The 57,671-nt window shown below is 64.8% G+C and carries 40 protein-coding genes (1 of these 40 running past the window's edge); 16 read left to right on the top strand and 24 right to left on the bottom strand.

Going from position 1 to position 57,671, the window contains the following annotated elements; genetic code table 11:
• Positions 1-479: the 5' portion of a TerB family tellurite resistance protein gene (locus GNK13_RS12055; RefSeq protein ID WP_164102777.1), read on the bottom strand. Its footprint begins 145 nt before the window's first position; the window shows 479 of its 624 coding nt (coding positions 1-479); it begins with the start codon at positions 477-479; the stop codon falls past the left edge of the window.
• Positions 480-796: 317 nt separating this feature from the next.
• Here GNK13_RS12055 and GNK13_RS12050 point away from each other — a divergent pair, with 317 nt between their 5' ends.
• The 7 genes from GNK13_RS12050 to GNK13_RS12015 all read left to right on the top strand — a co-directional run bounded on the left by GNK13_RS12050 (position 797) and on the right by GNK13_RS12015 (position 12,791).
• Positions 797-2,755 carry a flagellin N-terminal helical domain-containing protein gene (locus tag GNK13_RS12050; RefSeq protein WP_164102776.1) on the top strand — a complete coding sequence of 653 codons (1,959 nt, stop codon included), beginning with the start codon at positions 797-799 and terminating at the stop codon, positions 2,753-2,755.
• Positions 2,756-2,859: 104 nt separating this feature from the next.
• A complete protein-coding gene (fliW, locus tag GNK13_RS12045) occupies positions 2,860-3,297 on the top strand; it encodes a flagellar assembly protein FliW (protein ID WP_164102775.1) in 438 nt (145 codons plus the stop codon).
• A gap of 239 nt (positions 3,298-3,536) precedes the next feature.
• The gene (gene csrA / locus GNK13_RS12040) at positions 3,537-3,764 is read left to right on the top strand and encodes a carbon storage regulator CsrA (protein WP_164102774.1); all 228 of its coding nucleotides are present in this window, start codon (positions 3,537-3,539) and stop codon (positions 3,762-3,764) included.
• Between the two features lie 416 nt (positions 3,765-4,180).
• Positions 4,181-7,711, top strand: a complete 3,531-nt coding sequence (locus GNK13_RS21725) for a flagellin N-terminal helical domain-containing protein (protein ID WP_235935092.1) — start codon at positions 4,181-4,183, stop codon at positions 7,709-7,711.
• Between the two features lie 239 nt (positions 7,712-7,950).
• Positions 7,951-11,034, top strand: coding sequence for a flagellar filament capping protein FliD (fliD, locus tag GNK13_RS12025; RefSeq protein WP_164102773.1), 3,084 nt, complete (start codon positions 7,951-7,953; stop codon positions 11,032-11,034).
• Positions 11,035-11,098: 64 nt separating this feature from the next.
• Entirely contained in the window at positions 11,099-11,560 is a 462-nt protein-coding gene (locus tag GNK13_RS12020) for a flagellar export chaperone FliS (RefSeq protein ID WP_164102772.1), read from the top strand.
• A 250-nt stretch (positions 11,561-11,810) separates the two neighbouring features.
• Positions 11,811-12,791, top strand: coding sequence for a TraB/GumN family protein (locus tag GNK13_RS12015; protein ID WP_164102771.1), 981 nt, complete (start codon positions 11,811-11,813; stop codon positions 12,789-12,791).
• A 6-nt stretch (positions 12,792-12,797) separates the two neighbouring features.
• Here the strand turns inward: GNK13_RS12015 and GNK13_RS12010 are convergent, their stop codons facing one another.
• The 5 genes from GNK13_RS12010 to guaA form a co-directional block, all read right to left on the bottom strand.
• Complete coding sequence (locus GNK13_RS12010) at positions 12,798-13,658, bottom strand: sugar phosphate isomerase/epimerase family protein (RefSeq protein WP_235935090.1); 861 nt, start codon at positions 13,656-13,658, stop codon at positions 12,798-12,800.
• A 240-nt stretch (positions 13,659-13,898) separates the two neighbouring features.
• Positions 13,899-17,978: a hypothetical protein gene (locus tag GNK13_RS12005; RefSeq protein WP_164102770.1), complete on the bottom strand. Its 4,080-nt coding sequence runs from the start codon at positions 17,976-17,978 to the stop codon at positions 13,899-13,901.
• A gap of 244 nt (positions 17,979-18,222) precedes the next feature.
• Positions 18,223-18,729: a histone gene (locus tag GNK13_RS12000; protein ID WP_164102769.1), complete on the bottom strand. Its 507-nt coding sequence runs from the start codon at positions 18,727-18,729 to the stop codon at positions 18,223-18,225.
• Between the two features lie 177 nt (positions 18,730-18,906).
• Positions 18,907-20,580: an energy-dependent translational throttle protein EttA gene (gene ettA / locus GNK13_RS11995; protein ID WP_164102768.1), complete on the bottom strand. Its 1,674-nt coding sequence runs from the start codon at positions 20,578-20,580 to the stop codon at positions 18,907-18,909.
• Positions 20,581-20,872: 292 nt separating this feature from the next.
• Entirely contained in the window at positions 20,873-22,483 is a 1,611-nt protein-coding gene (guaA, locus tag GNK13_RS11990) for a glutamine-hydrolyzing GMP synthase (protein WP_164102767.1), read from the bottom strand.
• Positions 22,484-22,614: 131 nt separating this feature from the next.
• Here guaA and surE point away from each other — a divergent pair, with 131 nt between their 5' ends.
• From surE to GNK13_RS11975, 3 genes are all read left to right on the top strand, one after another.
• Positions 22,615-23,373, top strand: a complete 759-nt coding sequence (surE, locus tag GNK13_RS11985; RefSeq protein ID WP_164102766.1) for a 5'/3'-nucleotidase SurE — start codon at positions 22,615-22,617, stop codon at positions 23,371-23,373.
• A 218-nt stretch (positions 23,374-23,591) separates the two neighbouring features.
• On the top strand, positions 23,592-24,569 hold the full coding sequence (locus GNK13_RS11980; RefSeq protein ID WP_164102765.1) for a D-2-hydroxyacid dehydrogenase: 978 nt from the start codon (positions 23,592-23,594) through the stop codon (positions 24,567-24,569).
• A 20-nt stretch (positions 24,570-24,589) separates the two neighbouring features.
• Entirely contained in the window at positions 24,590-25,741 is a 1,152-nt protein-coding gene (locus GNK13_RS11975; RefSeq protein ID WP_164102793.1) for a serine/threonine-protein kinase, read from the top strand.
• A 287-nt stretch (positions 25,742-26,028) separates the two neighbouring features.
• Here the strand turns inward: GNK13_RS11975 and GNK13_RS11970 are convergent, their stop codons facing one another.
• The gene (locus GNK13_RS11970) at positions 26,029-26,619 is read right to left on the bottom strand and encodes an isochorismatase family protein (protein WP_164102764.1); all 591 of its coding nucleotides are present in this window, start codon (positions 26,617-26,619) and stop codon (positions 26,029-26,031) included.
• A 102-nt stretch (positions 26,620-26,721) separates the two neighbouring features.
• Between GNK13_RS11970 and GNK13_RS11965 the strand changes: the two genes are divergently transcribed.
• Entirely contained in the window at positions 26,722-27,792 is a 1,071-nt protein-coding gene (locus GNK13_RS11965; RefSeq protein ID WP_164102763.1) for a tetratricopeptide repeat protein, read from the top strand.
• Between the two features lies 1 nt (position 27,793).
• Here GNK13_RS11965 and hemL read toward each other — a convergent pair whose 3' ends face one another.
• Positions 27,794-29,089: a glutamate-1-semialdehyde 2,1-aminomutase gene (gene hemL, locus GNK13_RS11960; protein ID WP_390622510.1), complete on the bottom strand. Its 1,296-nt coding sequence runs from the start codon at positions 29,087-29,089 to the stop codon at positions 27,794-27,796.
• Positions 29,090-29,374: 285 nt separating this feature from the next.
• Positions 29,375-30,295 (bottom strand): hydroxymethylbilane synthase, encoded by a 921-nt coding sequence (gene hemC, locus GNK13_RS11955; protein ID WP_164102762.1) that lies wholly within the window; start codon positions 30,293-30,295, stop codon positions 29,375-29,377.
• 171 nt (positions 30,296-30,466) lie between these two features.
• On the opposite strand from hemC, the gene GNK13_RS11950 reads away from it, so the two are divergent.
• A complete protein-coding gene (locus GNK13_RS11950; RefSeq protein ID WP_164102761.1) occupies positions 30,467-33,085 on the top strand; it encodes a protein kinase domain-containing protein in 2,619 nt (872 codons plus the stop codon).
• A gap of 27 nt (positions 33,086-33,112) precedes the next feature.
• Here the strand turns inward: GNK13_RS11950 and GNK13_RS21495 are convergent, their stop codons facing one another.
• The 5 genes from GNK13_RS21495 to GNK13_RS11930 all read right to left on the bottom strand — a co-directional run bounded on the left by GNK13_RS21495 (position 33,113) and on the right by GNK13_RS11930 (position 38,582).
• Complete coding sequence (locus GNK13_RS21495; RefSeq protein WP_203329034.1) at positions 33,113-33,283, bottom strand: hypothetical protein; 171 nt, start codon at positions 33,281-33,283, stop codon at positions 33,113-33,115.
• A gap of 2 nt (positions 33,284-33,285) precedes the next feature.
• Positions 33,286-34,941: an ABC transporter permease gene (locus GNK13_RS11945; protein ID WP_164102760.1), complete on the bottom strand. Its 1,656-nt coding sequence runs from the start codon at positions 34,939-34,941 to the stop codon at positions 33,286-33,288.
• A complete protein-coding gene (locus tag GNK13_RS11940) occupies positions 34,938-36,284 on the bottom strand; it encodes a hypothetical protein (protein ID WP_164102759.1) in 1,347 nt (448 codons plus the stop codon). Before GNK13_RS11940 ends, GNK13_RS11945 begins: the two co-directional genes overlap by 4 nt.
• Positions 36,285-36,552: 268 nt before the next feature.
• On the bottom strand, positions 36,553-38,175 hold the full coding sequence (gene groL / locus GNK13_RS11935; protein WP_164102758.1) for a chaperonin GroEL: 1,623 nt from the start codon (positions 38,173-38,175) through the stop codon (positions 36,553-36,555).
• Between the two features lie 86 nt (positions 38,176-38,261).
• Positions 38,262-38,582, bottom strand: a complete 321-nt coding sequence (locus GNK13_RS11930; protein ID WP_164102757.1) for a co-chaperone GroES — start codon at positions 38,580-38,582, stop codon at positions 38,262-38,264.
• A 399-nt stretch (positions 38,583-38,981) separates the two neighbouring features.
• Here GNK13_RS11930 and GNK13_RS11925 point away from each other — a divergent pair, with 399 nt between their 5' ends.
• The gene (locus tag GNK13_RS11925; protein WP_164102756.1) at positions 38,982-39,842 is read left to right on the top strand and encodes a hypothetical protein; all 861 of its coding nucleotides are present in this window, start codon (positions 38,982-38,984) and stop codon (positions 39,840-39,842) included.
• A 288-nt stretch (positions 39,843-40,130) separates the two neighbouring features.
• Here the strand turns inward: GNK13_RS11925 and GNK13_RS11920 are convergent, their stop codons facing one another.
• From GNK13_RS11920 to GNK13_RS11910, 3 genes are all read right to left on the bottom strand, one after another.
• Complete coding sequence (locus GNK13_RS11920; RefSeq protein ID WP_164102755.1) at positions 40,131-41,513, bottom strand: Gfo/Idh/MocA family protein; 1,383 nt, start codon at positions 41,511-41,513, stop codon at positions 40,131-40,133.
• Between the two features lie 106 nt (positions 41,514-41,619).
• A complete protein-coding gene (locus GNK13_RS11915; RefSeq protein ID WP_164102754.1) occupies positions 41,620-41,880 on the bottom strand; it encodes a DUF4404 family protein in 261 nt (86 codons plus the stop codon).
• A gap of 38 nt (positions 41,881-41,918) precedes the next feature.
• The gene (locus GNK13_RS11910) at positions 41,919-42,374 is read right to left on the bottom strand and encodes a YhcH/YjgK/YiaL family protein (protein ID WP_164102753.1); all 456 of its coding nucleotides are present in this window, start codon (positions 42,372-42,374) and stop codon (positions 41,919-41,921) included.
• A gap of 449 nt (positions 42,375-42,823) precedes the next feature.
• Between GNK13_RS11910 and GNK13_RS11905 the strand changes: the two genes are divergently transcribed.
• Complete coding sequence (locus GNK13_RS11905) at positions 42,824-44,095, top strand: hypothetical protein (RefSeq protein ID WP_164102752.1); 1,272 nt, start codon at positions 42,824-42,826, stop codon at positions 44,093-44,095.
• Positions 44,096-44,206: 111 nt separating this feature from the next.
• Complete coding sequence (locus tag GNK13_RS11900; RefSeq protein WP_164102751.1) at positions 44,207-44,806, top strand: pyroglutamyl-peptidase I; 600 nt, start codon at positions 44,207-44,209, stop codon at positions 44,804-44,806.
• Here the strand turns inward: GNK13_RS11900 and GNK13_RS11895 are convergent.
• The gene (locus tag GNK13_RS11895; protein WP_164102750.1) at positions 44,784-45,509 is read right to left on the bottom strand and encodes a hypothetical protein; all 726 of its coding nucleotides are present in this window, start codon (positions 45,507-45,509) and stop codon (positions 44,784-44,786) included. The genes GNK13_RS11900 and GNK13_RS11895 overlap by 23 nt on opposite strands.
• Before the next feature lie 348 nt (positions 45,510-45,857).
• The gene (locus GNK13_RS11890; protein ID WP_164102749.1) at positions 45,858-49,844 is read right to left on the bottom strand and encodes a secretin N-terminal domain-containing protein; all 3,987 of its coding nucleotides are present in this window, start codon (positions 49,842-49,844) and stop codon (positions 45,858-45,860) included.
• A gap of 357 nt (positions 49,845-50,201) precedes the next feature.
• On the opposite strand from GNK13_RS11890, the gene zwf reads away from it, so the two are divergent.
• A complete protein-coding gene (gene zwf / locus GNK13_RS11885) occupies positions 50,202-51,653 on the top strand; it encodes a glucose-6-phosphate dehydrogenase (protein ID WP_164102748.1) in 1,452 nt (483 codons plus the stop codon).
• 233 nt (positions 51,654-51,886) lie between these two features.
• Here zwf and GNK13_RS11880 read toward each other — a convergent pair whose 3' ends face one another.
• The 5 genes from GNK13_RS11880 to rpsB form a co-directional block, all read right to left on the bottom strand.
• The gene (locus GNK13_RS11880) at positions 51,887-53,497 is read right to left on the bottom strand and encodes a hypothetical protein (RefSeq protein WP_164102747.1); all 1,611 of its coding nucleotides are present in this window, start codon (positions 53,495-53,497) and stop codon (positions 51,887-51,889) included.
• Between the two features lie 135 nt (positions 53,498-53,632).
• On the bottom strand, positions 53,633-54,193 hold the full coding sequence (gene frr, locus GNK13_RS11875; RefSeq protein WP_164102746.1) for a ribosome recycling factor: 561 nt from the start codon (positions 54,191-54,193) through the stop codon (positions 53,633-53,635).
• A 24-nt stretch (positions 54,194-54,217) separates the two neighbouring features.
• Complete coding sequence (gene pyrH, locus GNK13_RS11870) at positions 54,218-54,979, bottom strand: UMP kinase (RefSeq protein ID WP_164102745.1); 762 nt, start codon at positions 54,977-54,979, stop codon at positions 54,218-54,220.
• Between the two features lie 458 nt (positions 54,980-55,437).
• Positions 55,438-56,283 (bottom strand): translation elongation factor Ts, encoded by an 846-nt coding sequence (gene tsf / locus GNK13_RS11865; protein WP_164102744.1) that lies wholly within the window; start codon positions 56,281-56,283, stop codon positions 55,438-55,440.
• A gap of 229 nt (positions 56,284-56,512) precedes the next feature.
• Positions 56,513-57,274, bottom strand: coding sequence for a 30S ribosomal protein S2 (gene rpsB, locus GNK13_RS11860; RefSeq protein WP_164102743.1), 762 nt, complete (start codon positions 57,272-57,274; stop codon positions 56,513-56,515).
• Positions 57,275-57,671: the final 397 nt, after the last annotated feature.

The raw sequence follows: 57,671 nt of genomic DNA, 5'->3' as shown, positions 1-57,671 counted from the left end.
ACCGTCGTTCGCTGCGCCTGCGACCAGCGGCGGCTGCCCGAGAGCATGTAGTTCAGCGGGGAGACGCCGAGGTGCCTCGTCGAGGAACAGAGGGCCCCGAGCTCTTCGCGGCTGATCGGTCGATCGAGCAGGCGCTCGCCCACGTGGTGGAGCGCCTGGATCTCCTGCTCGGAGATCCTCCCGTCGGCGGTGGTCACCAGCACGGCCGCCCGCATCGCCTCTTCGCAGAATTGTTCGCGCTGGGCCATCTCGTGGGAGTGGCGATCCATCTCGAGAACGTTCACGTCCCAGTGGGCGCGGCACTGGTCGCACTGCACGAACGGCTCGGCGGCTCCGATCGGGACGACCGGAATGAAGTACAGCGTCAGGAAGGGGCGGCGGGTCCGCAGCCGATACGTCTGCGACGTACCGCAGCCCGGGCAATAGAAGTCGCCGGTCTCACGGGTCCGGCTGAGATTCATCGTGCCGATCAGGATCATCTAAAGTGGCGACAATGGTGGCGGTTGAGGGACGAAACCACAGCCGCGGGCGTTCGCGGCGGGCTTCCATCATACGGTTTTCCCGCAGCCAGATTCCTAGCGGAGCGGTTTTCCGCTGCAGCCCCCGCGGCTAGCGCCGTCGGCTTACCCGCGGCTAGCGCCGTCGGCTTACCCGCGGCTAGCGCCGTCGGCTCAGGGTTAGCTGAGCGAGCCGGAAGGTCACCACCGGAGGGTGACGATTATCCGGTTTATCTGAATTCGGCAGCCTGGGATGGCCGAAGAGAGACGCATGGGGCCCCGTCCATGAGAATCGTCGCATGAGTCTGCTGCCGGTCGTTACGCCTCGGACCAGTACTCCGCTCCAGCATCAGCGTCTGGTCTACCAGGTGCATGCCGACCAGGTCGGCTTGCAGCGGCTGTACGATCAGCTGAGCACCGGCCGCCGGGTGCTCAGTCCCTCGGATGATCCCACAGCGGCAGCCCGCGCGCTGAGCTATCAGCAAGGGGTCGATTACTCGGAGCAGTTGGTCCGCAACACCAAGGCGGCCAGCGGCTACCTGCAGTCGGTCGACACGGCGATGGCATCGATCGACGACGGGCTGATCGAGGCGCGAGCGATCGCGGTCGGTGCCGCTCAAGGCGTGTTGGCCGAGGGGGAGCGAGAGACGCTGGCCGGCCAACTCGATCAGGTGCTCGCGCGGCTAATGTCGGTTGGCAACCAAGCATTCCGCGACCACTCGCTGATCGGCGGTGCGCTGACCAGCAAGCCGCCGCTGCGGTGGGAGAACGGGACGATCGTCTACTCGGGCAATGAGGCGGTCGCTCAAGCCGAGATTGCTCCGGGGACTGCGGTGGCAACGCTGCCGACCGGCGACGATGCGCTCGGGCTCGCCGCTCCGCGGCTCAAAAGCAAGGAGCTCGCGGCCGGTTTGACTGCCGAGACTCGGCTGGTCGACACCCGCGATGGCCGGGGGATGCAGCCGGGAATCTTGCGATTGTCCGGGGGCGGGGACTGGACCGAAATCGACTTGCGGGGTTCGGTGACGATGGGCGATGTGGCCAGTCGGATTGAGGGGGTGGTGCTCGACGGCCGCGAGTTGGCGGTCGACATCAGCGGCGATGCGGTCACGATCCGCTACGCCGACGGGCTTCACGGAACGCTCGCGATCTCCGACGCGCCGGGAAGCGAATTGGCCAAGCAGATGAAGATCAGCAATCCGCAAGGCATCGCGCCGCCCCCGATCGTCGGTGCAGGGTTGGCTCCGCGAACCACGACTGCGACGCGGTTGTCGGATCTGGACGACGGGGCGGGGCTGGACTTGCAGCCCGGCTTCCAGATCGTCGAGGGAGACGAGACGTTTGAGGTCGATCTCAGCACGGCCGAGACGGTCGACGACGTTCTGCTAGCGATCAACCACAGCGGTGCGGCGGTGCGTGCGGAACTGGATCCGACCACCAGCAAGCTCCAGTTGCGGTTGCTCAAGAGCGGCGTGACCTACTCGATCGGAGAGTCGGGCGGGATGGCGGCGACTCGGCTCGGTTTGCGATCGGCCGGTGGCGAGACCCGCCTCGACTCGCTCCGCAACGGCCGCGGAGCCGGGCTCAGTGGCGACGCCCGGCCCGACCTGACGATCGTCCGGCCCGACGGGGTCTCGCTCGACATCAACGCCGAGGGACTCTCGACCATCGACGACGTGATCGCGGCGATCAACGCTCATCCAGACAATCAGGACGCCGCTCAAGTGACCGCCGCGCTTTCCGCCCACGGCAACGGCATCACGCTGCAAGGAGCGTCGGGAACCGGAGGGCTGGAGATCCGCCAAAACCCGCCCTCGGAACTCGGCAATACGCTGGGGCTGATTCCCAGCGGCCAGGATGCGGTGGTGGGCAGCAGCGAGGCGGGAAATGAGGTGGTGCGAGGGGCGGACTACGCGCCGGTCGAAAGCGGAGGGGCGCTCGACACGCTGCTGCGGCTGCGGGATGCCGTCTTGAGCGGCGATGTGACCGAGATCGAGCGGCTCTCACAACGGCTCGACGCGGACTTCGACCAAGCGAACCGGACCCGCGGCATGGTCGGCTATCGCTTGCAATCGGTCGACCTGATGCAAGCGCGAGCGGAAGACCAGGCGGTCTTGATGAAGAGCCGGATGAGCGAGGAGATCGACGCGGAATTCACCTCGATGGTCAGCGAGATCACGCGTCGTCAAATGTCGCTCGACGCCTCGCTCCGCCTGATGGGACAGACCTCCGGGTTAACCGTCCTGAATTTCCTGTAACGGTTTTGCCGAAGAGAGGGGGCTCTGGGGACCGATACCCCCAGTGATACCTCGGCCTCTTTGCCGATTCTTTCGACCAAACCCTGATGAGGGATGCGGCGATCATGCGCATCGATACCACCCGCTTCGGCACCCTCGACATCCAAGAGCGGGAGATGTTTCTCTTCCCGCAAGGCTTGATCGGGCTGGAGACGCTCCGCCAGTGGCTGTTGTTACCCGATCCGCAGAGTCCGGCCGTGGCCTGGCTGCAGTCGGCATCGCGGAGCGACGTGGCGTTGGCGATGGTCAGTCCTCGGGCGTTCGTCGAGGGCTACCGCGTGCGAGCGCCGCGTCGCGCCCTGAGCGGCCTCCAACTCCGCAGCGGCGATGAGCTCTACGTGCTGACGACGCTCAACCGCCGCTCCGGGCAGTGGCTGACGAATCTTCGCGCGCCGCTAGTGCTCAATCTCCGCCGCCGCGTCGGCTGTCAGGTGATCACCGAGGACAACCACAGCGTCGCCTATCCGCTGGTCCTCGAGCGAGCCGGTCGCCTGGCGGCCTGAGTACTGAGTACTGGGTGCTGGGTGCTGGGTGCTGGGTGCTGGGTACGTCCCTCACAATCGCGCGATGCGGCACTGCGGCGAGGACGTTGGAATCTTGCCGGGACTCGGTCCGATAGATTCCTGTGCCGGATCGACGCGTGTCTTCCGGAGTCAGCGCCTGGGGTCGATTTTCCAAACTCGAATCGACCGTACCGCCCGTCAGTCAAGCACTGCAAGCAATCGAGTCGAGGGACGACGCCATGTTGGTTCTTTCACGGCACCGTGACGAAAGCATCATGATCGGCGACGACGTGGTGATCACGATCGTCGATATTCGCGGAGACAAAGTCCGGTTGGGGATCGATGCCCCGCAGGACATCCCGGTGCACCGCCAAGAGGTTTACGACGCGATCCAGCGAGAGAACCGCAGCGCGAGCCAGCTGCAGCCGGGGGCGACCGCGGAACTCCGCGGCCGCCGCAAGGCCTGAGCGGCCCGCCGCCGCGGTTGCCGAGAAGATAGGAAAGGTTTGCAGGTTGTAACGCTCATGCGGATTGTTCCGCGGGGGGTTGCGAAAATTGATCGGAATTGGACCGAGCGAATTTTGCCGGTCCCCAAGCGTGTCCGAATTTACCCTTGAGAGCTGGTGTCTTCACTTGAATCCACTGGCTCGACTTCAACGAGACAGTGTGGTTGGCATCAAGGAAGGTCCCCTTCCGGCTCGTGTCTGCGTCGATTGACGGCGCACCTGCGGGGCGTGGCGAAGCGAATCGGGGATGTCCGCGACCTGTCTGTCACCCACGCCCTACGACTCCGCTCGGCGGTTGGAGCGGATGCAAAAGCTGGCTGCGAGAGCAGACGGCTTCCTGTGGTCCGTCACCGATCCGCTTTTAGGAACATAAACCCATGACACGTATCAATACGAACGTACCGTCTCTCGTCGCTCAGAATCGACTCAGCCGCAGCAACAACGATTTGCAAACCGCAATGACGCGGTTGAGCACGGGTTTGAAAATCAATTCCGGTTCGGATGACCCGGCCGGTTTGATCGCGAGCGAAGCCCTGCGGAGCGAAGTCACCAGTTTGAACAAGGCGATCGGCAACACGCAGCGTGCCAGCCAGATCATCGCCACCGCCGACAGCGCCTTGGGGCAGGTCAGCAATCTGCTCAACGACGTCCGCGGGTTGGTCGTCGAGGCGGCCAACAGCGGAGCGCTCTCCGAAGACGAAATCGCGGCGAACCAGCTGCAGATCGACAGCTCGCTCGAAGCGATCAACCGGATCTCCCAGACCACGACCTTCCAGGGTCGCAAGCTGCTCGACGGCAGCCTCGACTTCTTGACCCAGGCCGGCTCGAATTACGATCAGATCAAGAGCTTGCAGATCGACCAGGCGAACCTCGGCCCGGCCGGCAAGCTGGGGGTGAGCGTCTCGATCACCAAGGCGGCCGAGCAAGCCAGCGTCACCGTGGGCGACATTCCCGAAGCGGCGACCAATGCCGCTTCGGAGGGCACGATCGACTTCTCGCGCGACATCGCGGGAGTGAAGGCCACCGGTGGAATCGAGTTCAAAGAAGTCTCGGTGGCCGCGGCCCAGGCCACCAACTCCTACACGGTCGCCAACGCCGCGACGACCGGCTTCGATATCACCGCGAAGGCCGATGGGGCTTACGCCGAGGCCGCCGGTAACAGCGCGACTTTCGAAATCGTTCAGAACGGTGCCCAGACCGACGATATCGACATCATCAAGTCGGGTGACGATTTCACGATCTCGATCAAGACCGGCGCCACCGTCACGCTCGACGACGTCAAAGCCGCCTTCGACGCCGACGCCGACACCAAGGACGATTTCACCTTCACCGTCACCGGTGGTGGTGCGGTCAGCGTCTCGGGCGGAACCAACACGACCGCTCAAGCGGCGCTCGCCGGCGGTGTGGATGAAGTGGCCACCACCGCGGCGATCTCGCTGACAGCCGTAGCCGATGGCACGACCGCCAACGGGGCGACGATCAGCTTCGTCGAAGAGAACGGGGTGACCACGCCGACCGCCACGGTCGACGACGACGGGAACATCACCGTCACGGTTGAAAACAGCGACACGGTCGCCTTCGCCGACATCAAGGCAGCGATCGATGCCGAGGGCACCTACACCGCGACGGTGGACACCAGCGGCGGATTGACTTCCTACGACGGCGATACCGCCACGGCCACCACGACTGCCTTCAGTGGTGGAATCGACGCGGAGACGGCGAGCGCGCAGATCAAGCTCACCGCGCTCGCCACGGGGGCCGCGGCCAACGGTCGCACGATCACCTTCGCCCAAGCCGATGGTGTGACCACCCCCACGGCCGCCGTCGACGGCAGTGGCAACATCACGATCACGGTCGAAGACACCGATGCGGTCAGCCTCGACGATATCGTCGCGGCCATCGAGGACGAGGGCACGTATGCCGCCGAGGCGGATGTCACCGGCGGCCTGACCAGCTTTGACGGCGACACCGACACGGTGAGCACCACGGACTTCGCCGGTGGATCGACGGTCGGGGGAGCGACAGCATCCTCCGGTTCGGTCTCGCTCTCGCGGACCATCACTGCCGCCAAAGCCGCCGGTGCGGTCGACTTCAAAGAGATCTCGGTGGCCGCCGCCCAGGGGACCCAGTCCTATACGGTCGCCAACGCGGCCACCGCCGCGTTCGATATCACCGCCAAATCGGATGGGGATTACGCGGAGGCCGCTGGCAACAGTGCGACCTTCGAATTGGTCCAGAACGCCGCTCAGACCGACGACATCGACATCATCAAGTCGGGTCACGACTTCACGATTTCGATCAAGACCGGTGCCACGGTCACGCTCGACGACGTCAAAGCCGCGTTCGAAGCCGACAACGATGTGAAGGACAATTTCGACTTCACCATCACCGCTGGCGGCACCGACAGCGTCTCGGGAGCGACCAACGCCGTCGCTCAAGCGGCCCTGGCTGGTGGTGTGGATGAGGTGGCCACCACCGCGGCGATCTCGCTGACGGCCGTGGCCGACGGTGCGGCCGCCAATGGCGCGACGATCACCTTCAGCGAGGTCCATGGAGTGACCACGCCGACCGCGACGGTCGATGCCGATGGCAACATCACCATCACGGTCGAAAACAGCGACGTGGTCGCCTTCGACGACATCAAAGCGGCGATCGATGCCGAAGGGACCTACAGCGCGACGGTCGACACCACCGGCGGGCTGGCCTCCTACGATGGCGATACCGCGACGGCCACCACGACCGCCTTCAGCGGTGGCGTCGACGGCGAGGTGCTGACCGCTGAAATCGACCTCACCGCGAGTGAGACCGGTGAGGCTATCAACGGCAAGACGATCACGTTCGCCAAGGTCGACGGGGTGACGACGCCGACGGCCACGGTCGACGACGATGGCAACATCACGATCTCGGTCGAAGACACCGATGCGGTCAGCGTCGAAGCGATCGCCGCGGCGATCCGCACCGAAGGCACCTATGGAGCCGAGGCCCGGACCACCGGCGGCCTGACCAGCTTCGACGGTGACACCGACGTCGCGACGGTCGCGAACTTCGCCGGCGGTGCGGCGAGCTCCGGCGGTCTCGCCAAAGACGTGGTGTTCGAACTGCAAGGCAGAACCGGTTCGGAGGTGTTCAACGTCAGTGCCGGCACCGGCGTCGAAGACTTGGTCACGCAGATCAACCTCGTCAAGGACGCGACCGGCGTCACGGCCACCGTCGAGGACGGGTCGCTGGTCCTCAAGTCGAACGAGTACGGCTCGGACGCGTTCGTCGATCTTCGGATCATCGAAGAAGAGACCGGCGGAACGTTCACCGCAGCGGTGGGTGCCGGTAGCCGCGACATCGGCTCGGACATCGAGGCCAAGGTCAACGGTGTGGACGCCAACGGCAAGGGCAACAAGCTCTCGATCAACACCTCGACGCTCGACCTGTCGATCGAAGTCGAGGCCGGCAGTGCGGAGTCGATGGACTTCACGATCGCCGGCGGTGGAGCTCTGTTCCAGCTCGGCGGCGACGTGGTCAGCAACCAGCAAGCCCGCGTCGGTATCGGCAGCGTCAACACCGCTCGCCTCGGTGGCGTCTCCGGCAAGCTGTTCCAGCTCGGAAGCGGCGAGTCGGCCGCCCTGGCGAACGATCCGAACGCAGCCGCGAAAATCGTCAACGAAGCGATCAATCAGGTGACCAGCCTCCGCGGTCGCTTGGGTGCGTTCCAGTCGACGACGCTCGAGAGCAACCTGGTCTCGCTGAACGACACGGTCGCCAACTTGCAGGAAGCCGAGAGCAGCATCCGCGACGCCGACTTCGCCGCCGAATCGGCCCGGATGACGCGGGCTCAGATCCTGGTCCAGTCGGGCACCAACGTGCTGGCGATGGCCAACCAGAACCCGCAGAGCGTGCTGTCGCTGCTGCGATAGTCGCGACGCCGCGGGCCTGAGGAGAAGGCCCGCATCGATCGCGCGGAACAATCGTTCGAGGGGGCGGGTCGCAAGTCGCGGCACGCCCCCTTTTTTCTTGCGCCCCGGCCAGCAAAACGTCCTAGGGTTTGCTTGGACAGCGCCGGTCGAGTTTGCCGATTAAAGCCCTCAGGACGGCAGGCGTGTACGTCAGCCTGCCGTGGTTGGCGTACGTGAGGCCGAGACGGACTATTCGCTCTATGGGTCGCATCTCCACCTCCATCGGTCTGATCACCGGGACCCCGATCAAGGACACGGTCGACCAGCTGATCAAGCTCTCGGCCACTGGCCGCGACATGCTCAGCAGCCGCGTCACGCAGCTCAAGGACGAGCGGGAGGCGGTCACGGCACTGACGGTCAAATCGATCGGTGTCCAACTCGCCGCCAAAGCGTTCGGTTCATCATCCGCCTTCCAGCGGACCTCGGCGACCTCGTCCAATCCCGACGTCCTCTCGGCGGTCCGCACCGGAACCCCCGCCGCTGGCAAGTACGCCGTCCGCACGCTGCAGACAGCCGCGACTCAAGCCTTCAAGACCGCGGCCCTGGCGACCGCCGACCAAGCCCTGGGAACGGCCGGATCGCTGACGATTCGCGGCGGCGGTTTCGCGGATCGGTCGGTTCGGCTCGAAGAACTCAACGGCGGCCGCGGGGTTGCCTCCGGATCGATTCGAGTGACCGACCGCAGCGGCTCGGTCGCCACGGTCGATCTCTCTCGAGCGACGACGATCGACGACGTCGTTGCGGCGATCAATGACGCCGAGGGAATTCGCGTTCGAGCGACCACCGACGGCGATGCGCTGCGGATTACCGACCTCAGCGGGGCAACCTCGACCAACCTCCGCGTCGAGGAAGTGGGACGCGGTTCGACGGCCGCGGACCTCGGACTCCGCGGGATCGACGTCGCGAATTCGTCGGCTCGTGGGGGTGATATCCTGCGACTCTCCGGAAACACGCGGCTCGATTCTCTGCGGGACGGCCGCGGTCTGGGGCTCGGCAGCGGCAAAGATCTTGAGCTCTCGTTTCGCAATGGATCGGCGATCGAAGTCGACTTGGGCGATTTCAGCCGTGCCGCCAGCCAGGCCAAGGGAGTCACCGACAACGCCGTCTTAGGTGCCCGCCTGACCTTTACGGCGGAAACGAAAGGCGCCGAAGGAGACGGGATCCAGATTCGCTTTGTTGACGACGCGAGCGCGGCGATCGAAGGCGAATCGGCCGAAGTCGTCGAGGGGCCGAGCGGCAAAGAGATCGTGTTTCGGATCGCCGAAGGGGTGACCACGGCTGCCGACATTGTGACTGCCGCCAAGGCCAACTCGGACGTGGCGGCCCTCGTCTCGGCGAAAGCGATGGGAGACGGGCTGGGGCTGGTGGGAACCGCGGACACGGCGGTCCTGAGCGGCGGTGCGGAGATTGCGGCACCGGAGTTCGCCACGATCAACGACCTGCTTCGGACACTCAACTCGGTCGATCCGGCAAGACTGCGAGCCGAGATTTCCAGCGACGGGGAATCGATTCAGCTGACCGACCTGACCACCGGAAGCCACGACTTCAGCGTCGGCGATATTGGGACCAGCACGTTCGCCGCCGATCTGGGGATCGCCGGGGAGAGTTCCACTGGGGTGGCCGTGGGAGGCCGGCTGATCAGCGGCCTCCGCAGCGTCTCGCTCGATGCCCTCGGCGGCGGCCAGGGGATCGGTCCGCTCGGCACCCTGCAGATCACCACCCGCGACGGCGAAAACGCGAGTGTGGACCTGTCTGCTGCGGAATCGCTGCAGGACGTGATCAACGCGATCAACGACAGCGGGCTTGAGCTCGAAGCCTCGCTCGACGGCAATGGTGCCGGGGTGGTGCTCCGCGACCTCTCCTCCGGCGAGGGCAACGCGTTCACCGTATCCAGCCTCGATGGCACCGCCAGCAAGCTCGGCTTGGACCAAGTCGCTGCGGACGGTCACATCCAGGGCACCGACTTGAATCTCCAGTTCGTGACTCGCGCGACGCGGCTCGACACGCTCAACCAAGGCAATGGCGTCGGTAGCGGCGCGTTCGAGATTCGAGATTCGCAGGGGCGAACGCGAACGATCGACTTGGCCAAAGCAAAGATCACCACCGTCGGCGGTCTGGTCGACGCCATCAACAAGTTGAAACTCTCGGTCTCCGCGCGGATCAACGAAACGGGGGATGGGATCCGGCTGGTGCAGACGGCCGACGGCCCGATGGATCTGCGGGTCAGTGACTCCGGTGCCGGGACGACCGCGGAGCGGCTGGGGCTCGCCGGCACGGCGACCGAACAGCTCGTCGACGGCGAGGTCGTCTCGACGATCAACGCCCGCCAAGTGGACGTCATCTCCTACGCTTCGAGCGACTCGCTGACGACGCTCGCGAGCCGGATTCGCGAGAAGAGCCGGTTCGCCAATGCCTCGGTCCTGGGCGGCCAATCCGGGTTGGCTTCGCTCTCGCTGAGCAGTCGCCGAGGAGGTGAGGCAGGACGCATCTCGATCGGCGGTCAGGGGCTGGAACTCGGGATTCAGGAAACGACCCGCGGCCGCGATGCGGTGGTCGCCATTGGAGAGGTCGGTAGTGCGGCGAGCTCCGTCTTTCGCTCGGCCGATGGAGTCTTCGAAGATGCGATCGAAGGGCTCTCTTTGACCGCCAAACAGCTCACCGACCAGCCGACCACCATCGACGTCGTCGCCGACCACTCCTCGCTGGAATCCGCTGTCGAGCGGTTCGTTGAGCAGTACAACGGGCTGATCGACCAGGTCGCGGAGCTGAGTTTCTCGAACCTCGAAACCAACGAGGTCGGGATCCTGTTCGGGTCCAACGAGGCGATCCGGATCCCCGGCGGGCTCGCCAAAGTCGTCACCGGAACCTTCTCCGCAAGCGATACCATCCGCTCGGCCGGCACGGTCGGACTGCGGCTCAATCGTGACGGTCAGCTGGAGTTTGATAAAGAAAAGTTTCAGGCCGCAATCGCCGATGATGCTCAAGCGGTCGAGGACTTCTTCACGACCGAAGAGTCTGGTTTCGTTGCCCGAATCGACGCGGCGGTCGATAAGATTTCAGGCGAAGATCGCAGTCTGTTGATCAATCGATCGACGGAGCTGAACACGCAAATCGAGCATGGAACCGAGCGCATCCAGGCGATGAACGAGCGGTTGGAAAGCCAACGCAACCGTCTGCTCAAGCAGTTCTTCGCGATGGAGTCGGCGATCGCCAAACTGCAGACGAATCAGCAATACATCTCCCGGATCTCCTACATGGGTCTGGATGGCTCCACGCAGAATTAACTCAGTGGCCGCACTCGCTTCGGGTCGATGAGACCCACTTTCCACGCTCGGTAACCAAGCGCTTATGCATTCCGCCAACGAACAGTACCTTCGCTCCTCCGTGCTGACGGCTTCACCAGCGCGTCTCCGACTGATGTTGCTCGATCGCTCGGTGGCCGTCGCCGACCGGCTGCTGGAAGTGCGGCAACAGGCCACGGCCCGCCTGACCGACGAGTGGACGCTCTCGCTCCGCGACCTGCTCGGCGAGCTGCTCTCGGGCGTCAGCCGGAACAGCGGAGAGTTGGCGGCCCGCGTCGCCGATCTGTACGTCTTCCTGCTGCAGGAACTGACCCGCGCCGAGCAGGAACCGGGGACCGAGCGGATCGAAGCGATCGGCCGAATCTTGCGAATCGAACAGGAAACCTGGCGGCAGGTCTGCGAGAACCAGCTGCGGCAAAACGCCCCCGCACCAGCCGCGGCTCCAGCCCTCGGCCTCCCAGCCGCCGCCGGCATGCCCGCCGCCGGTTCGCTGAACTTGAACGCGTAAGGCGTAACGTACGTCAGCCTTTCCCTGAGCCGACGGCGCTAGCCGCGGGTTCTGCAGCGTAAATTCCGGGCGAGCGAGGCCCGAGGCTAGCGCCTACGGCTCAGAAGAGGCGGGAAAGCCTGACGCACGGGCGAAAGCGTTGCCGCGGGCTCCTTTGAGGCCTATCCTTCAAGAGGTCCCGCTCCCCGGTGGAGGACGTGGGCCGCTGCCTCTTTGGTTGCTCGCGTCACTCTTTCGGAACATTCCTCCGATGCGTTCCTTGCTGTGGTTCTGCTTGCTGCTGATGGTCGTCGTCGCAGCGATCTTCCAACGGACTCCCCTCGGAGCCGCTGTCGCCGCTCCACCGGTCCCAGACGCGGCGGCCGAACCGCCCGCAGCAAAAGAGGCTGCAGCGAAAAAGGCTGCAGCGAAAGAGGCGGGGGAGAGCGGGGCCGAGGAGGCTTCGCGGTACATCCGGATCAGCAAGACCGAGGGGGGGCTTCCCAAAGCCTTGGAAACCTCGATCGTGCGGTACGTCGGGGGCAAGCAGAGTTCGCATCCCGGAGTGGTCGTCGATTTGGTCGGTGTCGTGCACGTCGGTCAGAAGGAGTACTACCGCCAGCTCGATAAGCGGCTGAAGACGTACGACGTCGTGCTCTACGAGTTGGTCGCTCCGAACGGGACGCGGGTCGCTCCGGAAGAAGTCGCTGCATCGCGATCGCCGCTGGGCGCCGTGCAACTCGGGATGCGGGACATGCTGAATCTCGAGTTTCAGCTCCAGCACATCGATTACTCGGCGAAAAATTTTCGCCACGCCGACATGAGCCCGGATGAATTTCTGGCCGACATGGAGGACCGCGGAGACAGCATCCTCAAGATGGGGCTGCGGATGATGGGAGCGGGCCTGGCGACTCAAGCCGCCTCGGGGAGCGACGCGGGCATGCTCCGGGCCCTGCTCAGCGGCGAGGATCGGCCGAAGAAGATGAAGCAGGTGATGGCCCAGCAGCTGATCGATATGGAGGCGATGACCGCGGGGTTGGACGACGCGGCTGGTGAAAACACGTTGATCCGCGGCCGCAACGCGCGGGCCTTCGAAGTGCTCAAAGAGGAAATCGAAGCGGGGAAAAAGCGGATCGCCGTCTTCTATGGGGCGGGCCATCTCCCGGACATGGCCGAACGGCTCGAGCAAGACTTCCAGCTCCGGCCGACCACCGTCGAATGGTTCCCCGCCTGGAATCTGCAGAAGAACTAGCGCCGCTTATTTGACCTCGCGGCTGCAGGTGGAGGCGAGCAGCGTGGTCAGGTAGTGGTGGGTGTGAGCGAGCACGTGCTCGTAGGGCAGATGCTCGACTTCTTCGCCGAGCACTTCGGCTTCGAAGTAGCCGTCGTAGCCGGCGGACAAGAGGGTGGCGATGATCTCGCGGAGCGGCACCCGCCCCTCGCCGAGGAGGCAGCGGTTCTGTTCGCCGAGCGGAAGGTGTTTGCCGTCGCCGAGTTGCACGATCCGGATGTGCCGCACGATGTCGGGCAGCCACTCGAGGATCGTCGGATCGAACCCCAGGTGATAGGTATCGAGGGCGAGCCCGACGTTGGAGCGGCTCAGGGAACCGATCACCTCGAGCGTCTGGCGAACGTCATTGACGATCGTCCAGTCGGCGCCGCAGCCGGGATGCATCGGTTCGACCGCCAGCGAGACACCGACGGCGTCGGCCGCTTCGCTGAGCTCTTCGAAGGCCGAGAGCATCATCCGCCGGGCGTGATTGCGGGTGTGGTTGTTGCGTCCGCCGGAGAGCAGGATCACGTTTTTGGCGCCGACCTGCGAGGCCGCCTGCACGGCGTCGAGCGCGTCGCACAGGCTCTCGTGATAGCTGCGTCCATCGCTGCCGGTGAACCCGCCGGCCCAGGAGACGCTCGAGACTTCCAGGTTGTGTTCGGCCAGCAGTTCGACAGCCTTGTCGGTACCGTACTCGGTGACCTTCGGCCGCCAGAGACCGATCCCCGCAAACCCGTGCTCAGCCGCAGCCAGAACATCTTCTTCGAACGTCCAACGGTAGGTTGTCAGTTCGTTGATCGCCAGCTTCACCATCCGTGTCGCTACCGGCTCGTAAAAAGGGTTCAAAGCGGCAGGGACTCCAGGGAATCCCGCTGCGCCTCGCGTCAGTCAACCGAATCGGCACCGCTCCGCCGCGGCTCCAGGCGGGCTCGGGTCTCACCCGGTGAGCCGTCACCCGCGGTTGCGCCGCCGAAGGAAATCGGCGACCAACGGGGGCCAGTATGCCGGGAGGAAACGGCGGTGTAAAGAAACGATTGGGCTTGAAAAAAAGTGGCGGCGTGTTTGGCCAAACCGCTCTGGACGCGGCTACTTCATGTACGGCAGCCGACGGCCCAGTCGGCGTGCCGAGGCGAGTTGTTCTTCGAGACTTTGGCGGCTGATCACGGCATGCTCGACCGTGAGAATGTTCTCCGCATCGAATTCGGCATTCTCGCGGCGCTGGAGCACCGTCTCGACTTCCTCGTCGAGCGATAGCAGCCAAGCGGGCACGTCGAGTCCCGCGCCGGTGGGATGCCGCGTGAGCAGATCGGCTTCCTGCTCGATGATGTGGAAAGCCCTCCCGTTGCGTGCGCCTTCGGCATCTTCGATCGCCGGCTCGACGAGCGCTTGCAAGCGATCGATCGTCATCGGCTGCACGAACCGCTCGAGGATCCGATCGGCGACGGTCGGCATCTGCATCGCGTACTGCTGCTGCAGCTCGCGGAGCTTGTGAACGTACACGTCGGCTTCGGTGCCGATCCGGTCGGAGAGCGAGCGTCGCCAAATCGTAGCCGCCGCATCCATCCCGTGCCGCACGAGGATCTCGTGAGCCCACATCACCGGGCGGAGGTTCCAGGCGATCCGGTCGTACCGCACGCGGAGCCGGAGGAAATCGAGGAACGTATACAGCAACTCGCCCCGGTCGCTCTGCGTGGTCGTGCTGTTGTAATCGCGGTACTCGGTGTGGTGATCGAGGATCGCTTCGAAGACGATGCTCAGCGATTGCTCGGCGACCTCTCGGGGAAGCGTCTCATCGAGTTCGCGAACCAGCGGCCAATCGGCGGCCTCCTCGGGGCTCTCGAGCAACCGCTCGAGCCAGCGTCCGACGCCCTGGTGCAGGATCGCGCGGACGTTGGAGAGTTTGAGGAACGTCTGTGTGAAGACCGGGTCGCCATAGCGGCGGATGAACTCGACCAGGACTTGCCACGGTTCCGGTTCGGCGACCGCCTCGAGTGCCGAGAGCCGGAGCGTGCGGCTGTGCGCCAGCCAACTGCCGAGCAGCGTTTCGGTCAATTTCTCGAGCAACGGGATCACCGTGTCGTCGGCGTTCTCACCGTCTTTCCAGCCTCGCACCGTCTGGACCAGCGCCGAGACGAGCGAGCGGAAACCGATCCGAAACAGCCCGTCGAATTCGGTCACCGCTCCGGGACCGATCGGGTTCTGCTGCTCCATGACGCGAGCCGTTTCGATCAGCCGGCAGGCCTCGACGAAATGCCCGCGTCGAGGTAGCCACTGCAACAAATGGATGAGCACCCGCTGCCGCAACCGAGCGGCGACGATCTTGACCGGATCGCCGCCACGGCTGAGCGGAATGTAGAGCAGGCTCCGGGTTTGGATCGCGCCGAGCAGGGCCGGAAACTGCTCGACCACGCCCGCGGCATTCCCGGCGATCAGCGCCGCGTAGAGCCGCACCGCGCGACGGTCGTCTTCGCCCATCGCGTCGACCACCGCATCGGCGGCCGCGCGATCGACGGCTTCGGCCGAGAGGACTCCGGCGAGCAACCGGCGGGCGTCGGACATGTCCACCGCCGCGGCGATGATCCGTTCGATCAGCGCGTCGCGAACCAGGCGGCGACGGTCGTAACGGGTCATCGAATCGCCATCCGCTCCGCCGGGACGAATCTCGTAGGAGCGAACCGCATCGAGCAATTCGAGCAAGCCGCTGCGATTCTCCGCTGCGCGGCGGGCCCAGCCGGCCATCACTTCCTCGCGCCACGGCAGCAGTTCGGCATCCCCTTCGGCCTCCGCTTCGCTCCGCGCGACTTCGCCCATGTCCGAGGCCACGACCCACAATCGCGAGAGCGAAGCGAGGAAGGTCAGATGGTTGCTGAGCCGTTTCGATTCGCTCTCCAGCTCGTCTTGGCTCCCCTCGTCGTACTCAAAAATTGCACCTTCGACGCCATCGTCGGTCGTGTCGGAGTAGGTCACTCCTTCGTAGGCCGCGTCGAATAGCCCTTCGCCCTCGTCCGCCTCGGCCCCAGGCGGGTCGCTGCTCTCCAATTCGGCAAAGCCTTCGGCCGCGTCGAGTTCGCTGTCCCAGTCCCGCTGTCGCGAATCGCGCGGGCGGGCCGGGCCGCCGAGCAGGAACACCGGAGCGGACCAAAAATCTTCGGCGTTGGCTTCGAGGTAATCGAAGAACTTTCGCACCAGCGACCACGGGCGGGGGACCGACGCGGGACGCCGCTCGGGGCTGTCGCCACAGGCGGCGCGGAGCCGGGCCAGCCAGCGTTCGGCGAGCTGCGGCAAAGAGCTCGACCCGCGGCGCAGACCGACCGTGTCGGCATGGCTGAGCCAGTGCACGAGCAGCGCCATCGAAGCGACAAAATCGTCGCGGTGCAGCAGGGCGTCGACGACCAGCGCGTAGGCCCGCGGCGAGTCGAACAGCTCGGCGTGGGGTGCCCAAAATTTAACGTCGCCAGCGGCCGCCCCACCGCGATGCCAGAGCCGCAAGGCCCGGGCGACCAAGCGGGCGGAGCGGAAACTGTCGAGCGGATCGACCGCCTGCAGCGACTCGACCGTGTGGGCCGCGAACCGTCGCCACCAACGGGCCGCGTCCTCGAACTGCCGCTCCATCGCTTCGTACAGCGCGGCGTCGTCCCGCGCCGCCGCTTCGCTCCAGACCGCCGCCAGGTAGCCGAAATACTGCTCCATGAGGGCCACCAGGTCATCGACGCGGTGGTCGTGCGTGGCGCTCTCGGGACCATGGAAGCGGGCGAAGTTCCCCCCGAAACCGAGGATGTTCCAGGGATCGACCAAGGCCCCGCATTCAATCCCGCGGTGAATCAAGTCGAGCGCCTTGCGGGGGACTTCCGCCGCCTCGCCGAGACGCCCCTCGCGGAGGTCTCGCAGGCCGAGCGTCAACAGGCAGTCGATCCGGCACGTCAACCGAGCCGACGCGACGGGGACGACATCCGCTTGCCGCGTGGCCGCGTCGGGATAGCCCATCCGCGCGTAGGTCCGGGCCAAATGCACATGCTGCAGTTGTTTCGCTCGCCGGGTGGCGAGGGCCGCGTTGAGATGCTGACGGGCCGCTCCGAACGGCTGCCGACGCTGCTCGGCTTCTTGCCGCAATCGTTCGGCATGCGGTCCGCTCATGCGGCGCAGCAAGTCGTCGTAAAAGGCATCGCGGTAGCGGGCGATCGGGGCCATCAGCGACGCCAGGGTGACGGTCGAGTCGTGCGCGGCCGGTCCCCAGCCGCTGACGCCCGAGGCCATTAGCATCGTTCCGGCGAGGACCGCCGCCGCTTCGTCCATCAGCTCCTCGCGGTTGGGCGTCGCCGACGCGACGGCGCGAGAACCTTGCGGATCGACGCGGCTGAGGAGCGCATCGACGGTGACTTGCTGCAGCACGAATCGGCGGTAGCGTCCCTCGCCATCGACGACGTTCGGATCCCACTGGCCGAAGTGGTAGTTGGGGCGACGATTGACCGGGTGGTCGAAGTCGTAGGCCCGCGGGTCAAACGCCAGCTCGCTGAGCGCATCGAGATCGAAGTGCGCCGCTCGGAGGATCGACGCATCGGTGTCGCGGAGGATATCGAGGGTGCGGCGGATCAGCGTCTGGTAGGGAACTTCGGCGACGCCCGCCCCGGCGATGAACAGCGGGATCGGCCGAACCCACTCGTGCGGATACGGCTCTCCCTCGCGATTCTCGAGCTGCGCGACCGGGCGGTAGCCGACGAAATCGTTCAATTCGCCAATCGCGTCGGCGACGATCCGCTCGGTCTCGTCCCACGGGCCGCCCTGCGAGAGAACCGCTTCGACGCAGCGACCGAGAAAAAACCCGTTGAAGATCGCTTCGGGTTCCTGGTGGAACAACAAATCGCGGTGAAAGTCGAGATAGCTCGGCAGCAGGTCGCTCCACACCAACCGACGGACCTGGCGGGCCTGCGAGAGGTCGGCGAACGCCGCCGAGGAACCTTCGAGCGACTCGATCGCGTCCTGCAGCCACTGGCCGAGCACCAGCCACGGAGGCATCCCCGACAACGGATCCCCCGCCGCGGCTGTCCCGTGCAATCGGTTCAGATTGGAGAGCGTCGCCGGGTCGCTGAGGCCCGACGAGAAATTGAGATAACCCACCACCTGAGCGATACAATCGGTCGGCGGTGGCGTAGGCAGGGCAGCAGCCATGGCACCGTACGTTGAGTGCCAGGGAGTGCGGGACGGGGCCGACGCCGGACTCCGGCGTGGCACCCCCGGACCATCCCTGGAACGGCTTTCAATTGGGGGCGGGTAGGATCGACCCGGCTCAATCTAGGAAAGCACCGCCGGATGGTCTAGGACGGGTACCCGCGGCGCTCCCTGCAAGGGCCCGAAGGGTCGACGTGGCTGCCGGGGGGGAAAGCCTCGCGGCGCGTCCCCCCGGGCGACGCCGCTACCGCTTCTTGGCGGCTTTTTTCGGAGCCGATTTCTTGGCAGCCGCGGCCCGCGTTTTCGGAGCGGGCGCTGCCTTGGCGGACGTTTTCCGCGCCGCGGCGGCTTGGCCCGCAGCGGTCTTGGGAGCCGCCTTCTTGACGGTCGCCTTCTTCACCGCAGTGGCTTTTGTGGCAGTCGCTTTGCCAGCGGCAGCCTTGGTCGCAGTCGCTTTGGCGGCAGTGGCTTTGGCCGCAACAGCCTTGCCGGCGGCCTTGCCTCGCGAAGCGGTTTTGGTGGCGACCGCTTTGACAGCCGACTTGGCGGCCGCTTTCTTGGTGACCGTGGTCTTGGCGGCAGTCGCTTTCTTGACGCCCTTGGCCGACTTCGGGGCGGCCTTCTTGGGAGCCTTCTTTTGGCCGCTCTTGCCGCCGGTCGACGTTTCGCCGCCAGCCGCCTTGTCGCCGCCGAAGATGTTGTCCCAAGCGTCCGCGTACTGGGCGTTGCTACCGACTCGTGTAATCGTCATCTCAAATTTCCTCCGCAGGGGCTTCTAAATCAGTTCAGGCCGCACGCCGGGCATGGCCATACCCGACGTGGACCGCCGCTCGGCCGCTTTGCCATGCTGCCGATTCTCTTTGACACGGCAAGGTGTCGAGAAGCGGCAATTCTCAGAAAATCGGCAATCTTGCCGCGAACCTCGAATCTATCCGCGAATGCTCTTGTAGCGGAATCGATGCGGCTCGTCTTCGTGCATTCCGAGTCGCTCCTTGCGACCCCGCTCGTAGATCTCGAAGTTACCTTCGCACCACACGACCTTGGCGTCGCCTTCGAAGGCCAGGATGTGGGTCGCCAAGCGGTCGAGGAACCAGCGGTCGTGGCTGGTCACGACGACGCACCCGGCGAAGTTCATGATCGCTTCTTCGAGGGCTCGGAGCGTATCGACGTCGAGGTCGTTAGTCGGTTCGTCCAGGAGCAGCACGTTGCAGCCGCGCCGCAACAGCTTGGCGAGGTGGACGCGGTTGCGTTCACCGCCGGAGAGCGTCCCGACTTTCTTCTCCTGGTCGGTCTTTTTGAAATTGAACTTCGAGACGTACGAGCGGGCGTTGACGACCCGGCCTCCCATGTCGAACGTCTCGTGTCCGCCGCTGATCTCCTGGAACACCGTATTTTCCGGAGAGAGCGAATCGCGGCTCTGATCGACGTAGCCCATCTCGACGGTCGGCCCGATGCGGATCACGCCGCTGTCGGGCTCGTCCTGGCCGGTGAGCATCCGGAACAGCGTCGTCTTGCCTGCCCCGTTGGGACCGATCACGCCGACGATTCCACCGGCCGGCAAGCGGAAGTCGACGTTCTCCATCAGCACGCGATCGCCAAAACCTTTGGTCAGGTTCTGGGCTTCGATCACCAGCTCGCCGAGGTGTTTGCCGGGGGGGATCTGGATTTCCAGCTCATCGGTCTGCTCGGCCGACTGCTCGGAGGCCATTTTCTCGTAAGCGCTGATCCGCGCCTTGCTCTTGGCCTGCCGCGCCTTGGGGCTCATCCGGATCCACTCCAGCTCGCGGCTGAGCGTCCGGTCGCGGGCCTTAGCCTGCCGCTTCTCGAGCTCCAGGCGTTTCTCCTTGGCCTCGAGCCAAGCGGTGTAGTTGCCTTCAAAGGGGATCCCCCGCCCGCGGTCGATCTCGAGGATCCACTGGGCGACGTTGTCGAGGAAGTAGCGGTCGTGGGTCACGGCGACGACCGTTCCGGCGTAGCTGGCCAAGTGCTGCTCGAGCCAAGCGACCGACTCGGCGTCGAGGTGGTTCGTCGGTTCGTCGAGCAGCAGCAGGTCGGGCTGACGGATCAGCATTTGGCAGAGCGCCACGCGGCGCCGCTCGCCCCCGGAGAGCTTGGTGACGTCGGCGTCGCCGGGCGGCAGGTTCATCACGTCCATCGCAACTTGGACTTGCCGCTCCAGCTCCCACAGGTTGCCCGCGTCGATCGTGTCCTGCAGCCGCGCCATCTCGTCGCACAGCTTTTCCATTTTGTCGGGATCGTCGACCTCACCGAGCTCGACGCTGATCTCGTTGTAGCGATCGAGGATCCGCTGCCGCTCGGCGACCGCCGTCTGGACGTTCTCCTCGACCGTCTTGGTAGGATCGAGATCGGGTTCCTGCGAGAGGTACCCGACCGTGTAGCCGGCAGTCAGCTTGGCGGAGCCTTCGAACTCCTTGTCCTGACCGGCCATGATCCGCATCAGCGTCGATTTGCCCGCCCCGTTGGGGCCCAAGACGCCGATCTTGGCGCCGGGATAGAACGCGAGAGAGACGTTTTCCAGCACCACCTTGGGGCCGTGCTTCTTCGTCAAATTCTCGATTTGGTAAATGTATTGCTTTCCCATCAGACTCAAGAAAGGGTTCAGGTAGCAGGTTTTAGGTGGCAGGCGGCGGAAGGCCGGGAGCCGGAATTTCTTTCGTACTCGTACTCGTACTCGTACTCGCCTCAGTACTCAGTACTCAGTACTCAGTACTCGCCTCAGTACTCAGTACCCCGTCGCTGCGGTCGATTCGAGTACGAGTACCGCTTCGCTGAGTACGAGTACGAGTACGAGAAAATGAGGGTCGAGGATTCAAGCAGCGGGGTTTCAGGTTCCAAACTCCCTGAAACCTGAAACCTGCTCCCTGAAACCTTCCTCATTCCCATTCGATCGTTGCGGGGGGTTTGCTGCTGATGTCGTAGCAGACTCGGTTGACGCCTTTCACTTCGTTGATGATTCGCGTGCTCATCCGCGCCAGCAAGTCGTACGGCAGGCGGCTCCAGTCGGCAGTCATGAAGTCATCGGTGTTGACGCTGCGGATCGCGATCGCGTTCTCGTACGTCCGGGCGTCGCCCATCACCCCCACGCTTTCGACCGGCAGCAGGACGGCGAACGACTGGCTGGTCTGGCGGTACAGCCCGGCTGCCTTGATCTCGTTGACGACGATCGCGTCGGCTTCGCGAAGGACTTCCAAGCGGCTTTCGGTGACTTCCCCCAAACACCGCACGGCCAAGCCGGGGCCGGGGAAGGGATGCCGCCAGACGAGCGTCTCGGGCAAACCGAGTTCGGCTCCGAGCCGCCGGACTTCGTCCTTGAATAGATCCCGCAGCGGCTCGATCAGTTCGAAGCCGAGCTGTTCGGGCAACCCGCCGACATTGTGGTGAAGCTTAATCGTGGCCGCCGGACCGTCTTTGGCCGCTCCACTTTCGATCACATCCGGGTAGAGCGTTCCTTGGGCGAGGAAGTGCGCGTCCTGGATCTTTTCGGCTTCGGCTTTGAAGCAATCGATGAAGGCATATCCGATACGGCGGCGTTTCTCTTGCGGTTCGGTGATTCCGGCCAGCGTGTCGAGAAACCGCTCGCGGGCGTCGACGACGTGCAGTTCGGTCTTGAAGTGGTTGCTGAACTCGCTGATCACGGCCGCCTGCTCGTCTTTGCGGAGCAAGCCGTTGTCGATCAGGATGCAGGCCAACTGGGGTCCGATCGCCTTGTAGAGCAGGGCGGCGGTGACCGACGAATCGACGCCGCCAGAGAGTCCGCAGATCACCCGCCGATCGCCGACCTGGGCGCGGATCTGCTCGATCGCCGCCTCGGCGAAATCGCCCAGATGCCAAGTGCCGGTGCAGCCGCAGACGGTCATCACGAAGTTGTGCAGGATCTGGCTGCCGAGCGGCGTGTGGGTCACCTCGGGATGGAACTGCATCCCATAGACAGCCAATTGGCGGTGGCGAATCGCGGCGACCGGACAGGTGTCGGTTTCCGCCAGCGGCTCGAACGCCTCGCCGACTTCAGCGACCTGATCGCCGTGGCTCATCCAGACATCGGTCTCGTCGGCCAGCCCATCGAACAATCCCTCGTGATTGCTGATCCGCACCGTCGCTCGGCCGTACTCGCGATGGGTCGCGTGCTGGACCTTCCCCCCGAGCGCCTCGACGACCAGCTGCATTCCGTAGCAGATCCCCAGGACCGGAATCCCCAGCTCAAAAATTTTGGGATCGCACTTCGGCGCGTTCGGCTCGTAAACGCTCGACGGGCCGCCCGAGAGGATGATTCCCTTGGGCTGCAGTTCGGCCAGCCGCTCGGCGGGCAGGTCGTGCCGCACGATCTGGCAGTAGACATTCTGTTCGCGGACGCGGCGGGCGATCAGCTGGGCATACTGCGAGCCAAAGTCGAGTACGACGACGCGCTCATCGGTCAAACGCTGCTCGGTCAAGCGCTGCTCAGTCAAGCGCTGCTTGGGCGCCGGCGCCTCACGGGGAATGCTCATCAGCTCTGCTTTGGGATATTCTGCGGGGGCGACGGAAAGAATCACGAAGTATAGGAGTGGCTCTGAGGGCTCCCAAGGGGTGCCGCCCGAGCCTCAGGAGGAAACCTGGCCTCAGGAGGAAAGATTCGAGCATGAATATTTTGGTGACCAATGACGACGGGGTGTACGCCCCCGGCTTAGCGGCGCTCGCGGCCCAGATGCGGCATCTCGGCGACGTGTTCATCGCCGCTCCGACGACCGAGCAGAGCGGCGTCGGGCATTCGATCACGTACCTGACCCCGCTGGTCTCGCGGGAGATTTTGCGCGACGACCGGCACTGGGCGTGGGCGGTCGATGGCTCGCCAGCCGACTGCGTCAAGCTGGCGATCAGCCAACTCTGTCCGGTCCGTCCCGACCTGGTCGTCAGCGGGATCAACAACGGGCTCAACGCCGGCATCAACGTCCTCTACTCGGGAACCGTGGCCGCGGCGATCGAAGGCGCGTTCTTCGGGGTCCGCTCGATCGCCGTCAGTCTCGAGTACGATCCGCATGCGGACTTCGATGCCGCAGCGGTCGTCGCCCGCAACGTGATCGGCGGAATTTTGCGGAACGACAAGCACCAGGGGAGCTTGTTCAACATCAACATTCCAACCGTTGCCACCGCCGAACCGGCCGCCGTCAAAGTCGTCCCGATGGGGCTCGAGCAATACGGCAGCACGTACGAAAAGCGGCAAGACCCGGGGGGCCGCGACTACTACTGGGCGACCTGGACACCGCCGAACGACCTCCGCCCCGACGGCACCGACGTGACCGAACTGCGGGCTGGCCACATCACCGTCACGCCGCTGCACTTCGACCTCAGCCGCCGCGATCTGCTCAAGCAGATGCCCAAGTGGGAGCTGAAAGCCTAAGTACGTCAGCCGTTCCCCTTAGGCGTTGCCGGAAAACCCTGAGCCGACGGCGCTAGCCGCGGGTCCGGCAGCGGAAAACCCCCGCCGCGAGGCCCGACGCTAGCGCCTACGGCTCCGTCGGGGCCGCGGGTCCGGCTGGAAAGCCAGACCTGCGGGGGCTACGATCTCTGCCCTCTGGATTCTCCCCCCACTCTTCCACTGCGGGTCGTCGCTCGGCTATGCGTATCGTGCTGTGCTTTCCTGTCGAACCCAAACACATCGAGGCGATTCGCCGAGCGGCCCCGGCCGGGGCGGAGATCGTCGACGCCGGGCAGGAGCGGGTCGACGAGGAATTGCCTTCGGCCGACATCTTCATCGGCCACGCCAAGGTCCCGGTCGACTGGGATCGCGTGCTCGCGGCCGGACGCCTCCAGTGGATCCAGTCATCGGCGGCTGGTCTGGACCACTGCCTGGTCCCGGGAGTAATCGACTCGGAGATCGTGGTCACCAGCGCTTCGGGGCTGTTCGCTCCGCAGGTGACCGAGCAGACGCTGGCGCTGCTGCTGGGGCTGATCCGCAGCCTCCCGACGTTCATGGAAGCGACCCGCCGCCGCGAATTCATCCGCCGGCCGACCGACGATTTGCGGGGGAAGACGGTTGGGATCGTGGGGCTTGGGGGGAACGGGCGGTGCATCTCGCGAGCCCTCGCCCCGCTCTGCGAACGGATTATCGCGACCGATTACTTTCCGCACACTCAGCCCCGCGAGGTCGACCAGCTCTGGTCAGCGGATCTCGTCGACCGGCTGGTCGGCGAATCCGACGTGGTCATCCTGACGTTGCCGCTGAATGCCCAGACGCACCATTACTTCGATGCGGCGCGGATCGCCAAGATGCGCCCCGGGAGTTATCTGATCAACGTCGCTCGCGGTCCGGTGGTGGAGGAAGCGGCGCTGGTCGAGGCCCTCGAGAGCGGACACTTGCGGGGAGCGGGGCTCGACGTCACCGAAGTGGAACCTTTGCCGGGCGACAGTCGTCTTTGGGAATGCCCTCAGGTGATCATCACTCCACACGTTGGGGCCCAATCGGCCCGGCGGGTGGACGACACGGTCCGCTTGGTGTGCGAAAATCTAAGTCGCTGGCAAGCCGGCGAACCGCTGTACAATCGCGTCGATAAGCGGCTCGGCTTCCCCAACCCCGATACCCTCTGGAACGCATGAGCTCAAGCCGGATGCGTGACATGCTGAGCACGACTCGGCACGACCCGAACGCCACGGTCACCTACCACGGGACGCCGCGTACGGATCCGCAGGACAACGAATTGCTCGAGCGGTATCAGGAGTTGATCTCCGCCCGACGGTTGAACTGGACCGGCCACTATCGGCTGGGAAAGATGCTCGGCAGCGGTGGGCAGGGCCGCGTCTTCCTCTCGGCCTGTCGCGGCACCGACAACTTCACGTTGCCAGTGGCGGTGAAATTCTTCTCCCCCCATCGCTACGCCAACGTGCGGCAGTACGAGCAAGCGATGCGGGGAATCGCGGGCGTGGCGGCTCGCGTCGCGCTGATCCAGCACGACAATCTGCTCGACGTCCACAACTTCGTCGACCGCAACCGGATCCGGATGATGGTGATGGAGTGGATCGACGGCTACGACCTCCGCGAGCTGATGCGGCCCGAATATCTCTCGGACCTCAACGGTCGCGTCGAAGCGCGGCGGTGGCGGTACATCAACGAAGTGATCCTCACGGCCGGGCCAGCCCAGTCGCGGTTCAAAGCGGGCGTCGCCGTCGCGATCGTGCGGGAATGCCTCTCGGCCCTTGCCGCGCTGCACCGCGAAGGGATCGTGCATGGCGACATCAAGCCGGCGAACCTGATGCTCAAACGGACCGGGCATCTCAAGTTGATCGATATCGGCTCGGCCTTTGATTTCCACGATCCGCCCCACGACCGCGACTGCACGCCGGTCTACGCCGCCCCGGAAGTGCTCGAGAACAACGAGTCTTCGCCGCGAAGCGACTTGGCCAGCCTTGGCTACGTGCTGATCGAGTTGCTCGGCGGGCGGCTCCCCTTTGAGCCGGGGCTGGGACTGCGGCAGTTGCTGGCGGCGAAACGCGAGTTGCCGTCGCGGCTGCACGAACTTCTGCCCGAGGAAGTCACCTGCAATCCGCTGCTGATGAATTTCTGCCGCGGCTTGATCGCTCCCGACCCCAACCGCCGCTTCCCCAGCGCCGAAGCGGCCGAGCACGTCGATCAGGGTGCTGCCGCTTTCCACCGCCAACTGGTGCTGAGCGATATGTCGACCGAGTACGACAACGACATCCGCGTCTGGCTCGAAGAACTCGGCCAGCTCGAAGCCTTTCGAGAGCCGAAGGACGAGCCGGGTGAACCGTAGGGGGTTCGGGTGGTGCATCGGCTGCGGGGCGCAAGGCCGGATCATTCATCAGCCGCCGGGCGCTAGCCCCCGGTTCTCAAAACACCGTGACAACCGGACGCTAGTGCGTGGCGGCTGATTTTGCGAATCGTGCAATTTCTGTCGGCCACGAGGCTCACCCGCGGTTAGCACCCGCGGCTAGCGCCGTCGGCTCACCCTCGGTTAGCACCGTCGGCTCACCCGCGGCTAGCGCCGTCGGCTCACCCGCGGCTAGCGCCGTCGGCTCACCCGCGGCTAGCGCCGTCGGCTCACCCGACGATCGGGCCGCTCTCTTGCACTAGGTCGCGGATGGCTTTGAACTCGGGCTCGGCGGCCGATTGGCACCACTCGAACAGCACTCCCTCGGTCGTCACCACCGACAGCCCCTGGTCGCGGATCCGCTCGAGCGCCACGGCATGGTCCTCGGTCCCCCGCGCCCCGGCGGCATCGCTGACCACGTAGACGTCAAAACCTTCCGCCGCGAGATCGAGGGCGGTTTGCAGGACGCAGATATGCGTCTCGATCCCGCAGACAACGATTTGGCGGATTCCCTGCTCGGCCAGCTGCGAAACGATGGGGCGGACGGCCGCGGCGCTGAACGCCATCTTCTCGTGGCGCTCGGGAAGGAAGTCGACGATTTCGGCTGCCGTCGCTCCCAGCCCCTGCGGGTATTGCTCGGTGGCGGCCAGCGGAACCCCGACCGCCGCCGCGCCGCGGCAGAGCCGGCTGACGTTCCAGAGCAGACGCTCGTGGTTGAGGATTTTCGGCAGCAGATTGACTTGCACGTCGACGACCAGCAGCGCGGACTGCTGGCGGTCGAGCAACTGCGGGCTGCGGAAGCCGGGGGCGTTATCGGTCACCGGGCGTCTCGTCTCGAAGAGAAAGGGCAGGGGAGGGGGAACGGCAAGTGGAGGTTGACCCGGCCGGGGGAACTTCGCTAGCTATCGACTGAAAAACTTACGATGCATCCTCGCACGCTGACAACCACCGTCGCCCTGGTCATCCTGCCGCTGTTCGGCTGCCGGAGCACGACCTCGACCGATGTGGCTCCGATCCACACCTGGGCAGCACCACAGCTGCATTCAGCCGTTGGTCGGTCGGTCGTGCTTGCGACGATCATCGGCGATCCTCCGCAAGCCGCTCGACTGGCCGAAGCACTCACCGCGACCCGCCCGTTGGAACCGAGCCGCAGCGTCCGCTTGGTGCATCAGGCAGATCTGCAGCGGCACGTCGAAATCCAGCTCGCCTCGACCGCGCCGAACATCCCCAGCGATCTGGCGTTATTGTCCGCAGCTCGAAAAGAAGGGCTGGAGTATTTGCTGATCGGCGAGATCCTCAAATCGCGAGGGGGCGGATCCGCAACTTCCGCGGCGGCGGCGAAGCTCGCTTCGTTGCCACCGGAATTGGCCGCCCAGGCGGAGCCAGCGACTCCCTCCGAGCTCGCTTCCGATCCTCCTTCGCAAGGACCGGCCTCCACGGCGAGCTCGACGCAGCGGCTGACCATTTCCTGGCGATTGCTCGATGTGGGTGAAGCTCGCGTCGTGGGGGGAATGCCGGTGAGCGTGAGCGCTGCTTCCGCCGCCACACTTTACCCCGACTTGGCCAGCTCCAGTGGAACCGAGGAAGCCCGGCTGGCGACCGCCGCAGCGCGAGAAACGTGGAAACTGCTGACCCCGTCGATCCGCCGTGAAACGGTTCGCTTGGCCGAGCCGTACTTATTGACCGGCGCGTCGGCCGTCCGGCGTGGCAACCAGCACGCCGCCGCCGTTCGCTGGGCCGAAGCCGAGCAGGCCTGGCAGCAGGCTTTGGAGCAGCACCCGGCGAATCACGCGGCGGTACACAATTTGGCACTCGCCGCCGCTGCGCGACAAGATTTCAGACGCGGCAAAGCGCTGGCGCAGCAAGCTCTCCAAATGCACGGTTCGAAGGATTACGAGCGAACGGTGGTCTGGATCGAAGGGCGGCAGCGCGAAGCGGCCGAGGCGTTCGGACTGCCACGCCCCGAGGAAGGCTGGCTGTTCTCTCCGGACTAGACTACAGCGCCGCGCAGACTTCTTTGGCGGCGGCGATCGTCTCGTCGATCATCGCTTCGGTGTGGGTGCGACTGAAGAACAGCGCTTCGTACTGGCTGCAGGGAAGATAGATCCCGCGTTCGATCATTCCCCAGAAGAAACGGCCGAAGCGACCCGAGTCGCTCTTGGAGGCGCCGCCCCAGTCGTGGACCGGGTGGGGATTGAAGAATAGCGTCAGCATGCTGCCGATTTGCTGGACCTGGTGGGGCAGCCCCGCGGCACTGGCCGCCTCGGCCAGACCGTCGGCCAAGCGTTTGCCGAGCCGCTCGAGCTCGGCATACGGCGGATCCTGCTCGAGCAACCGGAGCGTGGCGTTGCCGGCGGCCACGGCGACCGGATTGCCGCTGAGCGTTCCGGCCTGAAAGACTTTGCCCGCCGGCAGGACGCAGTTCATGATCTCCTCGCGGCCCCCGTAAGCACCGAGCGGCATCCCGCCGCCGACGACTTTGCCGAGCGTGGTCATGTCGGGAGTGATTCCAAACCGCTCCTGGGCACCACCGTAAGCCAACCGGAATCCGGTCATCACCTCATCAAAGATCAGCACCGCCCCGTCGGCCGCGGTCAGCTCCCGCGCGGCCTCGAGAAAACCGGGAACCGGCGGCACACATCCCATGTTGCCGACCACCGGCTCGAGGATGATCGCGGCGATCTGACCAGGAAATTTCTCGAACGTCGCTGCGAGCGCGGCCGCGTCATTGAAGGGCAAGACGATCGTGTCGCCTCCGGCTCCAGCGGTCACGCCAGGCGAATCGGGAACGCCGAGCGTCGCCGCGGCGCTACCGGCCGAGACCAGCAGAGCATCGACGTGGCCATGGTAATTGCCAGCGAATTTGATGATCTTGTCGCGACCGGTGAATCCACGAGCCACTCGAATCGCGCTCATCGTCGCCTCGGTCCCGCTGTTGACCAACCGCACCTTGTCGATGCTCGGCACGGCCGCCACGATCCGCTCGGCCAGCTCGCTCTCCCGTTCGGTCGGCGCCCCAAAGCTGGTCCCTCGAGCCGCGGCTTCGGTGATCGCCGCGATGACTTCGGGATGGGCGTGTCCGAGGATCATCGGTCCCCAGGAGACGATGTAGTCGAGGTACCGCCGGCCATCGATATCGAACAGATACGGTCCTTCCGCACGCTCGATGAACAGCGGCGAACCGCCGACCGCTCCGAACGCGCGGGCGGGGCTGTTCACGCCTCCGGGCATCAATCGGCAGGCGCGGTCAAAGGCGCGGCGGCTGTTCGGTCCGGCTTGAGGAGAATTCATGGCAGGGCATTCCAGAATGCGTAAGAGGAGAGTGGTCGGTTTCTTTGAGCCGCAGGCGCTAGCCTCGGGCCTCTTTTGAACCGCAGGCGCTAGCCTCGGGTTATTCATCAGCCGCCGGGCGCTAGCCCCCGGTTCTCACAAACGCGACAGAAACCGGACGCTAGCGCGTGGCGGCTGATTTGGCACATTGTTTCGCGACGCTCCGCTGCAGCACCCGCGGCTAGCGCCGTCGGCTCAGGGTCTTCTGACGAGTCCAGCGCATGGCGGCTGATGTGACACACGATGTCAGCGGGCCGCTTCGACCAGCGGTGCGGCACCGTCTTCGACGAGCCTCCGAGCGACTTCCCTCCCCAGTCGCTCGGCGGCGGCGCGGTCGAGCGTCTCGGCTGGCTCGGTGGCGTCGAGACAGTGGAGTCGCTGTTGGCCGTCGACCGAGAGGACGACCGCACGAAGCGTGAGTTGCCCATCGCGGACCGTCGCATACGTGCCGACCGGTGCCAGACAGCCAGCGTGCAGCTCGCGGAGCACGGCTCGTTCGGCAGCGACCGCCACGTGGGTCGGCGCATCGTCGAGCTCCGCCACCGCTTCGGCCGTCGCCGCGTCGGCGTCGCGAACCTCAATCCCGAGCGCTCCCTGGCCGGCCGCCGGCAGCATCCACTCGAGCGGCAGCGGTTGATTGACATGTTCGAGCAGCTGCAGGCGACGCAATCCCGCTTCGGCCAAAATGATCGCATCAAACCCTTCGCTCGAAAGTTTCTCGAGCCGCGTGTCGACATTTCCTCGAATCGGCTCGATCCGCAGATCCGGGCGACGGGCGAGCAATTGGGCGGCTCGGCGGCGACTTCCGGTTCCCACGCGAGCTCGCTCCGGTAGCTCATCGAAGCTCCATGGCTCTCGAGTGATCAGACAATCGGCAGCGGAGGCCCGGGGGGGCACGGCCGCCAACATCAACCCCCGCGACTCCTGGGTCGGCAGATCCTTGAGGCTGTGCACGGCGAGATCCGCTTCGCCGTCGATCACCGCCTGTTGGATCCGCTTGGTGAACAAGCCCACGGCTTGGCTGCCATCGATCGGCGTGCGGTCGATGTCGCCTTCGCTCGAGAGCAACACCAACTCAACTTCGTGGCCCAGCGCACGGAGCTGGTCGGCGACGTGATCGGCTTGCCAACGAGCAAGCGGGCTGCGGCGGGTAGCGATGCGGAGCATAGAGTTTAACGAACGGTGGGGGGTCTTGAGCGGGTGCGAATGGGGAGGAGAAGGCCTGGCCCGTTCCTAGGATGATCGACTCGAGCGGTTCGCGCAAGGTGACTTGCCCGCGTCAGCTGGTATGCTTGACTGGGCCGCGTGATTTTTCTTTTCTAGCAGGGCGCTGCGTTTGTGACTTCTCAGGATCACCCGACAGGCGATTCCCAGCCAACTGCGGACGCTCCGCCAACGGGCGAGCTTTCCGAGACCGGCGACGGGCGCTGGACCGGAGACGGGCGCTGGACCGGCGACGGGCGGACCCGCAGCGGCACCAGCAGCGGAACCGACTTCCAGGATGCCGACTTCGAACTCGACCCGGCCACCGCGGGCCTCCCGGCTCAGATCGGCGAGTACACGATCGACCGGCTGATCGGTGCCGGGGGCATGGGCTTGGTGTACCGGGCCGAGCACCGCCGGATGGCTCGGGCGGTAGCGCTCAAGACGCTGGCTCTGGAGCGGATGCAGGACGAATCGGCGGTACAGCGGTTTTATTCGGAAGTTCGGGCCGCAGCTCGGCTGCTGCACCCCAACATCGTGACCGCGTTCGACGCTGGCGAAGTCGAGGGGACGCATTACTTGGCGATGGAGTTCGTCGAAGGCGAAACCCTCTCGCAAATCGTCGCCCGCCGCGGCCCGCTGCCGGTCGAGGAAGCGGTCCGGATCATCCGTGGTGCGGCGACGGGATTGGCGTACGCCCATGCGGCGGGAATCGTGCACCGCGACGTCAAACCGGGCAACATCATGGTGACCCCCGACGGGACGGTGAAAGTCCTCGACCTGGGGCTGGCGACGATCCGCAGCGATCCGGCTCACCGCCCAAGCCGCCGCGGAAGGCTGGTCGGCACGATCCAGTACATCGCTCCGGAGCAGCTGGAAGATCCCGATGCGGCGGACCTCCGCGCGGACATCTACGCGCTTGGGGCGACCTTCTTTTTCTTGCTCGCCGGTCGCTCTCCCTACGAGGGAGACATGATGGAGCAGCTCCGCCAGCACCGAGACGGGCCGCTGCCGGATTTGTTCAGCGTTCGCAAAGACGTCGACCTCCGCTTGGACCACGTCTTTCAGCGGATGATGGCCAAGCGCCGCCAAGACCGCTACAGCTCGCTCGACGAGATGCTCGAGGAGCTGAATGCGTGGCAGGCGGCCGGCGGCACGCCGGGCTGGTTGTCGGGGATCGCCCGCCCTTTGCTGCTCGGCGAAGTCCCCACCGCCGGAAGCGATCCCACCACTACCAGCAGCCAACCGACCGCCCTAGGGATCGACCTGGGGATGCTCTACGCCGCCGCGGCGATCGCCGATCCGACCGGCTCGGTCGAGGCGGCTGACGCAGGAGGAGTTGGCGTGCCCCTGCTCCGCGCGGCGCTGGCCAGCCACGGCGGCCGGCTCAGTTTCGGCGACGCGGCGATGCGAAACCGGATTGCCCATCCCCAGCGGCTCGCCCATTGCCTCCACCTCTATTTGGGACAAGCCAAGGTCGACCGCAATGTGCTGGACCACCAGTGTCCGCCCGAAGTGCTGTTGGGAATGGTGCTTCGCGAGGTGCGGGTATCGGCTTGGCGACGGAAAGGGCGGCCGGCGATCGCCGCGGTGACCGTGCCGGGCTGCTACGACCAGCTGCGGCGGCGGGCGGTGTGGCAGGCGGCGCGGATCGCCGGACTCAGTTCGGTGCGGCTCGTCGACCGCTCGCTGGCGGCCGCCCACGCGCAGCTCAGCGAGCGGACCGCGGCCGCTCCGTTGCCCGAACCGAACGAGGTCCAGCACTGGATCGTGATCAGCCTGACTGGCTTGGCGTGTGAAGCATCGGTCGTGCGGCATGTCGCCGGCCGCCTGCAGACGCTGTCGACCGCCGGCAGTTGGCAAACCAGCGCCTTGACTTGGCAGCGACGGTTAGTCGATTTGATGGCCGACAGCTGCAAACGCATGCACGGCTTCGATCCGCGGCAGCGGCTCAGCGACGCGGTCCACCTGCAGCAAGCCTGTGAGCGGGGACTGCATGAATTGCTGATCCGGGAACAAGTCGAGCTGCGGTTCCGGAGCAAGCAGGGAACGGTGCGGATGCCGATGAACCGTCAGGTGTTGACGGCCGCCGGTGACAGCATCCTCAACGAACTGCTGCAGCACGTCCGCGAGGCGCTCTCGTCGGTCCAGCTCTCTCCGGACGACGTCAACCGCTGCCTGCTCGTCGGTCCCCTGACGCGGCTGGCCTCGGTCCGCCGCGGGATTTCAGAATTTCTCGGCGACGACCTCGAGCACTTGCCGGTCGACCGCCGCTCGCTCGCCTTTGGTGCCGCCATGGCAGCCGCGGCCGAGCTCCCGGGACGCTCCGATATCGCCGCGCCGCCGCAAGCCGCGGCGACCTACGACCTCGGGCTGCTGGCCTATGCAGGGGATCAAAGCCAGCCGCGAACCCTGCCGGTGATCCCTCGCGGCAGCGCCCTGCCGGCACGCACCGGCCGGCGGTTGGCTCGGCTCAAGGATGGCTCGCAGAAAACGCTCACGGTCGTCGAATCGGCTGGCGGAGTCGGACGGCCCTGGCGATCGCTCGGCACCCATCCGCTACCGGAAAACACCGGCAATGCGGCACTTGAGGCCGCGTTCGAGGTCGACATCAACGGCCTGCTGACCGTTCGCCTGCGGAATGCCACCACGGGGGAAACGACGCGGCTGCCCGATCTCCCCACGCCGACGCTCAGTGAAGAGCAGGTCCGGCAGTGGACCAGCTGGGTCGAAGAAGTCGCGATGCTGCAGTAAAGGTCCCCTCTCCGGAACCGGAGGCACTCACGACTCCTTCAGTTTCGCCGCCTCGGTTTCCAAGTCCTGGATCTCCTTTTCGAGCGCCGCGATTTCAGACATGTCGTCGGCTTGCTGCTTGGCTCCGGTCAACCGTGGGCGCAAGGTCTGCAGCTTCTTGTTGATCACTTCGAGCCGCTTCTTCGCCTTCTTATCCATTTCTAAAACTCGTAGAACGCTATCAGGAAGTGGATGAACAGGACGTACAGCGTGGCCCACAGCACCGTCGAAGTGATCGCCTCGCTGACATCCCGCGCCGATTGTTTGGGCCGCAGCCCCCGGTAATAGCTGATCGCGGCCACGCCCACTCCGCAGAGCACGGTCTTCAGCATCAGCCATCCAAAGCCGTTGTAGACCAGCGAGTCGCTCTGGTGCAGACGACTGGCGAAGTGCAGCTCCCAGAAATAAGGACCTTGCTGGGGATGGGTGGCGATAAAACTGACCATGCTGATCAGGCGGGCCGAGTGGAAGGCGATCGCCTCGAGAATCGGCGTCCCCACAATGAACGCGATCAGAATCGGCGTCAGCAAGTAAGCCGGCGGACGAACCCCCAGAGTCTGCAGTGCTTCGACCTGCGCTCCGTAGCGTTTGACCCCCACGTCCGCGGCCACCGCGGCACCGCAGCGGGCGGCAACCAGCACGGTCGCGAGCACCGGCACCAGCACTCGATAGAGGGCAAACCCGATCGCCGCCAGCAAATCCTCCAGCAACAACGGCTTGGTGTACAACTCGTAGGGCAAAAAGCGGAAGGTGAAGTAGGTCGATGTGAAGCCCACGATCAACCCGCTGAACCACAGATAGACCCACGCCGATGGGCCGCAGACCAACCGCAGGTAATGGGCCAAAAACCGCAGCCCCCAGCCGACGCGGGGCCAGCGGGGAATCAGGTCCAGCGGCAGCCGCAGCATACTGAGCAGCGCATGCCCGCTGGTCTCCAGCAGATCCCCGACCGCCGTCACGCTCCGCTGGCCCGAGCGGCCGAGCCAATGCGCCCCTTCCCGCGAGCCACCCTTCTTCGCCGCAGTCGACTTCGCAGCAGGCGTCTTCGCAGCAGGCGTCTTGGCAGCATCGGGGGGCGTTTCCGCCGGCGGTTCGAGCTTTCGCTGCGGATCGTCGGGCCGCCGCACCGGTTGCATCCGGTCGGGGATTTCTTCCCACTGCTGGCGGGGCACCGGAACGAGCTGCTTTGTTTCCGAGTCGAGCAGCAACACGTGGTCGGCGATCGGAAGCAGGGTTTCGTAGTCGTGCGTGACGACGATGCTCGTGCGTCGATGCGTCTCCTGCGTGCGGCGGATCAAGCGAGCCACCTGCCGCCCGCTGGCCGCATCCAAGCCGGAGGTTGGCTCGTCGTACAGCACGACTTCGGGGTCGGCCGCCAGCGTGCGGGCGATCGCCAGCCGTTGCTTCTGACCTCCGCTGAGCGCAGCGACGGGAACGCCCACGGGGACGCGAAGCTCCTCGAGCCACTGTCGCGGCGTCTGTTCCGGCGGTTGGTCTTTTCGCCGCCGATGGTCAACCGCAAAGCGCACGTTGGCCAGCGGCGAGAGTTCGTCGAACAGGGCAAATTGCTGAAACACGATTCCGATGCGGCCGAGCGATCCACCGGGACCGTGATCGATCGCACCGGTCCAGCGAATCACCCCGTCGGTCTGTGGGATCAGCCCCGCGAGAATCCGCAGCAGCACCGATTTACCGGCACCGCTTCCGCCGACGATGACGGTGATCTGTCCATCGGGCATTTCCACCGACACGTCGCTGAGCAAGCGTTGGCCGCCAGCTTCGACCGTCACGTGGTGGAGGATCAACGGGCGTTTCATTCGAGCGGTTCGTGGGGCAATTCTTCGGGGGGCGAGGCGAGGATGAGCAGCGGAAAGGGTTCGCTTTCGGTGGCGATGCGGACCGGATAGACCTCGCCGCGATGGACCGTCTGGTCGCTGGGAATGGCGACGATCCAGCGGCGGTCTTTGCCCAGGATTTGATTGCGAAGCACCTTGGCAAAGGCGGGCTCGATGCCCGTTTCGCGGGTGCCAAAAATCTCGTCACCGATCTGGCGAACCACCGGGTCGAGACGCTGGCCGGTCAAGCGGATGGCGCGGCGGGCGTCCTCCTGCCGCCAATTCTCGGCCCACACGTCGCGGAGCTCTTGATTCTCCAGAATCGACTCCCGCACGATCGCCGTCACCAGCTGTTGCAGCTCCTGGTCCCTGGCCAGTTCCTGGACCACTTCCCCGAGCTCCTCGCGGACTCGCGGGTTGCGGGACATCTCCGCGAAGACCCGCCGCTGGGCCTCGATCAGCTCGTCCATGTGCTGTTCGAATACCGGAATCGCCTCTTCGTTGACGAATCGCTCCCATTCATCCTTGAACAAGTCGCGCTCCGGTAGCGGCGTTCGGTCGTACAGGGCACGCCAGCCAAACCGCCACAGCGACGCCCGCTCCCAAAGCTCGCGACCGATCTCCTCGGCGACCGGCTGGCCATGCTTTCGCACGCTCGGCATCACCTCTTCGCGGACTAGCGGCAGGAGCCGTTCGTTGACGATCTCCTCCCGATAGCGTTCGCCGAGCGTTTCCAGCTCGTCGCGATGGGCGGCGATCGAACGCTTGAGCGCCCGTTCCACCACCGGCACCGACTGGGTGAGCGAGCGGGTCACAATCGGCCGGATCGCCGCGGTGATATCTGCGGCGTTGAGCTCGATCGATTCCCGGATCAAATCCTCAATCCGCTCTCGCTTCTCCGGTGGCAGCAGCGTTCGCACGACCTCGCCCAGGCTGCCCCGATTGCGGTGATACTCGAACCGGCACCGATCCGGATCGACCGCCGAGCTATACCAGAGGGCCGTGGCAAGGGTGCCCGCTTTGGCCCGTTCGCCCTGCGCGGTGGCGGTCAGGTACCCCGCCTGTATCCAGTTCCCTTTGGCATCGAGGGTGAAAATCGGATCGCCGCGTCGCAGGCTCACCGGTGCCGGCACGCTCAGCTGCAACGAAGCGGAACCGGTCGTGAAGTAGCGACTGAGTTGGAACGGAACCGACGGCGGGGGCGATCCCGAAGCGGATACCGGAGCCGTCGCCCCGGAGTCCCAAAGCGCGTACGTCGTGACGCCCCCGACCAGTCCCCACAACAGCAGGCCGGCCAGGATCGCGCGACGGCGAGGCCCATTCATCGCGGTTCTCCAAAGGGAAAGGTCAAGCGGGATTCGGGAGCAGGAGTCGAACCGAGGCCGGCTGAGGCTTGCGTCCGCAGTACTCAGTACTCAGTACCGGATTCGAGTCCGAGTCCATGCGCGGACGCGGGCCGACACCACCCGCAAGATAGCGGAAACGGGCCACTTCGCGTGGCGGACAAAAAAACCCCGATGCTCGCTCGCCGAGCACCGGGGTTGGCTTGGAGATTCGCGTGCGATTGCACCGCGATCCTTACGCACGGCGATCCTAGTACATGTCGTGATCGCCGCCGTGGCCTTTGCCGCCCTTCTCGGCCTTCGGCTTGTCGACGATCAGCGCGTCGCTGGTCAGCAGCAGCGTGGCGACACTGGCCGCATTGGCCAGGGCGGTGCGGGTCACCTTGGTCGGGTCAATGACCCCGGCTTTGACCAGGTCTTCGTAGGTGTCGGTCAGCGCGTTGTAGCCGTGGTTGCCCTTGCTCTCGACCACCCGCTCGCAGACGATCCCGCCGTCCTGGCCAGCGTTTTCGCTGATCATGGTCAGCGGAGCGCGGCAGGCGCGGAGGACGATGTTGTAACCGACCTTCTCGTCCGTGCTGCAATCTTCGCTCGGCGAAACTTGGCTGGCCGCACGCAGCAGGGCCACGCCGCCGCCCGGCAGGATGCCCTCTTCGACCGCAGCCCGGGTGGCGTGCAGGGCGTCTTCGACGCGGGCCTTCTTCTCCTTCATTTCCGACTCGGTCGCGGCCCCGACGTTCACCTTGGCGACGCCACCGGCCAGCTTTGCGAGCCGCTCTTCCAGCTTTTCTTTGTCGTAGTCGCTGGTGCTGTTCTCGATCTCGCGGCGGATCTGGTCGATCCGAGCCTTGATGTCGTTGCTCTTGCCCGCCCCTTCGATGACCGTCGTGTTGTCCTTATCGACGATCACCTTCTTGGCGCGGCCGAGGTCGGCCAAGGTGACGCTCTCAAGCTTGGTGCCGAGGGCTTCGAAGATCGCTTGCCCGCCGGTCAGAATGGCGATGTCTTCCATCATCGCCTTGCGGCGGTCGCCGTAGCCCGGAGCCTTGACCGCACAGCAGGTGAAGGTCCCGCGGAGGCGGTTGATGACGAGCGTCGCGAGGGCTTCGCCGTCGACGTCTTCAGCGACGATCAACAGCGGCTTGCCCTGCTGGACGACCTGCTCGAGCAGCGGCACGAGGTCCTTGATGTTCGAGATCTTCTTTTCGAAGACCAGGATGTAGCAGTCCTCGAGGACCGCTTCCATGCTGGTCGAATCGGTCACGAAGTAGGGGGAGAGGTAGCCGCGGTCGAACTGCATCCCTTCGACCCATTCCTGCTCGGTCTGCAGGCTCTTGCCTTCGTCGACCGTGATCACGCCATCCTTACCCACCTTCTCCATCGCGTCGGCCAGCAGGTTGCCGATCTCGCGATCGTTGTTGCTGGCAATCGTGGCGACGTTGGCCATCGCCTCTTTGTCTTTGACTTTGACCGCCATCTTGTGCAACCGATCGGTCAGATCGCTGACGGCCCGCTCAATGCCCTGCTTCATCTGGATCGGGTTCACACCGGCGACAACCGCTTTGAGCCCTTCGTTGAAGATCGCTTCGGCCAGCACCGTGGCGGTGGTGGTTCCGTCGCCGGCGACGTCGCTGGTCTTGCTGGCGACTTCGCGAACCATCCGAGCTCCCATGTTCTCGAACGGATCTTCCAGATCGATCTCCTTGGCAACCGTCACCCCGTCCTTGGTCACGGTCGGGCTGCCGAACGACTTCTGCAGCACCACGTTGCGGCCCTTGGGACCGAGCGTGACCTTGACGGCGCGGGCCAGCTTGTTGACGCCGCGGCGGATCGATTCGCGGGCTTCCTGATCAAACGCAATAATCTTTGCCATGGTGGTCTATAAATTGGGTGGTGAATTGAGGTGGGGAACCTGCGACCGAAGGAATTAGCCGCTCACAAAATCAGCCGATCGCAGAATCAGCCGATGACAGCCAGGACGTCGTCCTCGCGCATCAACAGGTACTCGACGTTGCCGATCTCCACGGTCTCGCCCGCGTAGCTGCTGAAGAGCACGCGGTCGCCTTCCTTCAACTGGCTCTTCGACCGCGTCCCATCGTCGAGCAGCTTGCCCGTCCCGAGCGCCACGACCGTCCCGCGGGCCGGCTTCTCCTTCGCCGAATCAGGGAGCACGATTCCCCCCTTGGTCACGTCCTCGCCCTCTTCCCGCTGCAAAACAATCCGCTCGCCGATCGGTTGCAATTTGACGCTGGTCTTCGGTTTCTGTGTGGCAGTCGCCATTTCCGTCTCACCTCCAGGGAATAATTAATCGAAACGGTCGTGTGAAAGAGGGCCGCTGCGGGCGTCGTGGATGCACCTTCAGCGAACCGCGTTTGACAGTCAAAGCATTGAGTCCCCCCTCGAAGCAAGCGGCGTGCCACGAGCCAAAGAACAACGCGCAAAGCATTGACAGCAAAAGACTTGCCGCGTTTTCGTCCCGTTCCGCTCGGCGTCGTGCCGGCAGTTGCTGTCAGTGTGGCAGGAGAAGCCAGACGGGGACGATCGGCGGTGAGGCGGAAGCCACCTTCCCCCCAACCGAGATTCCCACAACTCCCGCGATTCTTATCCTCGAATCGATTAAGATGAGCGAGTGGCTCCCCCACCCGCTCTCCTCCCCCTCGCTTCCGATCAATCCGAACCATGCCGATTCGCGTTCAGTGTGCCTGCGGCAAATCGATGGCCGTCAAAGACGAGTTCGCCGGCAAAGCGGTGAAATGCCCCGCTTGCCAGCAGACCGTCCGCGTCCCGGCAGCCGCTCCCGCAGCTGCTGGCGCTCCTGCTGGGGGGACGCGTTCCGCCGCCCCGGGCCGTCCGGCTGCGACGATGGCCGCCCGCCCCGCGGCGGCCGCGCCGGCCGGCGGGCTCGACGACCTGTTCGAAGAAGAGGGGCTGCGGGCGGCCAGCGGCCCCACCTGCCCGGCCTGCGGAGGATCGATCAAGCCGGGAACGGTCCTGTGCACCAACTGCGGGATGAACCTGCAGACCGGCGAAAGGCTCTCGGGCTACCAGGAGGCGAAGGCTCAAGTGGCCAGCGGCGGACTCGGGCACTACCAGCTCGACAAAGCGGTCGCCGACATGAAAGAGCACGAGCAGATGAATTACCGCACCAACAATGCGGGAATGCCGGGCTGGTTCCTGGCCGTCATGCTCGTCTTCGTCTCGTTCTTCACCTTCGCGGCGGTCTCGATCGTCAACGCCGCTTCGGCCGGTGAGGAAGCGACCGGATTGGCCCTCACGCTCAAGACCTATGCCGCCAATCCGTCGATCGTGTGGGGCTGCATCATCACCGGCTTGGTGCTGCAGGGCATCGCGCGGCTCTGGCTGACGGTCGTCGGCTTCATGGAGTCGGCCGGCTCCGGCCTGACGACCCTCTTCCTGTGGCACAAATTCCTCGGCCAACTCTCCGAGCACCCGGTCGTGGGCCTCGTCTACGCCCTCGGCTTCTTCACCACCCTCAGCGGTCTAGGACTGATGATCGTCGAGTGGATGGGGGGGAGCTAGGGTTCAGGTAGCAGGACGTACTCAGCGAAGCGGTACTCGTACTCAGCGAAGCGGTACTCGTACTCAGCGAAGCGGTACTCGTACTCAGCGAAGCGGTACTCGTACTCAGCGAAGCGGTACTCGTACTCAGCACAGCGGTACTCGTACTCAGCACAGCGGTACTCGTACTCAGCACAGCGGTACTCGAGTCGGGATTGTGGAAATCGCTGGACCGGATTCGAGTACGAGTACGAGTACCGCTGCGCTGAGTACGAGTACGATGAAAAACCTGCTACCTGAAACCTTCTTTCAAAGGCTCCAACCTTTTCTGGGTTCGCGGCTGATGAAGGCGTCGGCTTCGGGGCAGTTCGTGGCCCGCATCGCCGCGGCGTCCCATTCGAGTTTCTTGCCTGCTCGGAAGGCGACGTTGCCGAGGTGGTTGGCTTCGGTCAGCGGTCCGGCGTAGCTAAACGGGCTGCCGGTCGCCGCTCCAGTCTTGCAAGCGATCACCCACTCCTGGTGGTGGCCAGGCGAGTCGGGAATGAACGGTTCGGGACGTTCGAAGTCGACGAACTTATCCTCCGGCAGCAACAGGTGCTTGCCGTAGTCGGCGAGCAGCATCCCCGAGTCGCCGATGAACAGCACCCCATTGTTCCACTGGGGAATTTTGCCCACTTTCCAGATCTCGGGACGGTGGGTGCCTTGGTGCCAGGTCACGCGGCAGGCGGGCATTTCGCCGCGGGGACCGTACTGATAGATCGCGGTCATCGAAGCGGGAGCGATCTCCGGATGCGGCTTGGGACCGATCGCTTCGATGGTTCGCGGGGCGTCGAGCTTGAGCGCCCAGAAGGGAAGGTCGTTCCAGTGGCTGCCGAGATCCGACATCGTGCCGCTGCCAAAGTCCCACCAGCGGTACCATTTCGGCCCCGGCATATAAACCTCGTGATAGGGCCGCTTCGGCGCCGGGCCGAGCCACAGATCCCAATCGAGATCCGCCGGGGGCTGCATCGCTTCCCGCGGCCGTTCGGTGACGAAGACGATGTCCTTATTCTGTTCGGCTTCCTGCTTGCTCTGCAGGCCCCAGGCGCGAGAGACCCACACATGGGCTTCGCGGACCGGTCCGATCGCCCCCGACTGGATCAGCTCGACGACGCGGCGGTAGTTCGGCATTCCGTGAATTTGAGTCCCCATCTGCGTGGCGACCCCGGCACGCTTGGCGGCCTCGGTGAGCTTCCGCGTTTCGCCAATGTTGTGGGCGAGCGGCTTTTCGCAGTAGACGTGCTTGCCGAGCTCGAGCGCCGGCATCGTCGCGAAGGCGTGGGTGTGTTCGGGGGTGCTGACGACGACGGCGTCGATTGCTGCGGCGTCGTCGTAGAGTCGGCGGAAATCCCGGAACTGCTTCGCCTGGGGATACTTGTCGGCCGCCGCGCGAAGATGGCTTTCACTGACATCGCAGAGCGCGACCACGTTCACCGAGGGGTCGGCGGTGATGGAGTTCAGATTGGCTCCCCCGCGTCCTCCAACCCCGATGAAGGCCACGTTCAATTTTTCATTGGGCGAATCGGCCGCAGCCAGCGCGTTTGATGGCAGCGACGATGACCCCAGCATGGAGGAGCCGAGCCCGGCGGCCGCTCCGAGCATCGAGCTTTGGGTGAGGAACCGACGACGAGAAACCGACGAGCGAAGGACCATGGCGGGATTCTCCGGAGGAGGCGGGAAGGGAGCCGCTATTCTAACCTCCCAAATTCCGCCCGGGGGCCGCGCTTCGCCCGGGGCCCGCTTTCCGCCCGGGAATCGCTCAGATGCCAATTTGCGCGAGCGCGTCAGCGACTCGGCCGACCGCATGCGTCAGCCGTGGATGGGACTGCTCCAAGCGGCTGGCCACTTCGCGAAACGTCTCCTCCAACCCGCCCGACCGCCGACCGCTCCGCCGCAACGCGTCGTCGATCTCCTCCATCGCCGCCCGCAGTTCGGCGACTTGCTCGTCCGAAAGATTCTCCGTCTCGGACAATTCTTGATGCAGCTCGGCCAGCAATTCTTTCAAGTGCGCTTCGCTCATTTGCTCCTCAGCTTTCAAGGTTCCAGCACATTCACGCCCTACAAATCGTCGACCGCGACTTTCACAATCGCCTTGTGCGCTGAGCCGCTTCCGGCCAGTGGAGCGTGGCCATCCTCGGGAAAAAAAATCGCCAGCATGCCGGGCTCAAGGGTCAGCCACGTCGACGGGGCGTCGGCGTAAAGTCCGAAGTCGGACTGCGGATCATACGGCTGTTCGCTGGTGTGACAATCGTCGGTAGAGATCCAGCCGATCTGCTCGGTTCCGCCGATGAGGTACTGGATGTCGATGTAGCGGCGGTGGTATTCGACGCGGGCCCCGTCTCGGCCTCGCCCATCGACCTGCTCGATGATCACGAACAGCTGTTCGCCGTCGATCGCGTGGCGACCGCTGGAGATTTCGGCGAGTTCCGGCTTCCGCAAGAACTCCAACGCGGCGGCAAATTGGCGGTGCAGGCGCACATAACGGTCGGCGCGTTCGAGGCGATCGAGAATCATTATGAAGCCCGCTGAGGGAGGGACGGAAGGACCCGTTCAATTATCGGCTCTGAAACTTCAGTCGATAAGCCCCTTGCTGCGTGCGGACCACTCGGCAGCCGGAACCCGCGGGCGAGGAGAATTCATCAGCCGCCGGGCGCTAGCCCCCGGTTCCCACAAACGCGGGGGAACACCGGACGCTAGCCCGGATTATTCATCAGCCGCCGGGCGCTAGCCCCCGGTTCTCGAAAACGCCGCAAGAACCGGACGCTAGCGCGTGGCGGCTGATTCATTAGTAGGGGTAGCCTTGGCCGAAGATCTGACCGACACCCTCCCGCGGGGAGGGTGATGGTGAGAAGCCGCGTGCGCCGGCGGTGGGTGGCGAAAGTATAATGCGAGCCCCACATCCTGGGACGGACGCGGCGAGCGTTCGTTCCCCCGCCTTCCTTTTCGCTGCAGGTGCCCTCGCGATGCGTTCGATGCTGTCGGTCATTTTGGTTCTGACTCTGGCCGTTTCCGGAGCTTTGTCGGTTTCGGCGTCTCGCGGCGAGGACGCGGTTCCCGCCGATCCGCCGCTGCGGTGGTGGAAGGGGAACCTGCACACGCACACGCTGTGGAGCGACGGCGATCATTTCCCCGAGATGGCCGGCGAGTGGTATCGGACCCATGGCTACAACTTTTTGGCCCTTTCCGATCACAACGTGCTCAGCCAAGGCATGCGGTGGATGAAAGTCGGGCAGATCGAAAGTCGCGGCGGCGGCGAAGCGTTGCCGAAGTACCGGGCTCGGTTTGGTGATCACTGGGTCGAAACCCGGGGCGAGGGAGAGGATCTGGAAGTCCGGCTCAAACCGCTCGACGAGTTCCGCTATGTGCTCGAAGAGCGGGGGCGATTCATCATGATCCCCTCGGAAGAGATCAGCGACCGAGCCGAAGGGAAACCGGTCCACATGAACGTGACGAACGTCGCCGAAGTGATCGAACCGCTCGGAGGCGAAACGGTTCGTGAAGCGATCGCTAACAATTTTCGCAGCGTCGAAGAACAAGCCGCACGGCTCGGCCGCGAGATGTTGCTGCACTTGAACCATCCGAACTTTGGCTGGGCGATCACTCCCGAAGACCTGGCCCACGTCACGGGCGAAAAATTCTTCGAAGTCTACAACGGTCACCCCGGCGTAAATCACTTGGGAGACGCCGAGCGGCCGTCGGTCGAGCGGTTTTGGGACCTGGCCAACGTCCTTCGCCTGGCGGTTCTCAACGCCGAACCGCTGATGGGGATCGCCACCGACGACACGCACGACTACCACGGCAACGGTGGCAGCCGAATGGGCCGCGGCTGGGTGATGGTCCACGCCCGCTTCCTCACGCCCGAGCACCTGATTCGCGCGATCAAGCGCGGCGACTTCTACGCTTCGAGCGGCGTCACGCTGCAGAGCGTCGAGTACGACGCGGAGTCGAAAACCTTGACCGTCGAAATCGATCCGGTCGACGGCGAGACCTACCGCACCGAGTTCATCGCTTCGCTCGCTCCCGAGGCGGGGCAGGAAGTGGCTCCGGAAAAGATCGGTGCGACGCTGGCCAGCTCCGACGCCTTGCGGTCGAGCTACACGCTGACGGGTAACGAGTTGTACGTGCGAGCCGTCGTGACCTCGAGCGCCGCGGCCGACGACCCCTCATTCGAAGGCCAGAAGAAGCAGGCCTGGACGCAGCCGGTCGGCTGGAAGTTGAAAAAGTCGGCCGAGTGACCGCGGAGCGAACTATAATCCCACAGCGGCGACGCGTCGGTTGCCGCGGTGGGAGCCAACACAGCGGCCCCCGCTGTCCGCTTCTTTCCGTCCGCGGCTGCCGCTTCCCCCATGCCACGCATCCTGCTCACCGCCTTTGAGCCGTACCACGAGTGGCCGGAGAACAGCAGCTGGCTGACGTTGGTCGAGCTGACGCGGTGGTTTGACAGCGGTGGGAAAGTCGTCACCCGCCGCTACCCGGTGGATCTCACCGAGATGACCCACCGGCTCAACGAAGATCTGACGGTCGGCTACGACTACGTGCTCCACCTGGGCCAGTCGCCAGGCACTGCGGCGATCCAGCTTGAGACGATCGGTCTGAACGCCACCACCGCCGAGACGCCGTTGATCGAAGGCGCGCCGCTGGCCTACCGGACCACGTTGCCCATGGGGCGGTGGTCGCAGAAGCTCGTCGCCGAGGGCATTCCCACGGTCGTCTCTCGCGACGCGGGGATCCATATCTGCAACGCGATCCTGTACCTCAGCCAACACCTGGTCGCTCAGCGAGCCCTGCCAACCCAGGTGGGTTTTGTGCATCTTCCGTTGGCACCGCAGCAAGCGGCGAAGCGATTGCCCGACCGCCCGCCGCTGGCCTCGATGAGCCTCCCGATGATGGCCGCCGCGCTGACGGTGATCCTCACCGATCTGCTCACCGCCCCGGGCGACGGTTGAACGACGGGCCGAGCGGAATCGTCGTCGTCGTCAATCCGCTGCGGGGCCGCGTCGGGACCGCTTGTCCCTCAAACCCGCTGTAGCCCGTCTGCTGGACTCCGCCCGTCGGCGGGCTGTAGGGAATGCCGGGACCGCTGTACCGCTTCACCTGGATCTCTTGCGACGCGTTGGCCCGCGCCAACGACTCCTCGCTCGGTCCCGGGAGCAGCACGGCGGTGGGCGTTCCCTGGATCGTCTTTCCCTCTTTGGAGGTGAACGAGGGGACGAGCGTGATCCGCTGCTGCGGCCCGCCGTCGGCGTCCCAAGGAATCCAGAAGCTATAGGAAGCCCCGAAGTCGGACTGGCTGAAGTGCTGGGTGAATTGCTCCGGCTTGAAACCGAACTGCTTGACCTGCGGCGGCGCGCTCGGGTGATCCGACTCCGCATAGCCGACGATCCTCAGCTCCCCTTCGACCGGAACCGGCTGGCTCTTCTCGTTGTAAAAGAAGACGCGTCCTCCAAAGCCCCGGGTCGGAGTTTTGCCCACGCTGGTCAGCGTATCGGGCGTCCAGGTCGTCGCCATCTTGACCGGATTCGGATACGGCTCGGGCGGCTTGTCTTTTTTGCTAAAGGGATTGCTCCACTTGAATCCATCGCTGCTCGGCAACGTGGTACAGCCGCCGCAGGTCAGAACGCAACAAGCGGCGATCAGGAGGGCACGCATCGATCGAGTTCCCGAGTAGTAACGTAACGGTAGCAAAAAGCTGGACTAGGCACTGTCAGAAAACCTGAACGCGCCCCCCCCCCGAGCATTGGTCTCTACACAAGTCCAAGGGCTAGAAAAGGCACAGCCAACACCCTCCCCCCGGGAGGGTCGCGAGGAACGAGCGGGGAGGGTTTCCGCAACGGTGAGTTTCACTTGGGGCGATCGCTAGGGATTGCTCTCCCTCCCCTCGCTGACGCTCGACCCTCCCGGGGGGAGGGTGATGATAGGTCGTGCGACTTGTGTAGAGATCAATGCCCCCTGGGAGGGTGTCGGTGAAGGGCAGCGGATGGATAACGTGAGGCCGCCTCAGCGAATCGAGGGAATCCGTTGTGGTTGCCCGCTCGGTCGCCTGGGGAGACCGCCAGGGGCGGGGCCGAGATGCCGGGCTTGCTGGACGTGGCCCGCCGGAGTTACCGGCGGAGCGGGTTCGACCACGCTCGGCATGCCGTCGACCGGCTCGGTTCCAAGCGGCGGCCGGACCGGCGGGCTCGGCGGCGGGATGTACTGCCCCTCGGGCGTCACTCCACCGTTCGGGTAGTACTCCGGTCCGCGCGGCGGCGGGGGCGGCGGGTAATCGGCTCCGGGGACCACGTTCGGCTGCATCCCAGGTGCGGGGCCGCCCGGATAGGAGTTACCGGGATAGGAGTTACCGGGATAGGAGCCGCTCGGATAGGGGCCGCTGGGCATGGGCCCGCCCGGATATGGCCCGCCCGGATAAGTCTCGCCCGGATAGGGCCCGCCCGGAACCGCCTCGGGAGCCAGTTCGGGATTCGGTCCGAGCCCGTTTGGATCGGCCGCTGCTCCGCTGGGCAAGCAGTGCAAGTTGATGTCGTCGATCGTGGGGGTCAGGTCGGGGTAGATCACCGGACCGACAGCCGGTCCCCAGAGTCCATACCCACCGCTGAGCCCGACGTCTCCGTGCATCTCGACGACGTCGGCGATGCAGTAGCTCATGCGGCTCGACTCGACCTGCTTGATGTACTCCACGTCTTCGTCGCCGTTGATGATCATCGGCGTCATCACGACCAGCAGCTCGCTCCGCGATTCAATCTCTTGATCGTAGCGGAACAGCAACCCAAGGATCGGAATGTCGGAGATGTAGGGCACGCGGCGGCTGAACTGGCTGCGGCGTTTCTGGATCAAACCGCCGTAGACGATCGTCTGACCGGAGAACGCCGTCAGCGTGCTCTGGGCCCGAGTCCGATCGATCAGCGGGCTGAGGATCGGTTCCCCTTCGACCCCGAAGCCGACCGGAATTCCTTGCGAGACCGGACCGACGGCGGACCGTTCGGCGTCGATGTCCATGCGGATCAATCCGTCGGCACCGACTCGTGGCAGCACCCGCAAGATCAAACCGACTTCGATATCCTCGATCAGGATCGTCGGAGCGACCAAGCCGCCTCCCTGCGTCACGCCGGTGACGCGGGGGACGGTCTGCCCGACTTGCACGAGCGCTTCGGTGTTGTCGCGGGTTACGATCATCGGACGGCTGAGGATCTGCAATCGCTGGGCGTCTTGGAGCGTGCGAAGCAGCAGACTGATCGAGTCGCTGGCCGCGGCGAAGACGAACCCGCCGTAACCAAACTGCTGGCTGGCACGCCCGAGCCCAAAGGTGCTCAGCGTCTGAGCGGCCACCTCACCCGAGTCGAGCTGGTTCGCGTTGGGAACACCCGCGTTATTGAAATTGAAGCCGGGAGTCGACGGAGGCGAACCGGCCATCGCCACGCCACGGTCGAACAGCAACGAGTCTTGGGTGCCGAACTCGGTCCCGAATTCAAACCCGTCGCTGAGCGAAACTTCGGCCAACAGGACTTTGACCATCACCATCGGCGGCCGCCGGTCGAGCTGGTCGATGACGCGGCGGACCGTGTCGTAGAGTCGAGGCGAGACGCTGAGCAGGATGCTGTTGCTGACGATTTCAGGAACCGCAACGAGATCGCGTTCCACAGCGTCATAGACCCCCAGCCCGCCTTGCTGGGCCTGCTGGATTTGCAGCACCCCTTGGCGTCGCCGATCGACGTACTCTTGGATCGCCGCGGCCACCGCTTCGGCATTGGCGTTTTTCAACCAGATGACTTCGGTAATCCGCTCGGCAAAGCCCTCGGTGTCGAGCCGCAGCAGCATGCTTTCGACGACTTCCAGATCGCGGATCGCCCCGGCGGCGATCACGCTGTTGGTGCGGACGTCGGTGGCAAACCGCAGTTGCACGAGCGAGCTCTCCCCAGCGGCGGCCGGAGCCAAGTTAAGCCGACCCGCCGCCCCGCCGCCACCGAATCCGCCTCCACCGAGCCCTTGTTGAGCCCCGAACAGATCGCTCAGAGCCTGAGTCAGCGCGGTCGCATCGCTGTTCTCCAGCTGAAAGACTTTGACGACCGTTTCCGCTCCGGGAAGCTGATCGAGTTGGCGGATCAGCTCGCCAATCAGCGGCATGCTGCTGCTCGGAGCCCGCACGACGAGCGCGTTGGCGTTGGCATCGGCGGTCACGATGACTCCGGTCAACAGTCCCGAGTCGATCAGCCGCGCTCCGTCTGCATCGACCGCGAGGATCGAGAGCGAGGTGTTGGGGCGAGTGAACCCTTCCGGTCCGGCGGCATCGGTTTCACCCGTGATCGCTTCTTGCAGGATCGGTTGCAGATCGTCGGCCAGCGCGTTTCGCAGCTGGAACACGCGGACTTCGTTCTGGGCCGGCACGGTCCGCACGTCCAGCTCGGAAATCAGCTTGGCGACTTCTTCCAGATCGCGTGGAGCGGCTTGGACGATCAAGCTGTTGGTCCGGTAGTCGGCGACGATCCGAACCCGCGTCCCGAGCACCGGGCGAAGCTCGTCGTCGCTGCCGGGCCGAGCGGTGAGAAATTCGCGAATCGTCTCTTCAGCGTCGGTCGCCGACGCATGTTCGAGCCGGAAAATCCGCAGCGTGGCCGACGGTTCGGTGGGCTGGTCGAGTTCGGCGAGCAGCTCCTTGACGCTGGCAATCGCTTCGCGGCGGCCGACCAGCAACAGGGCGTTGGGCCGCACCAGGGCGGTGACGCTGAGCGCCGCACCACGGCTCGCGAGGACGTCGGTGTAGAGCTGTTCGACCAGCTCAGCGACCGCTTCGCTGTCGACGTGCTGCAGCGGGTAGACCTCGACCTCGGGCTGCGTGATCGCACTCTGCTGTTCGATCTCCTTAATCACTTCCATCACCCGCTGGACGTCCCGTTGGGCTCCGCGAACGATGATGATCCCCAGCTCCGGCACGAACTGGATCTGCACGTCACCGAACAGGCCCCCCTCTCCGGTTTCAGCGATGATCCCAGCCGCGGCATTCAGATCGATCGCTTGACCTGCTCCTTGGCGGCCTCCCTCTTGAGGGCCGATGTCCTGCTGGGGATTGGCCCCCTGCTGCGGATTGGGGCCCTGCTGCGGATTGGGGTCGGCCGGGTCCTGCGCGGCGAACCGAGCGCCGTGGAACGGGCTTCCGGCGCGAGCGACTCCGACCGCCGCCTCCTCGAGCCCGGCTTGCGGGTCGAGTTGCTGCAGCAAGCGGATCGCGCGCTGGATCGGTGCCGGTTCCGCGTTCTGCATCCGGACCATCTCCAGCACTTCGCCGGGCCCTTGCGTGCCGAGGTCGAGCGCCTGGATCATTTGTTGCCAGCCATTCATGACCGGCTCGGGAGCGACCACCGTGACCGAATTGCTCCGCCGATCCACCTCGACCGTCGCCCGACCGATCGGCTGATCGACCAGCTCGAACGAAGCCAGCTCGCCGTTCCGCCGCGTCGTCATCGGCAGCCCCCCGCCGGCGACGCGCTGCAGCGAATCTTCGAACTCCCGCCAACTGATCCGCTCGAGCGGAAACTGCCGCGAAGTGATCCCGGTGGAGACGGCCCGCCCGTTCCGCTCGACCACTCCGGAGGCGAGCATCTGGCGGATTTCCCCCTCGATCTGCACCTGCATCGGCGGCGGTGCCAAGACCAGTAGCTCGCCCCGCGGAGTGTCGGCCGTGACCGTGATCCCCGGCGTGTAGCCGTACTTGAGGCCCAGCGAGGTGGCGATGTCGCTGAGCCGCTCCGGAGGCAAGCGATGGGTCCGCAGCGTCGGCCGAGCGGTCGCTTGAGCGACTTGCGAGACCCCGGCTGCCGGTGCCGAGCGAGTGGAGGCGGCGGGCAAGTTCGACGCTGGAGCCAACCGCGCCGAAGCGGGCCGATTCGACGATTGGGGCAGCGGCGCCGACGGTTGCTGTGCGGAAGTGACCGTCGCCGCTGAGACCAGCGCGGCACCCACGATGGCCGTAGCTCTCTGTTGGAATTTCATACACATCGTTCGGGTCGCGGTAATTCCGAAGAAATCGAGTGACCAAGGCTGCGGCACCGCCCGTTGTGCCTGGCGCAACCCCGTCGCCTGGAGTAACCCGCCGGATCCGTCCCCTCGGCACGACGAGCATTACCGTCACAATCGTCACTTTGTGGGGGGGCCGATCATCAAATCGGCCCCAGAAACCGCCCCCCGGTGTCAATCTGGGAAAGCGGTGCCGGTTGTCGCGGTCCCGGCAAGCCGCCGGAAAGACCCTTCTTCAATCGCTCCCTCAAATCGTTACAGTGATTCGAGGCCCCAACCGCAGCCGACGCCCAGCCGACTCCCAGCTCACGACTACTCAAGCGACACTCCCTCATGGCTCACACAATCATCATCTTTGGAGCGTCCGGGGACCTGACCAGCCGCAAGCTGATCCCGGCCCTCTACCGGCTGTTTCAGAAGCAACAGCTGCCAGCCGAGACGCGAATCGTGGGCGTGTCGCGAAGCCCGTTCGAGCACGAACAGTGGCGAGACCAGCTGGCCGAAAGCACCAAGAAATTCACGGGCGATGGGTTCGACACCGAAACCTGGCACGCCTTCCGCGAGAACGTGTTTTATCACTCGGGCGACATCAAAGACGCGGACGACTTTGGCAAGCTGGGGAAGTTCCTCGAGTCGATTGAACCGGAGCAGGGGGCCGACCGGGTCTACTACTTGTCGACGATGCCACAGTTGTACGAGGAAGCGATCGTCCAGCTCGGGCGGGCCGGCTTGGCCGAGGATTCGGCGGGGAGTCGGCGGGTGGTGATCGAAAAACCGTTTGGCACCGATCTGAAAACCGCCCGCGCCCTCAACACCTCGATCCATCGCGTTTTTCGCGAGGATCAGATCTACCGGATCGACCACTATCTGGGCAAAGAAACGGTCCAGAACATGTTCGTGCTGCGGTTTGCCAACACCATTTTCGAACCGCTCTGGAACCGCAACTACATCGACCACGTGCAGATCACCGTGGCCGAGGAGGTCGAGATTGGCCGCCGCGCCGGGTACTACGACCAGGCGGGGATCCTTCGCGACATGTTCCAAAACCATCTGCTGCAGCTGATGATGATCACCGCGATGGAACCGCCGGCGCGGTTCGACGCGAATCTCGTTCGCGACGAGAAAGTCAAAGTGCTGCACAGCGTGCGGCCGCAGCGGGGCGGCGATTTCGCCCAAGACACGGTTCGCGGACAGTACTGTGGCTATCGCGACGAGGAGGGCGTCCCGCCGGAGAGCCCGACCGAGACTTTCGCGGTGCTCAAACTGCACCTGGACAACTGGCGGTGGCGGGGCGTCCCGTTCTACCTCCGCAGCGGCAAGGCAATGTCGTGCCGCACGACCCAGATCGTGATCCAGTTCCGTCAGCCGCCGCACCTGCTGTTCGGAGCGAAGATTCGCGAGCCCGAGGCGAATCGGTTGGTGATCCAAGTCCAACCGGCCGAGGGCATCCAGCTGCACTTCCAGACCAAGGTCCCCGATGCGGAAATGAAAACGCGGATGAGTCCGCTCGATTTCCGCTTCCACCAGTCGACCCACGGCGATCTGCCCGACGCCTACCAGCGGCTGCTGCTCGACGCAATGAACGGCGACGCTAGCCTGTTTGCCAGGAGCGACGAGGTCGAGCTAGCCTGGGGCATCATCGACCCGATCTTGGGCGCCTGGCGCAGCCCCGCCGCTCCACCGCTGGAGCTCTACAAGGCCGGCGCTTGGGGTCCCGAGACTTCCACCGACTGGATGCGGAGCCAAGGCCGCGAATGGTTCGACGTCTGCCCCGTGCTGAAATAGCTAAGCTCTGTCAAAAACCGCCATTTCACCATTACCCTCCCCCCGGGAGGGTCGGGCTCTCAGGCCCGGGGAGGGCTGCTGAATTCGGCCGCGCCGAGGCTCTACGTCGCGCATCACCCTCCCCGCTCGTTCCTCGCGACCCTCCCGGGGGGAGGGTGTCGTTCCCGGTTTTCTAACAGAGCCTAGTGCTGAAGTAGCTCGTACTGAAATAGCTAGTGCTGAAGTAGCCCCCTCTACGGCTCTTCCTCTTCGTCCTCGACGTTGATCGGTTGGCCGATCTCGAAGGCCAGCCGGCCGATCATCGCAAAGTAGACAAAGACCAGTCCGACCCAGAGCACGGAGTTGAAAAACACTGCGGCGACCGCCGGCATCAGCGAGAGCCCGGCGGTCAGGACGAACTGGAAGAAGAACAACAGCATCGACGAAAAGTAGAGCGATCCCCACGCATCTTTGCACCGCGTCACCGATTTCGTGACTTCGCCCGAAACTGGCATGAACGGCGTGCCGTTGTCGAGCATCGAGAGTAGGACGTAGGGAAACAGGAGGTAGATGCTGAACATGACCAGCGCGACCGAGCCGAGGTGCGGGCCAAACACCGGATAGCCAAGCACCGCGCCGGGCAACCCGCTGAGGGCGATCGCGGCCAGGGCGATCAAGGCGTGCCCAATCCACTCGGCCGGATTGAAAACCGGCCACTCGTCGACACGCCGCTGGCCGCCGGCCACCGACTCCAGAATCGAAAACCCGCAGGCGACCACCAACGAGCCGTAAACAACCAACAGGGCTAGGCTGATGATCAGCACGACCGGATGGCCGAGCGCCACGGCGAGCATCCCCGGGAGCGCTCCGAGCAACGACAGCATCAGCCAGTAGGCGGCGACCGACGGGTCGAGGAAGATCCCAAAGATCCCGCGGAGCCACCCTCGCACATCGGGGTTGTCGTATTCGCCGGCCCGCTCCTCTTCGACCTCCGCATCCTCGGCCGCCCGCAAATACTCCGCAGCCGATTTGAATCCGGGGGCGACCGACGGATCTCGCTCCTCGGCCGCTTCGCTCAACTGAAACGCCTCGAACCGATCGACGTCGACTTTGGGCTTGGCCACCGGAGCGACCGGCGGCGGAGGAATCACGAAATTGCTGTGGCAGTCGCTGCAGCGGACGCTCCGCCCGGCTTGCTGGGGGCGGACAAAGATGATCGACCCGCAGACCGGGCATTTCGCCCGGTACTCGCTCGGTGCCCCCGTTGCGCTGCGGTTCGGGGCGGTCGGAGCGGTCGGAGCGGCCGGGCCTGCCGCGACGCGACTCGGCGCGGCGCCGCCCGAGTTGGTTGGAATTGAATCGCGGATTTGCTGCTCGGGTTTCAGCGGCGCGGGTTTACGGTGCCCGCCCTGCCGCGAGCCCCCCGCTCCAAACTCACTGGAGCTGCCGAGTTCGTCCTGGTCCCAGTCATAACCGCCAGCCGCGGCCAGGGCTGCCTCTTCGGCCGCCGAAAGCCCCTGACCGCCGCTGCCGCTCGCCGATCCGCGGTGGGCAGGACCGGCGTCGGCCAGCGGGGGAAGATCGTCGAACCAATCCTCCCAATCCTCCTTGCCGGCGGGCGGGCCCGCCGGAGCCGGTTTCCCGCCCGCCGCAGGGGGCTGGCCCGCAGTGGGCTGGCCCGCAGGGGGCCGGCTCGCAGGGGGCTTTCCTCCCACGGCAGCGCCAGTGGAGGCAGGGCCAGGGGCCGAACCCCCTGTGGCGGGTTGCGGGAGCGGGTCATCGAGGCTGAGCCAATCGTCGTCGTCGCCGGCCGGTGGAGCGGCTCCGAGAACTTTGATCGCCCCACCGCACTTGGGGCACTTCACGCGCTTACCGGCGAGCGATGCCGGAGCGCGAACCGTCGCAGCACACTTGGGGCAACTCAGCCGCAGAGGATCGGTGGCGTTCAACGTGACAAGGTCGCTTGCGTTGGAGGAACCCGGCGGACCGCCCCCAAGCGGCTACTCTTCCATGACGTCCGCTTCACGGGCCTTGGCCAATTCAGTGACTTCGGCTTCGTACTTCTTCGTCAGGTCCTGAATTTCGGCCTTCATTTTATCACGATCATCCTCGCTGATCTCCTTCTCTTTTTCCGCTTGGTCGGCCGCTTTGTTGCCGTCCCGACGGATATTGCGGATTGCGACTTTTGCATCTTCGGCAAGCTCCTTGATGCGGGCGACCAGCTTTTTGCGGACATCGGTCGACAGCGGGGGAACGTTGAGCCGGATCAAGCGGCCATCGTTCTGCGGGTTGAGCCCCAGGTCACCGGCGACGATCGCCTTTTCGATCTCCTTGATCGTGCTCGTATCGTAGGGCCGGATCACGATCTGCTGCGGCTCGGGAATCCCGATCGAAGCGAGCTGCTTGAGCGGCGTGTGCGAGCCGTAGACTTCCACGCGGAGCGAGTCGACCAATCCCGCGTTGGCCCGTCCGGTGCGGATCCCGCCGAGATTGTGCTTGAGCACGGCGACCGCTTTCTCCATCCGCTCTTCCGCGTCCATTACGATTTCTTCAGCTGCCATGATGCTTCCTGTCGTGTTCGTAAACTAAAGACGTAAGCCGATCCACGTGCCGACGCTTTCGCCGGCGATGGCCCGAACAATGTTGCCCTCTTTCTTGAAATTGAATACCAGGATCGGAACGCCGTGCTCGCGGCAGAGGGCGATCGCCGTGGCATCCATGACCCGCAGATTCTTCGCCACGACCTCGGCGAAATCGAGCCGATCATACAGCATCGCGTGCGGATTTTTTTCCGGGTCCTCGCTGTAGACGCCATCGACGCGAGTCGCTTTGAGGACGATGTCCGCTTCCAGTTCCAGGGCCCGCTGGGCGGCCGCCGTGTCGGTGGTCACGAAGGGACTGCCGATCCCCGCCGCGAGGATCACGATCCGTCCCCGCGAGAGGTGACGCGTCGCCCGGCGACGAATGAACTGCTCGGCCACGCCGTCCATTCGGATCGCCGACATGACGCGGGTCGGACAGCCAATCGCTTCGAGCGCGTCCTGAAGAGCCAGGGCATTGATCACCGTGGCCAGCATCCCCATGTAGTGGGCGGTCGATTCTTGGACCGAAGCGTTGCTGTCGGAAAATTGGGCGCCTCGCAGGATATTTCCGCCGCCGACGACCACCGCCACTTCGCAGCCGCTCGAATGGGCGCTCTGGATCTGACGAGCGATGTGGTGCACCTCGTCGCCCCCAATGCCGCGCTCGCCCGAACGAGTCAGGCTCTCGCCGCTGAGCTTCAAAATCACGCGGCGATATCGGAGCTCCGGTTTCGCTTTGACAGGGTCCTCAACAACTTCCGGCATGGCGGTTCGTCGGGTAGAGAGGGAATGCGGATGGACAAGCAAGAGCAGGTCGAATTTATAGCATCCCAGCGCCCCGCCTCGTACCAGCCCTAACCCCCGAATCGCTCGCGAGTTTCCTGCATCCTCGTACTCGAATCGAGCGCCGGTCCGGAGCCTGAGTGAAGCCGTGCCCACAAGCGTCGCTTACGAGCACCGCTCCGCTGAGCACGATTAAGTCCGGTCTCCGGTCTCCGGTCTCCGGTCTCCGGTCTCCGGTCTCCGGTCTCCGGGAATCTGAGATCTGAGATTTCAAATCATTTCCAACTATTCCGTGCCCTTCCGTGTCCTTCCGTGGCCCCCCGCCTCCGGCCTCCGGCCTCCCGCCTCCCGCCTCCCGCCTCCCGGCAATAAAAAAACCCGGGCCGAAGACGTCTTCGGACCCGGGTTCGATTGGGTTGAACTAACGGCAGGCTCGCAGCCTATTCGGCCGCGGCGACTTCTCCGAGCACCCAGTGCCAGTACTGCTTGATCTGCATTCCGTTGGACTTGGCGTACTCGCCCACCGACTGCTTGTCGTCCTTGACGAACGGCTGCTCGAGCAGCGCCCGCTCGGCGATGAACTGCCGCATCCGACCTTCGACCATTTTGTCGACGATGTTTTCCGGCTTGCCTTCCTTGAGTGCCGCGGCGCGGAGGAACTCCCGTTCCTTGTCGAGCATCGCCGAATCGAGCTCGTCGCCCGACACGGCCGAAGGCTTCATCGCGGCGATGTGCATCCCGACGTCCTTAGCCGCTTCGTCGTTGCCCCCTTCGACCTGGACCAGCACGCCGGCGATCGTGGCCGCATTGTGCGAGTAACCGCCGCAGGTGCCTTCGGCGCGAACCATCCGCCCGACGCGGAAGACTTCGCGGATCCGGTTGAACAAATCTTCCTTCTGTTCGCCCAAGGTCGTTCCCGACTTGCTCGGCGAAGGCTGGGCGAGCAGCTCGTCGGCGGTCGAGGCGCCGGGGCCGGTCGCCAATTGCTCGGCCAGGTCGTTGGCCAACTGGATGAACTCGTCGTTCTGGGTCACCGGGGCGCTTTCGCAGAGCAACTCGACCATCGCGCCAGTCGACTTGCCTTGACCGAAGTACAACCCGAAGCGGCCAAAAGCGGTTTCGCGGTCCGAACGCTTGTCGGCCAACGAACGGCCCGATTCGCGGAGCAGCGCAATCGCCTTTTCCTCGTCACCGCCGGCTTCGGTGAGCGCCTTCTTGCAATCCATCAATGGCAGTCCGGTACGCTCGCGGAACGACTTGACCGCCGCTGCGGTGATCTCTGACATCCAACCTCTCTCCTCGAATTACTGACAGATATACATGTGTAGGGTTTGAGCGACCCGTCCCCGGCCGGGTTCAACAAACGGCCCCACCCGCAGGCGGCCCCACCCGCAGGCTGCGCTGCCTACGGGCAATTATGCCGACAGGCAATTTTGCCCACAGGCTGCTTCCCAGTGGAGCAGCTTTGCAGTGGAGCAGCTTTAGGGGGCCAACGAGCGGCGATAGAGAACCGCTCTAGCTGGCGACCGATTCGTTCTCGGTTTGGCTCGTCGCCGCTTCGGCCGCCGGAGCTTCGCCCTTGGCCGCGTCGGGATTTTCTCCCTTGCCGGCGATCACCGCGTCGGCCAACTGCTTGACGATCAGCTCGACCGAGCGGATCCCGTCGTCGTTGCCGGGGATCGGCAGGTCGATCAGATCGGGATTGCTGTCGGTGTCGATCAGGGCCACGGTGCTGATCCCGAGCCGCTTGGCCTCACGCACCGCATTCCGCTCCTTGCCCGGGTCGATGATCACGAGGCACTCGGGCAGCCGGTTCATCGTCCGCAGACCGTTCAGGTTGCGGTACATCTTGCGGTACTCGCGGTTCAGGGCCGACTGCATCTTCTTGCTGTAGTTACCCAGCATGTCGCCTTCCCGCATCGCCTCGAGCTCTTCGAGCCGAGTCAGCCGGCTGCGAATCGTGCGGAAGTTGGTCAGCGTGCCACCGAGCCAGCGCTCAGAGATAAAGGGCATTCCGCACCGCAACGCTTGCTCTTCGATCGCTTCCCCCGCCTGACGCTTGGTCCCGACGAACAGGATCAAGCTGCCGCCGGCGGCGACTTGGCTGAGGTACTTCTTCGCCCGCAGCAGCCCCCGCAGGGTCTCGCGGATGTCGAGCACGTGGATCTGATTTTTCTTGCCGAAGATGTACGGAGCCATCTTCGGATTCCAAAGGCTGGTGCGGTGTCCAAAGTGCACACCCGCCTCAATCATGTCTTTAACGATCGAATCGGCCATCGAACCAAAATCTCCAGGAGGTCGCCGCCACGGCACAGATCACTCGATCGGCAAAGTTCGGAGCCAAATCGCAGCGTCCAGGGGAACCAACGGCCCCTTCGGCCAAGCAACGGAGCGGGCGACAAAGGAATTCAGCCTCGGCGCTCGTGGACAACACCCGTTCCACGAGAAAGTAACGACCGAGAGCCCGGGCGAAGCTTAAAGAACCGTACTACCCCCCGTCAACGCCTCTCACCATGACGCAACCCCAGACGACTGGGTTCGCTCGCGGATCGGGTGAGTCGCAACGACGCCACCCTCTCCCCGGAGGTCGTGCAGTTTTTAGCCCCCTCTCCCCCGAAGGGAATCGCGGCAATCGCTTGACCTTCACCCCCAAACATTTTCGCGATTCTCTTTG

The organism is Candidatus Laterigemmans baculatus (assembly GCF_010367455.1).
Classification (GTDB): domain Bacteria; phylum Planctomycetota; class Planctomycetia; order Pirellulales; family Pirellulaceae; genus Laterigemmans; species Laterigemmans baculatus.
The sequence above is the reverse complement of the archived record's forward strand: the minus strand, read 5'-3'. Positions and strand labels throughout refer to the sequence as shown.

Bases quoted from the DNA above. Each gene is read 5' to 3' on its own strand.
- fliW (WP_164102775.1), top strand. From the start codon at position 2,860: ATGCGCATCGATACCACCCGCTTCGGCACCCTCGACATCCAAGAGCGG.
- GNK13_RS11930 (WP_164102757.1), bottom strand. From the start codon at position 38,582: ATGGCGACTGCCACACAGAAACCGAAGACCAGCGTCAAATTGCAACCG.
- GNK13_RS11895 (WP_164102750.1), bottom strand. From the start codon at position 45,509: ATGCGTGCCCTCCTGATCGCCGCTTGTTGCGTTCTGACCTGCGGCGGC.
- pyrH (WP_164102745.1), bottom strand. From the start codon at position 54,979: ATGCCGGAAGTTGTTGAGGACCCTGTCAAAGCGAAACCGGAGCTCCGA.
- hemL (WP_390622510.1), bottom strand. From the start codon at position 29,089: ATGAATTCTCCTCAAGCCGGACCGAACAGCCGCCGCGCCTTTGACCGC.
- GNK13_RS11940 (WP_164102759.1), bottom strand. From the start codon at position 36,284: ATGAATGGGCCTCGCCGTCGCGCGATCCTGGCCGGCCTGCTGTTGTGG.
- GNK13_RS12050 (WP_164102776.1), top strand. From the start codon at position 797: ATGAGTCTGCTGCCGGTCGTTACGCCTCGGACCAGTACTCCGCTCCAG.
- fliD (WP_164102773.1), top strand. From the start codon at position 7,951: ATGGGTCGCATCTCCACCTCCATCGGTCTGATCACCGGGACCCCGATC.
- rpsB (WP_164102743.1), bottom strand. From the start codon at position 57,274: ATGGCCGATTCGATCGTTAAAGACATGATTGAGGCGGGTGTGCACTTT.
- GNK13_RS11945 (WP_164102760.1), bottom strand. From the start codon at position 34,941: ATGAAACGCCCGTTGATCCTCCACCACGTGACGGTCGAAGCTGGCGGC.
- GNK13_RS12000 (WP_164102769.1), bottom strand. From the start codon at position 18,729: ATGACGATTACACGAGTCGGTAGCAACGCCCAGTACGCGGACGCTTGG.
- GNK13_RS11915 (WP_164102754.1), bottom strand. From the start codon at position 41,880: ATGAGCGAAGCGCACTTGAAAGAATTGCTGGCCGAGCTGCATCAAGAA.
- GNK13_RS11925 (WP_164102756.1), top strand. From the start codon at position 38,982: ATGCCGATTCGCGTTCAGTGTGCCTGCGGCAAATCGATGGCCGTCAAA.
- GNK13_RS11890 (WP_164102749.1), bottom strand. From the start codon at position 49,844: ATGAAATTCCAACAGAGAGCTACGGCCATCGTGGGTGCCGCGCTGGTC.
- GNK13_RS12015 (WP_164102771.1), top strand. From the start codon at position 11,811: ATGCGTTCCTTGCTGTGGTTCTGCTTGCTGCTGATGGTCGTCGTCGCA.
- GNK13_RS11910 (WP_164102753.1), bottom strand. From the start codon at position 42,374: ATGATTCTCGATCGCCTCGAACGCGCCGACCGTTATGTGCGCCTGCAC.
- GNK13_RS11920 (WP_164102755.1), bottom strand. From the start codon at position 41,513: ATGGTCCTTCGCTCGTCGGTTTCTCGTCGTCGGTTCCTCACCCAAAGC.
- surE (WP_164102766.1), top strand. From the start codon at position 22,615: ATGAATATTTTGGTGACCAATGACGACGGGGTGTACGCCCCCGGCTTA.
- GNK13_RS21725 (WP_235935092.1), top strand. From the start codon at position 4,181: ATGACACGTATCAATACGAACGTACCGTCTCTCGTCGCTCAGAATCGA.
- GNK13_RS12020 (WP_164102772.1), top strand. From the start codon at position 11,099: ATGCATTCCGCCAACGAACAGTACCTTCGCTCCTCCGTGCTGACGGCT.
- GNK13_RS11965 (WP_164102763.1), top strand. From the start codon at position 26,722: ATGCATCCTCGCACGCTGACAACCACCGTCGCCCTGGTCATCCTGCCG.
- guaA (WP_164102767.1), bottom strand. From the start codon at position 22,483: ATGAGCATTCCCCGTGAGGCGCCGGCGCCCAAGCAGCGCTTGACTGAG.
- csrA (WP_164102774.1), top strand. From the start codon at position 3,537: ATGTTGGTTCTTTCACGGCACCGTGACGAAAGCATCATGATCGGCGAC.
- groL (WP_164102758.1), bottom strand. From the start codon at position 38,175: ATGGCAAAGATTATTGCGTTTGATCAGGAAGCCCGCGAATCGATCCGC.
- GNK13_RS21495 (WP_203329034.1), bottom strand. From the start codon at position 33,283: ATGGATAAGAAGGCGAAGAAGCGGCTCGAAGTGATCAACAAGAAGCTG.
- GNK13_RS12005 (WP_164102770.1), bottom strand. From the start codon at position 17,978: ATGGCTGCTGCCCTGCCTACGCCACCGCCGACCGATTGTATCGCTCAG.
- hemC (WP_164102762.1), bottom strand. From the start codon at position 30,295: ATGCTCCGCATCGCTACCCGCCGCAGCCCGCTTGCTCGTTGGCAAGCC.
- frr (WP_164102746.1), bottom strand. From the start codon at position 54,193: ATGGCAGCTGAAGAAATCGTAATGGACGCGGAAGAGCGGATGGAGAAA.
- GNK13_RS11975 (WP_164102793.1), top strand. From the start codon at position 24,590: ATGCTGAGCACGACTCGGCACGACCCGAACGCCACGGTCACCTACCAC.
- GNK13_RS11905 (WP_164102752.1), top strand. From the start codon at position 42,824: ATGCGTTCGATGCTGTCGGTCATTTTGGTTCTGACTCTGGCCGTTTCC.
- tsf (WP_164102744.1), bottom strand. From the start codon at position 56,283: ATGTCAGAGATCACCGCAGCGGCGGTCAAGTCGTTCCGCGAGCGTACC.
- GNK13_RS11980 (WP_164102765.1), top strand. From the start codon at position 23,592: ATGCGTATCGTGCTGTGCTTTCCTGTCGAACCCAAACACATCGAGGCG.
- GNK13_RS11900 (WP_164102751.1), top strand. From the start codon at position 44,207: ATGCCACGCATCCTGCTCACCGCCTTTGAGCCGTACCACGAGTGGCCG.
- zwf (WP_164102748.1), top strand. From the start codon at position 50,202: ATGGCTCACACAATCATCATCTTTGGAGCGTCCGGGGACCTGACCAGC.
- ettA (WP_164102768.1), bottom strand. From the start codon at position 20,580: ATGGGAAAGCAATACATTTACCAAATCGAGAATTTGACGAAGAAGCAC.